The organism is Stenotrophomonas sp. TWI587, assembly GCF_039674145.1.
Lineage (GTDB): Bacteria > Pseudomonadota > Gammaproteobacteria > Xanthomonadales > Xanthomonadaceae > Stenotrophomonas > Stenotrophomonas maltophilia_AY.
The window spans coordinates 1-57,671 of the sequence record NZ_JBDJMW010000011.1 but is presented as its reverse complement, the minus strand read 5'-3'; the positions used below and the strand labels follow the sequence as shown (position 1 = coordinate 57,671).

At 66.1% G+C, this 57,671-nt stretch carries 48 protein-coding genes and 1 tRNA gene (1 of these 49 running past the window's edge); 18 read left to right on the top strand and 31 right to left on the bottom strand.

Annotated elements, in window-relative coordinates; genetic code table 11:
- The 3 genes from mutS to katG form a co-directional block, all read left to right on the top strand.
- A protein-coding gene (mutS, locus tag ABE464_RS16545; protein ID WP_346472868.1) for a DNA mismatch repair protein MutS crosses the window boundary here: on the top strand, window positions 1-1,725 show its 3' portion. The gene continues 831 nt to the left of window position 1, outside the view; only the last 1,725 of its 2,556 coding nucleotides appear in the window; its start codon lies beyond the left edge, outside the window; its stop codon occupies window positions 1,723-1,725.
- Between the two features lie 157 nt (window positions 1,726-1,882).
- Complete coding sequence (locus tag ABE464_RS16540) at window positions 1,883-2,497, top strand: DUF937 domain-containing protein (RefSeq protein ID WP_346472815.1); 615 nt, start codon at window positions 1,883-1,885, stop codon at window positions 2,495-2,497.
- A gap of 200 nt (window positions 2,498-2,697) precedes the next feature.
- Window positions 2,698-4,932: a catalase/peroxidase HPI gene (gene katG, locus ABE464_RS16535; RefSeq protein WP_346472814.1), complete on the top strand. Its 2,235-nt coding sequence runs from the start codon at window positions 2,698-2,700 to the stop codon at window positions 4,930-4,932.
- Window positions 4,933-5,001: 69 nt separating this feature from the next.
- Here the strand turns inward: katG and ABE464_RS16530 are convergent, their stop codons facing one another.
- Window positions 5,002-5,406, bottom strand: coding sequence for a S4 domain-containing protein (locus ABE464_RS16530; protein WP_346472813.1), 405 nt, complete (start codon window positions 5,404-5,406; stop codon window positions 5,002-5,004).
- A gap of 9 nt (window positions 5,407-5,415) precedes the next feature.
- Entirely contained in the window at window positions 5,416-5,664 is a 249-nt protein-coding gene (locus tag ABE464_RS16525; RefSeq protein ID WP_346472867.1) for a hypothetical protein, read from the bottom strand.
- Window positions 5,665-5,803: 139 nt separating this feature from the next.
- Here ABE464_RS16525 and ABE464_RS16520 point away from each other — a divergent pair, with 139 nt between their 5' ends.
- Entirely contained in the window at window positions 5,804-7,291 is a 1,488-nt protein-coding gene (locus ABE464_RS16520) for an MATE family efflux transporter (protein WP_346472812.1), read from the top strand.
- Here the strand turns inward: ABE464_RS16520 and ABE464_RS16515 are convergent.
- From ABE464_RS16515 to ffh, 8 genes are all read right to left on the bottom strand, one after another.
- Window positions 7,288-7,665 carry a DUF6404 family protein gene (locus ABE464_RS16515; RefSeq protein WP_346472811.1) on the bottom strand — a complete coding sequence of 126 codons (378 nt, stop codon included), beginning with the start codon at window positions 7,663-7,665 and terminating at the stop codon, window positions 7,288-7,290. The two genes, ABE464_RS16520 and ABE464_RS16515, sit on opposite strands and share 4 nt — an antisense overlap.
- Before the next feature lie 85 nt (window positions 7,666-7,750).
- Entirely contained in the window at window positions 7,751-8,158 is a 408-nt protein-coding gene (gene rplS / locus ABE464_RS16510; protein WP_019184486.1) for a 50S ribosomal protein L19, read from the bottom strand.
- Between the two features lie 154 nt (window positions 8,159-8,312).
- Complete coding sequence (gene trmD / locus ABE464_RS16505) at window positions 8,313-9,071, bottom strand: tRNA (guanosine(37)-N1)-methyltransferase TrmD (RefSeq protein WP_346472810.1); 759 nt, start codon at window positions 9,069-9,071, stop codon at window positions 8,313-8,315.
- Window positions 9,072-9,076: 5 nt separating this feature from the next.
- Window positions 9,077-9,589: a ribosome maturation factor RimM gene (gene rimM, locus ABE464_RS16500; protein WP_070473373.1), complete on the bottom strand. Its 513-nt coding sequence runs from the start codon at window positions 9,587-9,589 to the stop codon at window positions 9,077-9,079.
- Between the two features lie 42 nt (window positions 9,590-9,631).
- Window positions 9,632-9,892: a 30S ribosomal protein S16 gene (rpsP, locus tag ABE464_RS16495; RefSeq protein ID WP_017356068.1), complete on the bottom strand. Its 261-nt coding sequence runs from the start codon at window positions 9,890-9,892 to the stop codon at window positions 9,632-9,634.
- Between the two features lie 127 nt (window positions 9,893-10,019).
- Window positions 10,020-10,808, bottom strand: a complete 789-nt coding sequence (locus ABE464_RS16490; protein ID WP_346472809.1) for an aminotransferase class IV family protein — start codon at window positions 10,806-10,808, stop codon at window positions 10,020-10,022.
- On the bottom strand, window positions 10,805-11,881 hold the full coding sequence (locus ABE464_RS16485) for a nitronate monooxygenase (protein WP_346472808.1): 1,077 nt from the start codon (window positions 11,879-11,881) through the stop codon (window positions 10,805-10,807). The genes ABE464_RS16490 and ABE464_RS16485 overlap by 4 nt, the downstream gene beginning before the upstream one ends.
- A 76-nt stretch (window positions 11,882-11,957) precedes the next feature.
- Entirely contained in the window at window positions 11,958-13,337 is a 1,380-nt protein-coding gene (gene ffh, locus ABE464_RS16480; RefSeq protein ID WP_019184491.1) for a signal recognition particle protein, read from the bottom strand.
- A gap of 130 nt (window positions 13,338-13,467) precedes the next feature.
- Here ffh and ccsA point away from each other — a divergent pair, with 130 nt between their 5' ends.
- Window positions 13,468-14,262, top strand: a complete 795-nt coding sequence (gene ccsA / locus ABE464_RS16475; protein WP_346472807.1) for a cytochrome c biogenesis protein CcsA — start codon at window positions 13,468-13,470, stop codon at window positions 14,260-14,262.
- A 43-nt stretch (window positions 14,263-14,305) separates the two neighbouring features.
- On the opposite strand, the gene ABE464_RS16470 is transcribed toward ccsA, so the two are convergent.
- The 3 genes from ABE464_RS16470 to radA form a co-directional block, all read right to left on the bottom strand.
- Window positions 14,306-16,612 carry a tetratricopeptide repeat protein gene (locus tag ABE464_RS16470; protein WP_346472806.1) on the bottom strand — a complete coding sequence of 769 codons (2,307 nt, stop codon included), beginning with the start codon at window positions 16,610-16,612 and terminating at the stop codon, window positions 14,306-14,308.
- 48 nt (window positions 16,613-16,660) lie between these two features.
- Window positions 16,661-18,517, bottom strand: a complete 1,857-nt coding sequence (locus tag ABE464_RS16465; RefSeq protein WP_346472805.1) for an ATP-binding protein — start codon at window positions 18,515-18,517, stop codon at window positions 16,661-16,663.
- A gap of 129 nt (window positions 18,518-18,646) precedes the next feature.
- Entirely contained in the window at window positions 18,647-20,026 is a 1,380-nt protein-coding gene (radA, locus tag ABE464_RS16460) for a DNA repair protein RadA (RefSeq protein ID WP_346472804.1), read from the bottom strand.
- Window positions 20,027-20,177: 151 nt separating this feature from the next.
- Between radA and ABE464_RS16455 the strand changes: the two genes are divergently transcribed.
- A complete protein-coding gene (locus ABE464_RS16455) occupies window positions 20,178-22,241 on the top strand; it encodes an EAL domain-containing protein (RefSeq protein WP_346472803.1) in 2,064 nt (687 codons plus the stop codon).
- A gap of 128 nt (window positions 22,242-22,369) precedes the next feature.
- On the opposite strand, the gene cyoD is transcribed toward ABE464_RS16455, so the two are convergent.
- The 5 genes from cyoD to ABE464_RS16430 form a co-directional block, all read right to left on the bottom strand.
- Window positions 22,370-22,720: a cytochrome o ubiquinol oxidase subunit IV gene (gene cyoD / locus ABE464_RS16450; RefSeq protein ID WP_019184497.1), complete on the bottom strand. Its 351-nt coding sequence runs from the start codon at window positions 22,718-22,720 to the stop codon at window positions 22,370-22,372.
- The gene (cyoC, locus tag ABE464_RS16445) at window positions 22,720-23,361 is read right to left on the bottom strand and encodes a cytochrome o ubiquinol oxidase subunit III (RefSeq protein ID WP_259261384.1); all 642 of its coding nucleotides are present in this window, start codon (window positions 23,359-23,361) and stop codon (window positions 22,720-22,722) included. The genes cyoD and cyoC overlap by 1 nt, the downstream gene beginning before the upstream one ends.
- Window positions 23,358-25,355, bottom strand: coding sequence for a cytochrome o ubiquinol oxidase subunit I (cyoB, locus tag ABE464_RS16440; protein ID WP_259261420.1), 1,998 nt, complete (start codon window positions 25,353-25,355; stop codon window positions 23,358-23,360). Before cyoB ends, cyoC begins: the two co-directional genes overlap by 4 nt.
- Before the next feature lie 8 nt (window positions 25,356-25,363).
- Window positions 25,364-26,425, bottom strand: coding sequence for a ubiquinol oxidase subunit II (gene cyoA / locus ABE464_RS16435; RefSeq protein WP_346472802.1), 1,062 nt, complete (start codon window positions 26,423-26,425; stop codon window positions 25,364-25,366).
- Between the two features lie 375 nt (window positions 26,426-26,800).
- The gene (locus ABE464_RS16430) at window positions 26,801-27,805 is read right to left on the bottom strand and encodes a 2-hydroxyacid dehydrogenase (RefSeq protein WP_346472801.1); all 1,005 of its coding nucleotides are present in this window, start codon (window positions 27,803-27,805) and stop codon (window positions 26,801-26,803) included.
- Between the two features lie 187 nt (window positions 27,806-27,992).
- On the opposite strand from ABE464_RS16430, the gene ABE464_RS16425 reads away from it, so the two are divergent.
- The 5 genes from ABE464_RS16425 (at window position 27,993) to ABE464_RS16405 (ending at window position 35,061) form a co-directional block, all read left to right on the top strand.
- Window positions 27,993-28,799 (top strand): alpha/beta hydrolase, encoded by an 807-nt coding sequence (locus ABE464_RS16425; protein WP_346472800.1) that lies wholly within the window; start codon window positions 27,993-27,995, stop codon window positions 28,797-28,799.
- A complete protein-coding gene (locus tag ABE464_RS16420) occupies window positions 28,796-30,130 on the top strand; it encodes a GGDEF domain-containing protein (RefSeq protein WP_346472799.1) in 1,335 nt (444 codons plus the stop codon). The genes ABE464_RS16425 and ABE464_RS16420 overlap by 4 nt, the downstream gene beginning before the upstream one ends.
- Before the next feature lie 75 nt (window positions 30,131-30,205).
- Entirely contained in the window at window positions 30,206-30,838 is a 633-nt protein-coding gene (locus ABE464_RS16415) for a TetR/AcrR family transcriptional regulator C-terminal domain-containing protein (RefSeq protein ID WP_346472798.1), read from the top strand.
- 48 nt (window positions 30,839-30,886) lie between these two features.
- Window positions 30,887-31,987 carry an efflux RND transporter periplasmic adaptor subunit gene (locus ABE464_RS16410; protein ID WP_346472797.1) on the top strand — a complete coding sequence of 367 codons (1,101 nt, stop codon included), beginning with the start codon at window positions 30,887-30,889 and terminating at the stop codon, window positions 31,985-31,987.
- Entirely contained in the window at window positions 31,984-35,061 is a 3,078-nt protein-coding gene (locus ABE464_RS16405) for an efflux RND transporter permease subunit (RefSeq protein ID WP_346472796.1), read from the top strand. The genes ABE464_RS16410 and ABE464_RS16405 overlap by 4 nt, the downstream gene beginning before the upstream one ends.
- A 190-nt stretch (window positions 35,062-35,251) precedes the next feature.
- Here the strand turns inward: ABE464_RS16405 and ABE464_RS16400 are convergent, their stop codons facing one another.
- Window positions 35,252-35,947 carry a hypothetical protein gene (locus tag ABE464_RS16400; RefSeq protein WP_346472795.1) on the bottom strand — a complete coding sequence of 232 codons (696 nt, stop codon included), beginning with the start codon at window positions 35,945-35,947 and terminating at the stop codon, window positions 35,252-35,254.
- A gap of 258 nt (window positions 35,948-36,205) precedes the next feature.
- Here ABE464_RS16400 and ABE464_RS16395 point away from each other — a divergent pair, with 258 nt between their 5' ends.
- Entirely contained in the window at window positions 36,206-37,084 is an 879-nt protein-coding gene (locus tag ABE464_RS16395) for an HNH endonuclease (protein ID WP_346472794.1), read from the top strand.
- Between the two features lie 267 nt (window positions 37,085-37,351).
- On the opposite strand, the gene ABE464_RS16390 is transcribed toward ABE464_RS16395, so the two are convergent.
- Window positions 37,352-37,427 (bottom strand) — tRNA-Thr (locus ABE464_RS16390).
- 162 nt (window positions 37,428-37,589) lie between these two features.
- Between ABE464_RS16390 and treA the strand changes: the two genes are divergently transcribed.
- Window positions 37,590-39,218: an alpha,alpha-trehalase TreA gene (treA, locus tag ABE464_RS16385; protein WP_346472793.1), complete on the top strand. Its 1,629-nt coding sequence runs from the start codon at window positions 37,590-37,592 to the stop codon at window positions 39,216-39,218.
- A gap of 33 nt (window positions 39,219-39,251) precedes the next feature.
- Here the strand turns inward: treA and ABE464_RS16380 are convergent, their stop codons facing one another.
- The 7 genes from ABE464_RS16380 to murJ all read right to left on the bottom strand — a co-directional run bounded on the left by ABE464_RS16380 (window position 39,252) and on the right by murJ (window position 49,308).
- Complete coding sequence (locus ABE464_RS16380) at window positions 39,252-40,040, bottom strand: hypothetical protein (protein ID WP_346472792.1); 789 nt, start codon at window positions 40,038-40,040, stop codon at window positions 39,252-39,254.
- A gap of 202 nt (window positions 40,041-40,242) precedes the next feature.
- Entirely contained in the window at window positions 40,243-42,123 is a 1,881-nt protein-coding gene (locus ABE464_RS16375) for a peptidase M61 (RefSeq protein ID WP_346472791.1), read from the bottom strand.
- 219 nt (window positions 42,124-42,342) lie between these two features.
- Window positions 42,343-43,293 carry a 4-hydroxy-3-methylbut-2-enyl diphosphate reductase gene (gene ispH / locus ABE464_RS16370; protein ID WP_346472790.1) on the bottom strand — a complete coding sequence of 317 codons (951 nt, stop codon included), beginning with the start codon at window positions 43,291-43,293 and terminating at the stop codon, window positions 42,343-42,345.
- Between the two features lie 53 nt (window positions 43,294-43,346).
- A complete protein-coding gene (lspA, locus tag ABE464_RS16365) occupies window positions 43,347-43,853 on the bottom strand; it encodes a signal peptidase II (protein WP_346464370.1) in 507 nt (168 codons plus the stop codon).
- Window positions 43,853-46,684 (bottom strand): isoleucine--tRNA ligase, encoded by a 2,832-nt coding sequence (gene ileS, locus ABE464_RS16360; RefSeq protein WP_346472789.1) that lies wholly within the window; start codon window positions 46,682-46,684, stop codon window positions 43,853-43,855. The genes lspA and ileS overlap by 1 nt, the downstream gene beginning before the upstream one ends.
- Window positions 46,681-47,628, bottom strand: coding sequence for a bifunctional riboflavin kinase/FAD synthetase (locus tag ABE464_RS16355; protein WP_346472788.1), 948 nt, complete (start codon window positions 47,626-47,628; stop codon window positions 46,681-46,683). The genes ileS and ABE464_RS16355 overlap by 4 nt, the downstream gene beginning before the upstream one ends.
- A 75-nt stretch (window positions 47,629-47,703) precedes the next feature.
- A complete protein-coding gene (gene murJ / locus ABE464_RS16350) occupies window positions 47,704-49,308 on the bottom strand; it encodes a murein biosynthesis integral membrane protein MurJ (RefSeq protein ID WP_026069993.1) in 1,605 nt (534 codons plus the stop codon).
- A 116-nt stretch (window positions 49,309-49,424) separates the two neighbouring features.
- Here murJ and rpsT point away from each other — a divergent pair, with 116 nt between their 5' ends.
- Window positions 49,425-49,694, top strand: coding sequence for a 30S ribosomal protein S20 (gene rpsT / locus ABE464_RS16345; RefSeq protein ID WP_019184515.1), 270 nt, complete (start codon window positions 49,425-49,427; stop codon window positions 49,692-49,694).
- Window positions 49,695-49,857: 163 nt separating this feature from the next.
- On the opposite strand, the gene obgE is transcribed toward rpsT, so the two are convergent.
- The 3 genes from obgE to rplU all read right to left on the bottom strand — a co-directional run bounded on the left by obgE (window position 49,858) and on the right by rplU (window position 51,698).
- Window positions 49,858-50,910 (bottom strand): GTPase ObgE, encoded by a 1,053-nt coding sequence (gene obgE / locus ABE464_RS16340; protein WP_088432136.1) that lies wholly within the window; start codon window positions 50,908-50,910, stop codon window positions 49,858-49,860.
- A 194-nt stretch (window positions 50,911-51,104) separates the two neighbouring features.
- Window positions 51,105-51,365 carry a 50S ribosomal protein L27 gene (gene rpmA / locus ABE464_RS16335; protein ID WP_019184517.1) on the bottom strand — a complete coding sequence of 87 codons (261 nt, stop codon included), beginning with the start codon at window positions 51,363-51,365 and terminating at the stop codon, window positions 51,105-51,107.
- A gap of 15 nt (window positions 51,366-51,380) precedes the next feature.
- Window positions 51,381-51,698 carry a 50S ribosomal protein L21 gene (gene rplU, locus ABE464_RS16330; protein ID WP_019184518.1) on the bottom strand — a complete coding sequence of 106 codons (318 nt, stop codon included), beginning with the start codon at window positions 51,696-51,698 and terminating at the stop codon, window positions 51,381-51,383.
- A 295-nt stretch (window positions 51,699-51,993) separates the two neighbouring features.
- Here rplU and uvrA point away from each other — a divergent pair, with 295 nt between their 5' ends.
- From uvrA to ABE464_RS16315, 3 genes are all read left to right on the top strand, one after another.
- A complete protein-coding gene (gene uvrA, locus ABE464_RS16325; RefSeq protein WP_346472787.1) occupies window positions 51,994-54,969 on the top strand; it encodes an excinuclease ABC subunit UvrA in 2,976 nt (991 codons plus the stop codon).
- Window positions 54,966-55,373: a thioesterase family protein gene (locus ABE464_RS16320; RefSeq protein ID WP_088432134.1), complete on the top strand. Its 408-nt coding sequence runs from the start codon at window positions 54,966-54,968 to the stop codon at window positions 55,371-55,373. Before uvrA ends, ABE464_RS16320 begins: the two co-directional genes overlap by 4 nt.
- A gap of 76 nt (window positions 55,374-55,449) precedes the next feature.
- Window positions 55,450-56,163, top strand: coding sequence for an enolase (locus tag ABE464_RS16315; protein ID WP_346472786.1), 714 nt, complete (start codon window positions 55,450-55,452; stop codon window positions 56,161-56,163).
- A 33-nt stretch (window positions 56,164-56,196) separates the two neighbouring features.
- On the opposite strand, the gene ABE464_RS16310 is transcribed toward ABE464_RS16315, so the two are convergent.
- Window positions 56,197-56,640, bottom strand: coding sequence for a copper chaperone PCu(A)C (locus ABE464_RS16310; RefSeq protein WP_346472785.1), 444 nt, complete (start codon window positions 56,638-56,640; stop codon window positions 56,197-56,199).
- A 34-nt stretch (window positions 56,641-56,674) separates the two neighbouring features.
- On the opposite strand from ABE464_RS16310, the gene ABE464_RS16305 reads away from it, so the two are divergent.
- Complete coding sequence (locus tag ABE464_RS16305) at window positions 56,675-57,454, top strand: enoyl-CoA hydratase/isomerase family protein (protein WP_346472784.1); 780 nt, start codon at window positions 56,675-56,677, stop codon at window positions 57,452-57,454.
- Window positions 57,455-57,671: the final 217 nt, after the last annotated feature.

Below are 57,671 nucleotides of genomic sequence, written 5' to 3'. Positions count from 1 at the left end.
CTGCTCGGCGTGCTCGACACCACGGTAACGCCGATGGGCGGTCGCCTGCTGCGGCGCTGGCTGCACCGCCCGCTGCGCCTGCGCGAGGTGCTGGTGCATCGCCACGATGCGGTTGCCACGTTGATCGATCGCGGCGCCGATGGCGACGTGCGTGATGCCTTCCGCGCGCTGGGCGATCTGGAACGCATCCTCACCCGCGTGGCGCTGCGCTCGGCGCGCCCGCGTGACTTCTCCACGCTGCGCGATGGCCTGGGCCTGCTGCCCGAGGTGCGCGCCGTGCTCGCCCCGCTGGATTCGCCGCGGCTGGTCGCTCTGCACGACGCCTTGGGCTCGCATGACGAATGCGCGCACCTGCTGGCCAGTGCCATCGCCCCGACCCCGCCGCTGAAGCTCAGCGATGGCGGTGTCATCGCCGAAGGCTACGATGCGGAACTCGACGAGCTGCGCCGCCTGTCCACGCATGCCGATCAGTTCCTGATCGATCTGGAACAGCGCGAACGCATCAGCAGCGGCATCGCCACGCTGAAGGTCGGCTACAACCGCGTGCACGGTTACTACATCGAGATCAGCAAGGGCCAGTCGGAGAAGGCGCCGGTGCATTACACGCGCCGGCAGACGCTGACCAATGCCGAGCGCTACATCACCGAAGAACTGAAGTCCTTCGAAGACAAGGTGCTGTCCGCACGCGAACGCTCGCTGACCCGCGAGAAGTTCCTGTACGAGCAGCTGCTGGACATCCTCGCCAGCGGGCTGGAGCCGCTCAAGCAGTGTGCCGCCGCGCTGAGCGAGCTGGACGTGCTGGCCGGCTTCGCCGAACGCGCGCAGGCGCTGGACTGGGCGCGCCCGGAACTGGAGACCGCCCCCTGCCTGAAGATCGAGCGCGGGCGTCATCCGGTGGTCGAAGCGGTACGCGAGCAGCCGTTCGAACCGAACGATCTGGACCTGCATCCGGACCGCCGCATGCTGGTCATCACTGGCCCGAACATGGGCGGTAAATCCACCTACATGCGCCAGAACGCACTGATCGTGCTGCTGGCCCATATCGGCAGCTTCGTGCCCGCCAGCCGCGCGGTGATCGGCCCGATCGACCGCATCCTGACCCGCATCGGCGCCGGCGACGATCTGGCCCGCGGGCAGTCGACCTTCATGGTCGAAATGGCCGAGACCAGCTACATCCTGCACCACGCCAGCGCGCATTCGCTGGTGCTGATGGACGAGATCGGCCGCGGCACGTCCACCTATGACGGTCTGGCGCTGGCCGATGCGGTCGCACGCCATCTGGCCTATCAGAACCGCTGCTACACGCTGTTCGCCACGCACTATTTCGAGTTGACCGCACTGGCCGACGAACAGCACGAAGGCGGTGCCAGCGGCATCGCCAACGTGCATCTGGATGCGGTGGAACATGGCGACGCATTGGTGTTCATGCACGCGGTGAAGGATGGCCCGGCCAACCGCAGCTTCGGCCTGCAGGTGGCCGCGTTGGCCGGCCTGCCCAAGTCGACCGTGGCCCAGGCGCGTCGTCGCCTGGCCGAGCTGGAACAGCGCAGCCACGACACGCAGTCGGCAGTGGTCGCCGCGCAGGCACTGGATGCACCGCAGCAGTTCGGCCTGTTCAACGCGCCCAACAGCGCCGCGCAGGACGCGCTGGCTGCGATCGATCCGGACGAGCTGACCCCGAAGCAGGCGCTGGAAGCGCTGTACCGGTTGAAGACGCTGCTCTGACGATCCGGTAGTGCCGGCCGCTGGCCGGCTCCCCGCAGAGCCGGTAGCACCCGACCGTTGGTCGGGTGTCCGCGTGGGCCCGCGTGAATTCTTCGCATTCCCGTAGTGAACGCAGCGCTATGCTCGGGCGGTTCCCATCCCTGCCCTGGAGTCCGCCGTGAATACCGAATCACTTGCCGCGTCCCTCTTCCAGCAACTGCAGCAGGGCCAAGGCCTGCAGCAGGTGTCCCAGCAGCTTGGCATTGACCAGAACCAGGCCAGCGGCGCGATCGGCGCGGCTCTGCCGCTGCTGCTCGGCGCGATGGGCCGCAACGCGCAGGAGCCTCAAGGCGCCCAGGCACTGCTCGGTGCCCTGCAACGTGACCATGCGCCGGCCAGTGCCGGCGGCGGCTTCGATCTGGGCGGGCTGCTCGGCAGCGTACTGGGCGGCGGGGGCGGCAATGCGACCAATGGCGCCGGCATCCTCGGCCATGTCTTCGGCGGCAACACCGACCGCGCTACCCAGGGCCTGAGCCAGGCCACCGGGCTGGACAGCAACAAGACCAGCCAGCTGCTCGCCATCCTTGCCCCCATCGTCATGTCCTATCTCGCCCAGCGCTTCGCCAGCGGCGGCAACGCCAACCCGGGCCAGCTCAGCCAGGCTCTCGGCCAGGAAGCACAGAGTGCCAACAGCGGCGGCCTGCTGACCTCCGTGCTGGATCAGGACGGGGACGGACAGCTGGGCGTCGGCGATCTGCTCAAGCTCGGCGGCGGCCTGTTCGGCAAGCGCTGAGGGCAGGCGTTAGAAATAGCCTGCACCTATCGCATTGGTTGATTCATTCGAATGTACCGAATGAACAGCAATGGCTAACGTGTGGGCACGCCTTCACATCGCGGTGCCATGCGGCCCGACGTGCAGGCACTCTTTCCGACGTCGCCATCGCCTCCCCACGCCGATGGCGGCCACGTTCGCCAGTACACAGGTAGATACCCATGAAAAGCGAAGCCAAGTGCCCGTTCAATCACGCCCTCGTGGGCGATGCGACCACCAACCGCGACTGGTGGCCCAAGCAGTTGCGGGTGGACCTGCTCAACCAGCACTCGACCCGCTCCCACCCGCTGGATGAGACCTTCGATTACGCCGAGGCCTTCAAGGGTCTGGACTACGCCGCGCTCAAGGCCGACCTCAAGGCGCTGATGACCGATTCGCAGGACTGGTGGCCGGCCGACTTCGGCCACTACGGCGGCCTGTTCGTGCGCATGGCCTGGCACAGCGCCGGCACCTACCGCATCGGCGATGGCCGGGGGGGCGCCGGCCGCGGCCAGCAGCGCTTCGCCCCGCTCAACAGCTGGCCGGACAACGTCAGCCTGGACAAGGCCCGCCGCCTGCTGTGGCCGATCAAGCAGAAGTACGGCCAGGCAATCTCCTGGGCGGACCTGCTGGTGCTCACCGGCAACGTCGCACTGGAATCCATGGGCTTCAAGACGCTCGGCTTCGCCGGCGGCCGCCCGGATACGTGGGAGCCGGACCAGGATGTGTACTGGGGCCGCGAGACCACCTGGCTGGGCGGTGATGTGCGCTATGCGCACGGCTCCGAAGGCGTGCAGGAAGACCACGGCGTGCTGGTCTCCGATGATGACGCCGACGGCGACATCCACTCGCGCGATCTGGAGAACCCGCTGGCCGCCGTGCAGATGGGCCTGATCTACGTCAATCCGGAAGGCCCGGACGGCAATCCCGATCCGCTCAAGGCGGCCTTCGACATCCGCGATACGTTCGGCCGCATGGCCATGGACGACGAGGAAACCGTCGCGTTGATCGCTGGTGGCCACAGCTTCGGCAAGACCCACGGCGCCGGCCCTGCCGACAACGTCGATGTGGAGCCGGAAGCCGCGGGCCTGGAAAGCCAGGGCCTGGGCTGGGCCAACAAGTACGGCACCGGCAAGGGCGGCGACACCATCACCAGCGGCCTGGAAGTGACCTGGACGCGCACGCCGGCGCAGTGGAGCCATGACTTCTTCGAGATCCTGTTCGGTCACGAGTGGGAGCTGACCAAGAGCCCGGCCGGTGCGCACCAGTGGGTGGCCAAGGACAGCGAGGCGATCATTCCCGACGCGCACGATCCGTCGAAGAAGCACCGCCCGACCATGCTCACCACCGATCTGTCGCTGCGTGTGGACCCGGCCTACGAGAAGATCTCGCGCCGCTTCCTGGCCGATCCGCAGGCCTTCGCCGATGCCTTCGCCCGCGCGTGGTTCAAGCTGACCCATCGCGACATGGGCCCGCGTGCGCGCTACCTCGGCCCGGAAGTCCCCGCCGAAGAATTCGTCTGGCAGGATCCGGTGCCGGCGGCCCCGCAGACCACCCTCAGCGCGCAGGACATCGCCGCGCTGAAGCAGCGGATCGCCGCAGCCGGCCTGAGCGCGGGCGAGCTGGTCTCCACCGCGTGGGCATCGGCCTCGACCTTCCGCGGCTCGGACAAGCGCGGCGGCGCCAACGGTGCGCGTGTGCGCCTGGCCCCGCAGAAGGACTGGGCGGTCAACCAGCCGCAGCAGCTGAGCAAGGTGCTGGCCACGCTGGAGAAGATCCAGGCAGGCTTCACCGGCGACGGCGGTGCGCAGGTCTCGCTGGCCGATCTGATCGTGCTGGCCGGCAACGTCGGCGTCGAGCAGGCGGCCAGGGCCGGTGGCCATGAGGTCAGCGTGCCGTTCAACCCGGGCCGTACCGATGCCAGCCAGGAGCAGACCGATGTCGAATCGTTCGCCGTGCTGGAACCGTATGCCGATGGCTTCCGCAACTACGTCAAGGGCCGCTACAGCGTGCCGGCCGAGGCGCTGCTGATTGATCGTGCGCAGCTGCTCACGCTGACCGCACCGGAGATGACCGCCCTGGTCGGCGGCCTGCGGGTGATCGGCACCAACGTGGGTGGCAGCAGGGACGGCGTGTTCACCGATCGCGTCGGCACGTTGAGCAACGACTTCTTCGTCAACCTGCTCGACATGGGCACGCAGTGGGTCGCCCATGGCGAGGGCTACAGCGGCCGCGACCGCAGCACCGGCGCGCAGCGTTGGAGCGGCAGCCGCGTGGACCTGGTGTTCGGCTCGAACTCGGTGCTGCGTGCACTGGCCGAGGTCTATGCCAGCGCGGATGGTGAGAAGAAGTTCGTCCGCGACTTCGTCGCTGCCTGGGCGCGGGTGATGGAGCTGGACCGCTACGATCTGCGTTGATTCAACACAGCAGGCACACACAACGACCGGGCCGCTTGGCCCGGTTTTTTCATGTGTGCGGTGCGCGGCTCACAGTGCGTCCAGATCGCCCAGCGCACGGATCAATCGACGCGCGCGTTTGTCCGGCTTGTGCTCCGGCGGCTGGTACCCGTTCTTTGCCGCGGCACGCTGCAGGCGCAGTTCCGCGCGGCGTGCCAGCGAGGCCCCACTCTCGGCATACAGCTGCTGCGCCACCGGGGCGGGACCGCGCATGTCGCTGAGCCCAAGCACCTGGATATCGAATACTTCATCGCCACGGCTGATCTGCAGCGCTTCGCCCACGCGCACCGCGCGCGAGGATTTCGGGCGCTGCCCGGCCACATCCACCTTGCCGGTTTCCACCGCCTGTTTGGCCAGGCTGCGGGTTCGATAGAACCGTGCGGCCCAGAGCCACACATCCAGCCGCACGGCGGCCAACGGGGTTGCTTCGATCATGCGGGTGATTCAACTCCCCGGCTCAGCCGGTCGTCGGTTCAGCGGTTGCGGTGCCGATGGATCGCCACGGCAGCCGGTGCCACCGATCAGCGCGGGAACCCCCGCATCCAGATCGCGTCGCTGGCTGCCGACCTGGCACTCCGGTCGGTCCATGGGCCGTACCTGTGCGTCGCGCAGGCGGTCGTCCGTACTCGAACATGCGGCCAGCGAGGCGCCAATCAAGAGGGCCAGCGCGCTCTGGATGAACCGGTTATCCAGGAGGATCTGCAGCCGGCCAGCGGCCGGTACTATCGGAGGAACGGCGGACGTGCATTGAGACGCGGTGGTGCGCATCGCGATATCCCACTGACGGGCTTGATGCTAGTGTGCCGCTCTCTGAGCTCGATCTCCAGCGCACATGGCCAAAGCGCCGCTTGACCTGACCACGGGCCCGATCGGGCGCAATCTGTTCCTGTTCGCCCTGCCGATCCTGGCCGGCAACATCGCCCAGTCGATGAACGGCTCGGTGAATGCGATCTGGGTCGGCCGCTTCCTCGGCGAGGCGGCACTGACCGCCACCGCGAACGCCAACAACATCATGTTCTTCCTGATCGGCTCGGTGTTCGGCATCGGCATGGCCGCCTCGATCCTGATCGGCCAGTCGATGGGCGCGCGCGACCTGCCCCAGGCCCGCCGCGTGATGGGCACCAGTGCGACGTTCTTCATCGGGCTGTCGGTGGTGATCGCGATCGCCGGCTGGTGGCTGTCGCATCCGTTGCTGGCGGCGATGGGCACACCGGCCGAATCACTGCCGTTGGCCGAGGCCTACCTGCGCATCATCTTCCTGGCGATGCCAACGCTGTATGCCTTCGCGTTCCTGAGTTCGGCCCTGCGCGGCGTCGGCGACTCGCGCACGCCGTTCCGCTTCCTGTTGCTCTCGGTGGTGCTGGATATCGGCTTCAACCCGCTGCTGATCTTCGGCATCGGCCCGTTCCCGCAGCTGGGCATCGCCGGCGCGGCCTGGGCCACGTTGATCGCGCAGACGCTCTCGCTGCTCGGCCTGCTCTGGTACATGCGCAACAAGCGCCATGTGCTGTGGCTGGGGCGCAAGGACATGGCGCTGTTCAAGATCGACGGCGAGATCCTGCGTGCGCTGGTGGTCAAGGGCGTGCCGATGGGCCTGCAGATGGTGCTGATCTCGTTGTCGATGATCCTGATGATGACCATGGTCAACAGCTACGGCACCGACACCGCCGCCGCGTATGGGGCCTCGTTGCAGCTGTGGACCTACGTGCAGATGCCGGCGATGGCGATCGGTGCGGCGTGCTCGACCATGGCTGCGCAGAACGTCGGCGCGCAGCGTTGGGACCGCGTGCGTGGCACCGCCCGAAGCGGCGTGCTCTACAACTTCCTGCTGACCGGCGTGCTGATCCTGCCACTGATCCTGCTGGACCGTTACACCCTCGCCCTGTTCCTGCCCGAGGGCAGCCAGGCGCTGGAGGTGGCGCGCCATCTCAACCACATCGCGGTGTGGTCGTTCCTGTTCTTCGGCGTGAACTTCGTGATCTCCGGCGTGGTGCGCTCGACCGGCGCGGTGATTCCGCCACTGCTGATCCTGGCGGCCTCGCTGTGGGGCATCCGCGTGCCGTTCGCCGAGCTGCTGCAGGACCGTTGGGGGGCCGATGCGGTGTGGTGGAGTTTCCCGGTCAGCTCGTTCTGCGCGATGCTGATGTCGCTGGCGTATTACCGCTGGGGCGGCTGGCGCAAGGCGCGCATGCTGCCCAGCCATCACGAGGAACTGGCGGCCCCGGCCGAGGTCCCTGCCTCGCCGCCGTCGCCGGTGGCGGACCCGAACCCGACCACGCCACTGCAGCCTGCCCCAGCGGGCAACGCACGGCCGGATTAAGCGGCAGGCCCCTGCAGCAGCGTCTTCCAGGCAGGCAGTTGGTAGCGACGGCGCTGGTAGCGCATCAGCAGCGCCATCAACACGCCGAACAGCAGCCCGGCCATGACAGCACTGCCGATGGTGATACCCAGCGTAAGTGAGCCAAGGTCCAGCACCAGCCACATCAAGGCACGCCACAACACGCCCCACAGCACGCCAAACAGCCCGCCCATCACGAACAGATTGGCACTGAAGCTGGCAAGCAGCGGTGGCGGCACGCGTAGCCCCATTCGCCACAACAGCCGATGCAGCGGCGGTGCGCGCATGCCGGCAGGCACATTGGCGTCAGCCATGGCCTGCAGCGCGTAACGAACATCAGCGGGATAACGGTCCATGTGCTTATCCATCACGAGGCCATAAACGCAAACGGCCACCCGAAGGTGGCCGTTTGAGGCGACAACCGAAGTTGTCGGCCAGGAATTACTGGGCAGCCTTGGCAGCCAGGCGCGCGGCCTTGGCCTGCGCAGCAGCAGCCAGATCTTCCTTGATGCGGGCAGCCTTGCCTTCCAGGCCACGCAGGTAGTACAGCTTGCCGGCGCGGACCTTACCACGACGCTTCACTTCGACCGAGTCGATGATGGCGCTGTGGGTCTGGAAGACGCGCTCGACGCCGTAGCCGTGCGAAATCTTGCGGACGGTGAACGCGGAGTTCAGGCCAGCGTTCTTGGTGCCGATGACGACGCCTTCGTAAGCCTGCACGCGCTCACGGTTGCCTTCCTTCACCTTCACGTTGACGACGACGGTGTCACCCTGGCTGAACTTCGGCAGCTCGCGGGTGATCTGGGCGGATTCGAAGTCCGAGAGGATGGATTTGTTCAGCTTGCTCATGGGTGCACCGATAGTGTTCGGGTGATCGTGTCGTTCGACAACGTGGGCTCATGCAGTCACCGGACTGTGCTGCACGTTTTTTGTAGGGGTTCCTGCCAACGAGCCCAAAAGGCCGATGGCAATCCCGAATTGTAAACAAGATCCCGCCCCCGCGCTAGGGGGTTGGATCCTTGGCAACGGCCTGCCGTGCCTGCTCCAGCAGGAGGCGGTCGGCCTTGGACAACTGGCCTTCGTCGAGCAGGTCCGGCCGCCGCAGCGCGGTACGCAGCAGCGACTGCTGCCGGCGCCAGCGGGCGATGGCGGCATGATTGCCCGAGCGCAGCACGTCCGGGACAGTGCCCCATTCATGCTGGGCCGGATGGCTGTAATGCGGGCAGTCCAGCAGGCCTTGCGGGCCTTCGAAACTGTCCTGGGCAGCCGATTCGGCATCGCCGAGGGCTCCGTCCTGCAGGCGGGTCACCGCATCGACGATCACCGCCGCGCCCAGCTCACCGCCGGACAGGACGTAATCGCCGAGGGAGATTTCCTCGGTGACCTCGGCCTCGAGGAAACGCTCGTCGATGCCCTCATAGCGGCCGCAGAGCAGGATCATGCGCGGCAGTGCCGCCAGTTCCCGCACCTTGGCCTGGGTCAACGGCGTGCCCTGCGGGCTGAGGTAGATCACTGGCGCGGGCGCCGGATCCGCGGCCTTCGCAGCGGCCAGACAGGCCCGCAGCGGCTCGATCAGCATGACCATGCCCGGGCCACCCCCGAACGGACGGTCGTCCACCCGGCGGTAGTTGCCTTCGGCATAGTCACGCGGATTCCAGCCGTGCAGGTCCAGCAGACCGCGCTCGGCAGCACGGCCGACCACGCCCAGCGCGGCCGACTGCGCCATGAACTCGGGGAACAACGTGACGACGTCGATACGCATCCGGCTTAGAACTCCGGATCCCAGTCGACCACGATCAGGTTGGCCTCGAAATCCACCGAGACGACGAACTCGGGCTGCACGAACGGAATCATCCGCTCACGGTCGCCCTGCACCACGAGCACATCATTGGAGCCGGTCGAGAACAGGTGTGACGCCCGCCCAAGTTCGACGCCCTCGACGGTACGCACCTGCAAGCCCTCCAGATCCACCCAGTAATACTCATCGGGCTTCGGAGGCGGCAGCGCGCTGCGTGCGACATAGACTTCGGTCCCGTACATCGCCTCGACCACATCGCGGTCGGTGATGCCGGGAAACACGGCGACCAGATGCTTGCCGGACTGACGTCCGCGTGCACCGGTGAGCGTGCTCTCCTGGCCGGCGGGGGTCCGCAGGATCCAGGGCTGATAATGGAAAATGGCGGTACGCGGCTCGGTCCAGGACTCGAGCTTGATCTCGCCTCGCACACCAAAAGCGCCGACAATCCTGCCCAGCAGGATGCGGCGCTCGGTATCTTTCATCTGTATAGACCGATGGGCCGCGGCAGGCGCGGCCCTTCAGGATCAGGCCGCGGAGGCCTGGGCCTTGGTCGCTTCCTTGTACAGGTTGCGAACCTTGTCGGTCATCTGGGCGCCGTTGGCGACCCACTTGTCGACCAGCGGCAGGTCCAGCACGATGCGGGACTCGGCACCCTGGGCAACCGGGTTGTAGTAACCGACGCGCTCGATGTTGCGGCCATCACGGGCGCTGCGCGAGTCGGTCACGATGATGTGGTAGAACGGACGCTTCTTGGCGCCGCCGCGGGTCAGTCGAATCTTGACCATGGTGTTGTTTCCTCAATTGCCCAGTCGCCAGGATGGCGCGGTAAGCCGGCGATTATAGCGGCGGCCTCCGGCCATTCCAAGCCTGTGAAGATCGAGAAAGCTGAACAGGGCCTGCAGATCCGGCGGCTCAGGCCACCAGCGGCTGCCAGGCTACGGCCCCCAGCACCTGCCGGGCCTTGGCGCACAGCGCTTCCGAGTTCGCCAGCACGACCCCATCGATCGCCGCGATCGGCCAGATGCCGGCCGCGTTGCAGGCGATGGCGGCATCGAATCCGGGCAGGTCTGCCAGTGCCACCTGCCGCACCTGCTGGTCATCACCCCATCCTGCCTGCAGCAGGCGCTCATGGGTGCCGCGCAGGGCGGGCGCCTGCGGCCAGACCAGCGTGCCGCCCGAGGCGAACGCGATGTTCCAGGTGGTGCCTTCACTGACAAGGCCGTCGTCGCCGACGAACAGCGCATCGTCCACCCCGGCCAGCAAGGCCTCACGGCGATGCTGGAACAGCGCGAACGTACCGACATGCTTCACGTGCGGCAGCTCGCGCTGGTAACGCACCGTCTGCAGCCGCCGCGCTATCGCCGGCAGATCGACCGGTGGCGCGACGGCCACCAGCACATCCACGGCGACGGGCTGCAGCGGCCGCCGGAAATCGAACTGCCGCGAAAACACGGTCACCCGCAGCGATGCATCGACAACACCTTCGGCCTGCAGCGCGTCATGCATCCAGGCCCGGACCTGCAAGGTGTCCAGCGCGGTGCCGAACAGTTCGAGCGTTCCCTCCTGCAGACGCTGCAGATGCAGATCCAGCCCCTGCACCGCGCCACTGCGCACCTGTAGCGAGGTGAAATGACCGTAGTTGGTCAGCGCACCGGCAAGATCATCGGCGCTGGCGGGATGACCATTGCAGTACAGCGTCATCCGAGCAACGCCTTCGCATCGGCCCACATCTGCTGCAGCACCTCTGATGCCGGCCGCGCGGGAGCCATCCACGCGGACTGCCCCGCCCAGGCCTGCATTGCATCGAGATTGTTCTCCCGGCCCGCCTGCGCGCGCATCGGCGCGGTCAGCCCGCGCTGCACCGGATACGGCCGCGGTGGCGGTGCGCCAGCAGACGCCGCGGCGCGCACATACGCGGTGGCCAGCCCACGGCCGAGGCGACCACTGAAGGCGCGCGTCGGCCAGGTGTCCTCCGGTTCGGCGCTGGCCAACGCCTGCGACCACGCCGGATTCAAGCGGCACTCTGGCGTGCGCAGGAACGCGGTGCCCACCTGCACCGCACTCGCGCCCAGCGTCAGGGCTGCGGCGATGCCGCGCCCATCGGCGATGCCGCCGGCCGCAATGACCGGGATATCCAGGTGATCGGCCAGCCGCGGCAGCAGCGCGAACAATCCGACCAGTTGGCGCTCGGCCGCGTCCGGATCGAATGCGCCGCGATGGCCGCCCGCTTCGAAGCCCTGCGCGACCACTGCATCGGCGCCGGCCACCTGCGCGGCACGCGCTTCGGCCAAGGTCGTGGCACAGGCGATCCAGGCAATGCCTACGTCTTTCAGGCGCTGTACCTGTGATGCGGAGAACACGCCCATGATGGTGGAGGCCACGGCAGGCCGTGCCTCGATCAAGGCATCGAACTGCGCGTCGAAATCAGCCGGACCGGCATCGGCCGCACTGACCGGCACCTCAGGCCCCCACTTCGCCAAGAAGCGACGTGTCGCCGCTTCAGCATCGGCCTCGCGCGACGGCAGCGGATCGGGTATCCAGACATTCACCTGCGCCGGCCCTGCGGACTGCGCACGGAAATCGGTCATCCACGCCACGATGTCCTGCGGCTGGGACAGCACCGCGCCCATCGCGCCCATGCTGCCGGCATTGGCCAGCGCGGCCGACAGCGGCACGGGGCAAGCGCCGGCCATCGGAGCGAGCAGGATCGGGGCCTGCAATGCAAAACGCCGACAGAAGCTGTCGGCGCGTTCGAGAAGCGGGGAAACACTCACGCTCGGCGCACCTGTGAAAGGAGACGGTGCCAGCATACGCCGCACCGCCCCTGGCCGGAATGCGCCTGCGCAGGACTCAGCGGAACGGCATGCCGCCGCGGCCGCCCATGGCGCCCATCATCCCCTTCATGCTGCGCATCATGCCCTTCATGCCGCCGCCGGCCATCTTGCTCATCATCTTTTCCATCTGCTGGAACTGCTTCATGAGCTTGTTGACGTCGGCCGGGGTCAGGCCGGAACCACGGGCGATGCGGGCGCGGCGCGAGCCGTTGAGCAGGCCCGGGTTGCGGCGCTCTTTCTTGGTCATCGAGTTGATGATCGCGATCATGCGCGGCACTTCCTTGCCCTGGCTGACCTGCTGCTTGAGGTGCTCGGGAATCTGGCCCAGGCCCGGCAGCTTGTCCATCAGGCCGCCGATGCCGCCCATGTTCTGCATCTGCTCGAGCTGGTCGCGCATGTCGTTCAGATCGAACTTCTTGCCCTTGGCGACCTTCTCGGCCAGCTTCTGCGCCTTGTCCTTGTCGACCTGCTGCTCGACCTGCTCCACCAGCGACAGCACGTCGCCCATGTCCAGGATGCGGCTGGCGATACGGTCCGGATGGAAGACATCCAGGCCGTCCGGCTTTTCGCTCACACCGACGAACTTGATCGGCTTGCCGGTGATGTAGCGCACGCTCAGCGCGGCACCGCCGCGGGCGTCACCATCGGTCTTGGTCAGCACCACGCCGGTCAGCGGCAGCGCGTCGCCGAAGGCCTTGGCGGTGTTGGCGGCATCCTGGCCGGTCATGGCATCGACCACGAACAGCGTTTCGGCCGGGTTGACCGCGGCGTGCAGCGCCTTGATCTCGGCCATCATCGCTTCGTCGATGGCCAGGCGACCGGCGGTATCGACGATCAGCACATCCACGAACGACTTGCGGGCGTCATCGATCGCGGCGCGGACGATGGCTTCGGGCTTCTGGTCGGCGGTGGACGGGAAGAACAACACACCGACCTGGTCAGCCAACGTCTTGAGCTGCTCGATCGCGGCCGGACGGTAGACGTCGGCCGAGACCACCATCACCTTCTTCTTGCGCTTTTCCTTGAGGTGCTTGGCCAGCTTGCCCACCGTGGTGGTCTTGCCCGCACCCTGCAGGCCGGCCATCAGGATGATCGCCGGCGCCGGCACGTTGAGGTTCAGGTCCGAGGCAGCCGAGCCCATGACCGCGGTCAGCTCGTCGCGCACGACCTTGATCAGCGCCTGGCCGGGGGTCAGCGACTTGAGCACTTCCTGGCCGACCGCACGCACCTTGATGCGTTCGACCAGCGCCTGCACCACGGGCAGCGCGACATCGGCTTCAAGCAGCGCGATGCGGACTTCGCGGGTGGCCTCGCGGATGTTTTCCTCGGTCAGGCGACCGCGGCCGCGCAGCCGCTCGATGGTGCCGGAGAGGCGCTGGGTCAGGGACTCGAACATGGAAGCGACCTGTTCAGAACAAAAGACAATGAGACCGCCAGTATAACGGTTCCGCCCCGGCTCCCGGACCGGCCCCGGCGGCGGCGCTGCGGGCATCGCCAGCACCCCGGGGGTATGCGAAACTGACACGATGACAATCGTTCTCATCGCGACCCTGCTGTACCTGACCGCGACCGGCCTGCTGGTGCGCGCGGTCGTCCGCGATGATGCGGTGACCTCCCCGGCCTGGCTGTGGCCAGCGTTGCCGGCCATGCTGCTGCACGGCGGTTATCACGTGCTGGTGGCGATGCGGACCAGCGGCGGGCCGGACATGCACTTCTTCGCCGCGCTGTCGCTGGTCGGTCTGGGCATGGCGTGGCTGACCTCGCTGGTGGCCGCGCGCGGGCGCATGGCCGCGCTAGGGGTGCTGGTGTTCCCGATGGCGGCAGCAGTGCTGTGGATCTACCACGGCTACGGCCACGAGCCGAGCAAACCGCTGGGCTGGCAGCTGGCCACGCACGCGTGGACGGCCCTGCTCGCCTACGCCACCCTGAGCGTGGCCGCCTTGCTGGCGATCATGCTGTGGCTGCAGGAACGCGCCCTGCGCCGCCGTGACTTCCGCCCATGGCTGCGCGCCCTGCCCCCGCTGGCAGATCTGGAAGCCCTGCTGTTCCGCGTGATCGCGGTAGGCTTTGCGCTGCTCACGCTGACCCTGGTCACCGGCGTCCTGTTCGTCGATGACCTGCTGGCCCAGAAGCTGGTGCACAAGACCGTGCTCAGCATCCTGTCCTGGATTTTCTTCGGCACGCTGCTCATCGGCCGCCGCCGCTATGGCTGGCGCGGTGCGAAGGCAGTGCACTGGACCCTGACCGCGATGGCGCTGCTGCTGCTGGCCTTCTTCGGCAGCCAGTTCGTGATCGAACTGGTGTTCGGACGCACGCGATAGGAGCGTGCCGACCAACCGTCGGCACGCTCCCGCTATCCGCTGATTACAACCCGTACCGTTCGATCGCGTCCAGATGCGGCTGGCGGTCCTGGTCGCAGGCCTCGGCCAGGCGCAGCCAGCAGTGCGGGTGCGCCCACTCCGCCGTCGCCTGCTGCAGGAAGCGATGCAGCGCCAGCGGCGCGTGATCCTGCGGCTGGGCGACCGTGAACAGCAGCCCCGGCAGCGTGCCGCCTTCGGCATCCGGATCGGTCACGGTGTAATCCGCACGGCTGTGCGACCACACCTTCCAGCCCTGCGCCTCGGCCGCTTCCACCAACGCGTTCCATGCCGCCTCGCCCGGATGCGCGCCGTCGACCAGCCAGCTGCGTGCGAATCCACCCCGCTCCAGCACGTGCACCTGCGCATAGGTCGGAATGAAGTGCTCGCGCTCGGCTTCATCTTCCGGTGCGGGGTGCACCAGGCCGGCGTCGAACACCACCCAGTCACCCACCTGCTGCGCGCGGTTGGCCGGTGCGTTCTCGACGATGCGCGCGGTCACCGGGCCGCTGCGGCGGGCGTAGTACTCCACCGGCTCGCCGCCGTCTTCGCTGCGGATGATCACCCAGCCCCAGGGCTCTTCGACCACGCCCTGCTGGCTGGACAATTCCATGCCGATCGCGGCCGCCGAGCGGCGCACCGCATCCCAGTCGCCCGCCGCACTCGCCGCACTCATGTGGTCCCAGTGCGCGGCATTCGGCTCCTCCAGCGTCTCCACCAGCTGCGCGTAGCAGGCCTGCGCATCGCTGAAGCGGCCGGTCTCCATATACATGCGGGCAAGCGTCCCGCGTGCGCCGTTCGAGCCTGGCGACAAGGCCAGCAATGCCTGCGCGGCCTGTTCCAGCGCCGGCCAGTCGGACGCACGCCGGGCACGCTGTACTTCGCACCAGTGCGCGAACACCGGCACGCTGCCGCGATAGGTCGCGGCCAGCCTGCGCAGGCCATCATCATCGCCCTGCTCGGCCAGCCAACGCATCAGGGTGTAGGCCGCCGCGCCATCTTCCTGCGCGTGGCCGCGCACGAAGTCCCACAGCAGCGCCATGGCTTCGGTGGTTGCGCCACAGGCGTGCAGCGCCGAGGCAGCGACCTCGGCCAGCGCGCCGTCGTCCGGCTGCTCGGCGTGCGCCTGCAGCAGCCACTGCGCTTCACGCTCGGGATCGCGCGACTGGTGCTGTTCGCCCTGCGCCTGCAGCCATGCCAGCAGTTCATCGGCGGGCACCGGGAGCGGTGCCATGTCCGGCAGTGCCTCGATCCGTGCGGCCAATCCAGCCACCAGCGCGGCAGCGCCACGATCCTGCCGCAGCTGCGCCAGATGGGTCCGGGCCAGACCGAGCTGGCGCTGCGCCACCCAGCGCGCGCCACGCTGCAGGGCCAGTTCCAGGCTCAATGCAGCGATCTCGATCACCAGGTGATGCGCGCCGACCGCGGCGAAGTGCTCGATGATGGTGTTGAAGCGCGTGCCCAGATCCCAGGTATTGCGCGCGCCATCACGGCTGCACAGTGTCGACGCGGTATTGGCCCACAACCGCCAGTGGTTCGGCGTCAGCTCGCTCCATGGCACCAGCTGCTGCAGTGCCTCTTCATCACGCCCCAGCTGGGCCAGCGCCCAGGCCTTGGACAGCCGGCGCGGCACCGTGCAGTTGGCCGGCTCGTAGTCGCCTGCAGCGGCTACTTCGGCCTCGCGCTGCTCGATCAGTGCCAGCGCCTCCTCCGCACGGCCGCTGGCCAGCAGGATCTTGATCTGCATTTCCGGGAAGCTGTCGAACACCTCCTTGCCACGCGCCTGGATCGCCGCCGCCTGCACCTGCAGGTACTCCAGCGCATCCTGGCCGCGGCCGTCGTCCAGCAGCGCGTCCGCCTTCTCGCAGCTCAGGCACTGGAAGCAGGCCCAGCTCGGGTCGATGCGGCCCAGCGTCTCGTCGCAGACCTCGATGCGCTCGGGCACCCAGCCCGGACCATCGATGTTGCCGTAACAGGCGGCAAGATCCTGGGTGACGCAGATCGACTGCGGGCAGTCCAGGGTATCGGCACGGTGTGCGCGCTCGAACAGGGCCACCGACTCGCCCAGTGCGCTTTCACCTTCCATGCGGTTGCCGACGCGGTTGCGCAGCGCCCAATGGCCGACATAGACGTCGACCCAGGGGTTGTCCAGCGCCTTGCCCAGCGCGCGCGCTTCGGGCAGCAGTGCGTCGACGCGGTCGACCTGCAGTTCACTGACGTCATCGGCAAGGCGGGTCAGCAGGTGGGCGTTCTGTGCCTGCCCGGCCTGGCGCAGGTCTTCCTGCAGTTTTTCAACCCAGTTCCAGATATCCATGGGGGTAATGCTCCTGTCTAGCGAAGGCTGGATGAGAGGGGGCGGTGCTCAGCGCAGCATCTGCTGCAGAGCACCGGCAATATCGGTAAATGCACCATTGAGATCGGGGCCCGGCGTCGCCGCATTCCGCTGCAACGGCCGGCCCTGTGCGGACACGATGATCTTCAGCGAGCGCAGCAGGCGCGCGGCCGAGGCGGCCTGCGGGTGGCCATCGCGCTGGGCCTGCAGCAATGACTGCACCGCTGGATTGTCCAGGTTGAGGTAGAGCCGCGACGGCGCACGCGCCTCGATGCGGGCGGTGAACTGGCGCGCCAGCCGCAGGGCGGCCATCGAGACGCGCTTGTCGTTCTCGTCGTCTTCCAGGCGCTGCTTCAGCTCGGCTTCGCGGTCGGGCACCACCACCACCGGCAGCGCCTCGGGGCTGAACCGCGCCGGCAGCAACTGTTCGCCATCGCCCAGGTGTTCACGCAACCAGGCCAGCTGCGCATCGTCAAGGCTGTCGTCAGTGCGGAACAGTGCGCGATTGCCCTGCTCGGTACCCAGTTCGACCAGGCGCAGGCCCTTGGCCTGGGCCCAGCGGCGAAGGAATGGCACCACCGCATAGCGATGGCCATGCGCGACCGGCACACCCATCGCACGGAACAGCATTTCCTCGAAGCCGCCACCGTTGTCGAGGATCACATGCACCGCGCCGCGCGACGGCAATGCGCTGGCGGGCAGGTCACCCTGCGAGGTCGGCACGCGCACATGCTCCAGCAGCAGATCGAACAGGCGCTCATCGCACAGGGCCGCGCCCAGCAGGGCTTCATTGTGCCGGCTGAGCACGCGCCGCCAGGCTTCGGGCTGCTGGCGTGCGACATCGGCCAGCCCATCGATCAGCGCTTCGAGCAGGGCGTGCTGCACGGCGCGGTAGTGATCATCACGCTGCAGGTCCTCGCGGCTGGCGGTCGGGGTCAGCTTCGACGACTCGATCACCCCGCCGATGAAACCGGCCCACGGCGGCAAAAGGTCGCGCGCATCGTCGTCCAGCAGCATGCCGCGCACGAACACCGACAGGTTGCGGTTGTCGCTGGTGCCGTAGGTGGCACCGTCCTGCACCCAGAGCATGCCGACGGCGTCGCTGCTGCCATCGGACTGCAGCGGCATCGTCACGATGGGCTCGAAATCGTGTTCGAAACGCGCAGCGAACTGCAGCGCCTGCCGGCGTGCCTGCACGGGATGCAGCGCGACATCACCCTGCCCGCGCCACGGCGGCGGTTCGGGGTTGATGGCCTCGGCGGCAGCGCCGATGAAGATCGGTTCGGACAGCAGCGCGCAGTAGCGGGCAAGCACCTCGTGCAGGCGCGCTTCGTTGGCCAGCGGCAGGAAGTCCGGATGCAGTTCCAGCTCGACCTCGGTGCCGATGGCCCGTGCCGGCACGTCGCTGACGGTGTACTGCTCGGCGTTGCTGGACACGTACAGGTGGCCCAGCTCCGGCGCCTGGTAGGAGGTGGTGCGCACGCTGACACGGCGCGCCAGCACGAAGGCCGACAGGAAGCCCAGGCCGAACATGCCGATCAGGCCGTCATTGTCCTCGCCCTCCTGGCGCAGGCCCCGGGTGTAACCGACGCCGACCGTGGCCAGGTAATCGTGGATTTCCTGCCGGGTCAGGCCGGCACCGGTGTCGGTGATGCGCAGCACCCCGGCGGCGGCATCGACCTGCACGTCGATGCGCGATACGCACTGCATGCCGGGCTGCTCGATGCGGCGGCGGATGATCGAATCGTGCGCGTTCTGCACCAGTTCGCGCAGCGCCACCATCGGGGTGGAATACAGGTGCTTGCCCAGCACCGTCATCAGTCCATTGAGATCGACCCCGGCGCGGCGGATTTCGGCAGCGGGGGTGCTGAACATCGGGTCCTGCATGTAATCGATTACTCCTTGCCACGGAAAAGCGCCGGAGGGCGCCTTCGTCGAGCCGGGAAAACTAGCACAGGCTGGCTGACCGATGCCGCACTCGTCCTGTGCGGCAACCGCGCCCGGGCCCGGTCCCGTTCACAGCGCGTCGATCGCCTCCGACAACCGCTCCACCGCGATCACCTCCATGCCCTTCACGCTGCCGGTCTTCGGCGCATTCGCCTTGGGCACGATCGCGCGCTTGAAACCATGCGTGGCCGCCTCGCGCAGGCGGTCTTCACCGTTGGGCACGGGGCGGATCTCGCCGGACAGGCCCACCTCGCCAAACGCGATGGTTTTCTCGGCCAGCGGCCGGTCCTGCAGCGAGGACAGCACGGCCAGCAGCACCGGCAGATCGGCGGCCGTCTCCTGCACGCGGATGCCGCCCACCACATTGACGAACACATCCTGGTCGCCCACCAGCACACCGCCATGACGGTGCAGCACCGCCAGCAGCATCGCCAGGCGGTTCTGCTCCAGGCCCACCGCCACCCGTCGCGGGTTGGACAGCGGCGAGGCGTCGACCAGCGCCTGCACTTCCACCAGCAACGGGCGCGTCCCCTCGCGGGTGACCATCACGCAGCTGCCGGGCTGCTGGGTGCTGCCCCCGGACAGGAAGATGGCCGAGGGATTGGAGACCTCTTTGAGGCCTTTCTCGCCCATCGCGAACACGCCCAGCTCGTTGACCGCCCCGAAGCGGTTCTTGAACGCACGCAGCAGGCGGAAACGACTGCCGCTCTCACCTTCGAAATACAGCACCGCATCGACCATGTGCTCGAGCACGCGCGGGCCGGCGATGCCACCCTCCTTGGTGACGTGACCGACCAGGAACACCGCAGTGCCGGTTTCCTTGGCAAAGCGCACCAGGCGGGCGGCGCTCTCACGCACCTGGCTCACCGATCCGGGCGCGGCGGTCAGCGATTCGGTCCACAGTGTCTGCACCGAATCGGCCACGATCAGCCGCGGCTTGGCCACGCTGGCATGCTGCAGGATCGCCTCGACCTGGGTTTCGGCCAACGCGTTGACGTTGTCCAACGGGAGATCCAGACGCACCGCGCGGCCGGCCACCTGCGACAGCGACTCCTCACCGGTGATGTACAGCACCGGCAGGCTGGCAGCCATCTTCGCCACCGCCTGCAGCAGCAGGGTGGATTTGCCGATGCCGGGATCGCCACCGACCAGCACCACGGCACCTTCGACCAGGCCGCCACCCAGCACGCGGTCGAACTCGCCGATGCCGGTGCTCACCCGCAGGTGCTCGGTCTGCTGCACGTCCTTGAGCGCCATGATCTTGGGCGCATCGACCTTGCCGGCCCAGCCGGAACGGCGTGACGCCGGCGAGGCCTTGCTGGGCGTTGCGCTTTCCAGCGTGATCTCGCTGAGCGTGTTCCAGACCCCGCACTCCGTGCACTGGCCTTGCCACTTGCTGTACTCGGCGCCACATTCACTGCAGACGTATGCGGTGAGTCGCTTGGCCATGTCTACTTCCGCTTCAGAATCGATGCGGCAGGATAGCCGAGCCGCGTCGCAGCAACCGAGACGCCGTGCGTCCCAGCCCCCTCAAGAAACCGGCCACAGTGCCGATACTCCGGCGGGCCACTGCCTTTCCTTCAACTTTCCAGGCTTCTCCATGACCGGCACCTACAGCCAGAGTCTTGTCGTGTTCTCGCTGCTGGTTGCCATCCTCGCCTCCTACACCGCGCTGGACATGGCCGGCCGCCTGGCCAGTACCCAGGGCCGGGTCGCTCGCTGGTGGCTGGCCGGCGGTGCCACCGCGATGGGCCTGGGGGTCTGGTCCATGCACTTCATCGGCATGCTGGCCTTCCATCTGCCGATCCCGGTCGGCTATGACCTGGCGATCACCCTGTACTCGCTGGCGGTCTCGGTCGGTGCCTCGGCCTATGCGCTATGGCTGGTCTCGCGCGCGGAGCTGCCCTGGTCGCGCCTGTGCGCCGGCGCGGTGCTGATGGGGCTGGGCATCGCCACCATGCACTATCTGGGCATGAGCGCCCTGCAGATGCAGCCGGGCATCGACTACAACCCGGTCTGGTTCGCCGCCTCCATCCTGATCGCCATCGGTGCGGCCGGCGCGGCACTGTGGATTGCCTTCCGGCTGCGCCTTGAGCAGCGCCGCCCCTTCCTGCTGCGCGGCCTGGCCTCGCTGGTGATGGGCCTGGCAATCGTCGGCATGCACTACACCGGCATGGCCGCGGCCAACTTCCCCGAGGGCGCGGTCTGCGGTGCGGCGTTCGGCGAAGGCATCGATGCCAAATGGCTGGCCGTGTTGGTCATCGTCACCACCCTGGGCACCCTGGGCATCGCGCTGATCTCCTCGGTGTTCGATCGGCAGATGCGCACCCGCACCGGCCTGCTGGCCGACTCGTTGGCACAGGCCAATGAAAAGCTGCTGCAGGCGGCCCTGCACGACCCCCTGACCCAGTTGCCCAACCGCATGCTGCTGCAGGACCGCATCGAGCAGGCCATCGAGAAAGCGCGCCGTCGACAATTCAGCTTCGCGGTGATGTTCTGCGATCTGGATGGCTTCAAGACGATCAACGACGCCTACGGCCATCAGCTCGGCGACAAGCTGCTGATCCAGGTCAGTGAACGCGTGTCGGCGCTGCTGCGCGCGCAGGACACCTTCGCCCGGCTGGGCGGGGATGAGTTCGTCATCGTGTTCCAGATCGACGACCCCGAAGACGCCGCCGTGGTCGCCGAACGGATCATCGCCTGCGTGGCCGAACCGTTCGAGATCGATGCGCTGGAACTGCAGGTCAGCGCCAGCCTGGGCATCGCGCTATACCCGGCCGATGCCACCACCGAGCGCGACCTGATGGCCCACGCCGATGCCGCGATGTACCACACCAAGGATTCGGGCCGGAACGGCTATACCTTCTTCACCCAGTCGCTCAACGTGAGCGCGAACCGCCAGCTCAAACTGCTGCAGGAGCTGCGCAAAGCGGTCAGCCGCAATGAGCTGGTGCTGCACTACCAGCCCAAGTTCCAGGCCAATGGTGAATCACTGATCGGCGCCGAAGCGCTGGTGCGCTGGCAGCATCCCGAGCTGGGGCTGCTCTCGCCCGACGCCTTCATCCCCATCGCCGAGCGCAGCGGGCTGATCCTGGCGCTCGGCGAGTGGGTGCTCGACCACGCCTGCCGCCAGCTGCGCCAGTGGCACGATGCCGGGAATCCCGACTGGACCATGGCGGTGAATCTGTCGCCGTTGCAGTTCGGTTCCAGTACGCTGCTCGATACGGTGCGCCGCACCCTGGATCGCCATGGCCTGGACCCGAAACGACTCACCCTGGAAGTGACCGAAACCACGGCGATGAAGGACGTCGATGCCAGCCTGCTGATCCTGCACGGGCTGACCGCGATGGGCGTGAACATCTCCATCGACGATTTCGGCACGGGTTACTCCAGCCTGCTCTACCTCAAGCGCATGCCGGCCACCGAGCTGAAGATCGACCGTGCCTTCGTACGTGATCTGGAGGACAACGCCGAAGATGCGGCCATCGTCTCTTCGATCATCGCGCTGGGCCGTTCGCTGCAGTTGCAGATCGTCGCCGAAGGCGTGGAGACGGCCGGCCAACGCCAGTACCTGAGCGACATGGGCTGCGATCAGCTGCAGGGATATCACCTGGGCCGGCCGGTGGATGCGGCGGAGTTCATACGGTTGGCGAAGGCGGCGTAACGCGCGGCTCGTCGCCTCGGTTCCGGTAGCCGAGCCCCGCCGCGGCGTCTCATACGGATGCGAGGGCGAACCAAACAGAAAGGCCGCCCGAGGGCGGCCTTTCTGCGTGTGGCAACGTCGAAAAGACGTCAGTGCATCATGTGCACGTTCATGTTGTGCATGACCCACAGCGAACCGGCAACGATGATGCCGATCACCACGACGGTGAAGGCCGCCGCGCTGACGTTCCAGCGCTGTTCCGACGAGCGGTCCAGATGCAGGAAGAACACCAGGTGCACCAGGATCTGCAGCACCGCCGCAACGACGATGATGACGCCGGTGGTGAAGCGCGGCAGGTCGCCATGCATGACCGCCCAGAACGGGATGATGGTCAGCACCGCGGCCAGCAGGAAGCCGATCAGGTAGGACTTGACGCTGCCGTGGCTTTCGCCGGCGGCACCGTGGCCATGATCGTGTGCGTGATTGTCATGTGCGGCCATTACAGCGCTCCATTCAGATAGACGACGGAGAACACACCGATCCAGATCAGATCCAGGAAGTGCCAGAACAGGCTCAGGCACGCCATGCGGGTCTTGTTGGTCTGGGTCAGGCCGTTCTGCTTGATCTGGATGAACATGATCAGCAGCCACAGCAGACCCGCGGTCACGTGCAGACCGTGGGTGCCGACCAGCGCGAAGAACGCCGACAGGAACGCACTGTGGTCCGGACCGTAGCCCTGGTGGATCAGGTGGTTGAACTCCCACACTTCCATGCACATGAAGCCGAAGCCCAGCAGCCAGGTCAGTGCAAGCCATGCGTACATCTGGCCCACCTTCTGCTTGTGCATGGCGATCATGCCCAGGCCGAAGGTCAGCGAGGAGACCAGCAGCAGCGTGGTTTCCCAGGCGACGAAGGACAGTTCAAACAGATCCTTCGGGCCGGGGCCGCCGTCGGTGCCGCCGGACAGCACGATGTAGGTCGCAAACAGGGTGGCGAAGATGAGGCAATCGCTCATCAGGTACACCCAGAAACCGAAGACGGTATTGCCGCCGGTGTCGTGGTGCTCGTGGTCGTCATGGCCGTGGGCCGCCGCGTGCGCGGCGTGCCCAGGGTTCATGGTGTTGGGGATAGTGGTGCTCATGCCTTCAGCTCCGATTTCACCAGGCCCTGCGCCACCAGGTGGCGACGGTGCTCATTTTCGATCCGCTCCACTTCCGCGGCCGGCACGTAGTAATCCACGTCCTTGTCGAAGGTGCGCCAGATGAAGGTGCCGATCATGCCGACCAGACCCACGATGGCCAGCCACCAGATGTGCCAGATCATCGCAAAGCCGAACACCAGGCTGAAGGCGCCGATCACCACACCGGTGCCGGTGTTGCGCGGCATGTGGATGTCGGTGTACTTGGCCGGGCGTTCCCACGCCTCACCGCGCTGCTTGCGCTCCCAGAACTCGTCCAGTTCGTTGACGCGCGGCAGCGAGCCGAAGTTGTAGAACGACGGCGGCGAAGAGGTTTCCCACTCCAGCGTACGGGCATCCCACGGATCGCCGGTCAGGTCGGCGGTCTTCTTGCGGTCGCGGATCGACACGGCGATCTGGATCACCTGGCACAGGATGCCGGCACCGATGATGAAGGCACCGCACATGGCGATGATCAGCAGCGGCTGGTATTCCAGGTTCGGGTAGCTCTGCATGCGGCGGGTCATGCCCATGAAGCCCAGGATGTACAGCGGCATGAACGCGACATAGAAGCCGATGAACCAGCACCAGAACGCGCGCTTGCCCCAGGTTTCGTTGAGGCGGAAGCCGAACATCTTCGGCCACCAGTAGGTAATGCCGGCGAACATGCCGAACACCACGCCGCCGATGATGACGTTGTGGAAGTGGGCGATCAGGAACAGGCTGTTGTGCAGCACGAAGTCGATGGCCGGGATCGCCAGCATCACGCCGGTCATGCCGCCGATGGTGAAGGTGACCATGAAGCCGATCGTCCACAGCACCGGGGTCGTGAACTGCACGCGACCGCGGAACATGGTGAACAGCCAGTTGAAGATCTTCACGCCGGTCGGGATCGAAATGATCATCGTCGTGATGCCGAAGAAGGCATTGACGTTGGCACCCGAGCCCATGGTGAAGAAGTGGTGCAGCCACACGATGAACGACAGCACGCCGATGCAGGCAGTGGCGTAGACCATGCCCTTGTAGCCGAACAGCGCCTTGCGCGAGAAGGTCGCGATGACCTCGGAGAACACGCCGAAGGCCGGCAGGACCAGGATATAGACTTCCGGGTGACCCCAGATCCAGATCAGGTTGATGTACAGCATGGCGTTGCCGCCACCATCATTGGTGAAGAAGTGCGTGCCCAGGTAACGGTCCAGGGTCAGCAGCACCAGGGTGATGGTCAGCACCGGGAAGGCGGCGATGATCAGCACGTTGGTGACCAGCGCGGTCCAGGTGAACACCGGCATCTGCATCAGCTTCATGCCGGGGGTACGCATCTTCAAGATGGTGATGAAGAAGTTGATGCCGCTCAGCGTGGTACCCAGGCCTGCCACCTGCAGGCCCCAGATGTAGTAATCGACACCTACCCCTGGACTGTATTCCTTGCCTGACAACGGCGGGAAGGCCAGCCAGCCGGTCTGCGCGAACTCACCGACACCCAGCGAGATCATCACCAGGCCCGCGCCCGCCACGAACAGCCAGAAGCTGAGCGAGTTGACGAACGGGAAGGCGACGTCGCGTGCGCCGATCTGCAGCGGCACGACGACGTTCATCAGGCCGGTGATCAGCGGCATCGCCACGAAGAAGATCATGATCACGCCGTGGGCGGTGAAGATCTGGTCGTAGTGATGGGGGGGCAGCACGCCCTCGTTGCCGCCAGCGGCCATGGCCTGCTGGACACGCATCATGATCGCGTCGGCGAAGCCGCGCAGCAGCATGACGAAGGCGACGATGAGGTACATCACGCCGATCTTCTTGTGGTCCACCGAGGTGAACCACTCCTTCCAGAGATAGCCCCACAGCTTGAATTTGGTGATCAGGGCCAACAAAAGCATGCCACCGATGCCCGCGCCGATCAGCGTGGTGATGATGATCGGGTCATGCGGGATGTCGGCAAAGGTGAGTTTACCCAACAGATTCATGGTCATTCTCCCGAGCCGCCGTGACCGGTGTGACCGGCTGCGGCGTGCTCGTCTGCAGTGTGTTCGGCGTGCGCAGCGGCCTCGCCTTCAGCCATCGCGTGGCCGTCGTGCGATTCACCGGCCGGCATGGCGTGGCCTTCGTGGCTTTCGCCCTCGGCGCCGTCATGCTTCATGGCCTTGTGGTCGTGCTTCATGCCGTAATGCTGGTTGTCGCCCATGTGCTTGGCGATGACCCAGTCGAACAGGCCGGTCTCGGTGGTACCGAAGTAGGTCACCGGGTGCCAGTCGTGGTTCTTCTCGGCGGTCAGCGCGGCAAAGGCGGTCTTGTCCAGGGTCGCGCTTTCGCCACGCACCTTGGTCAGCCACTGCTGGTACTCCGCCTCGGTCACCGAGTGCGCGGAGAAATGCATCTTGCTGAAGCCCGCGCCGCTGTAGTGCGAGGACATACCCGGGAACTCACCGGTCTCGTTGGCGATCAGGTGGAGTTTGGTCTCCATGGCCGTCATCGAGTAGATCATGCTGCCCAGATGCGGAATGAAGAACGCATTCATCACCGTATCGGACGTGATCTTGAAGTTCAGCGGGGTATCGACCGGGAAGGTGATCTCGTTGACGGTGGCGATGTTCTCTTCGGGATAGATGAAGAGCCACTTCCAGTCCAGCGAGATGGCTTCGATCACCACCGGCTTCTTGTCCGAGTCCAGCGGACGGTACGGATCCAGCGCGTGCGAGGAACGCCAGGTCAGCACGGCCAGCACCAGCACGATCATGCACGGGATCGACCAGACCACCACTTCGATGGCCGTGGAGTGCGACCACTTCGGCTCATAACGGGCCTTGGTGTTGGTCGCACGGTACTTCCACGCGAAGGTGAGGGTCATGATGATGACCGGCACGACAACCAGCAGCATCAGCACGGTCGCCGTGATGAGCAGGGTCTTCTCGTCGTGGCCGATCTGGCCCTTGGGGTTGAGGATGGCCGAGTTGCAGCCCGTCAGGAACACGGACAACGCAAACAGCAGGCCCGGACGCAGGAAGCGTCCAAGGGGTTTCAACGGAATCATCGGTCGATCCAATTGCGTAGGGAATGCCAGTTCAAGCCCGCCTCCGTCCCAGCCAAAGCCGGTGGTGCCGGTCCAAGGGGACAGGCACGAAGGACGATCATGTCAGCCTTCTAATTTTAGGCCGTCATGCATCATTTAAGAAAGGCATTGACAATGATCCAACGCAGGAAAGGCCTGTTTTAGGCTGCGACACGTTGTCGCAGTGCCGGGCAATGACCCGATTCGGCAACATTCCGGCCCTTGTATAGACATGAACCGGTCAGGTCCACGGCGCCGTCAGCACCGGCGCGGCCGCCTCGTCACGGGCATCCTGCGCAGCATCTGGCGGGCGGCCACGGTACACGCCGCGGCGGGCGGCGTCACCCGCGGCGGCGCTCAGGCGGCCAGCACCTGATTTGGACAGGTCGCCCCAGTGGCGAAGTCCGCCAGGTTGCGCAGCGTGATCTCGGAGATCTCCTGCAGCGCCTCGACCGTGAAGAAGCCCTGATGCCCGGTCACCAGCACATTCGGGAAGGTCATCAGTCGCTGGAACGCGTCATCGTCGATGATCTCGCCCGAACGGTCCTGGAAGAACAACTCGCTCTCCTGCTCGTACACATCGATGGCCAGATGCCCCAGCCGCCGTGACTTCAGCGCGCGGATCACCGCATGGGTATCCACCAGCCCACCGCGCGAGGTATTGACCAGCATCGCCCCGGGCTTCATTGCGGCAAGCGAGACATCGTCAATCAGGTGATGGGTCTCCGGCGTGAGCGGGCAGTGCAGCGAGACGACATCCGAGCGGGCGAGCAGCTCGTCCAGCGCGACCGACGTGCCGATCGCGGCGAACGCTGCGGATGGATACGGATCATGGCCCAGCACGGTGCAGCCCAGGCCGTTGAAGATGCGGGCCGTGGCCAGGCCGATCTTGCCGGTGCCGACGATGCCCACCGTTTTGCCATGCAGCGTGCGGCCCAGCAGACCATCAAGCATGAAGTTGCCCTCGCGCACCCGGTTGTAGGCGCGGTGCGTCCGGCGGTTGAGCGTCATCACCAACGCCAGTGCGTGTTCGGCCACGGCCTCCGGCGAATACGCGGGCACGCGGGCCACGAACAGGCCCAGCTGCCCCGCCGCCGCCAGGTCGACATTATTGAAGCCGGCGCAGCGCAGCAGGACAGCGCGTACCCCCAAGGCCTGCAGCGCCTGCAGTACCGCGGCATCCAGCCGGTCATTCACGAACACACAGACCGCCTCGCAATCCTGCGCCAGCGCTGCGGTATGCAGATCCAGCGCGGCATCGAAGTACAGAAACTCGAACGGCTGCCCTGCCCCGCGGCGCTGGTTGGCCTCATCGAGAAACTGCTGGTCGTACGGTCGGGCGCTGAATACTGCGATCTTCATGAGGGTGATCCTCGGGAGTTCGAGCCTGACGATACCGCAGTACACTCCGGCCAACTGCCTGGAGCCTTCTGTGTCCCTGACTGCCCGCCTTTTCCACTGGACCGCCACACCGATGGGTCCTGTTCGCGCGTTGGACCCTCGCGCGCCCGTGACCTAGTATTCGGCCCTTGTAAGACGCCATGGGTGGATGTGCGTGGAAAGTTTCGAGCGGTTCAATGGGCGCCGTAGCGGCGAAGGCAAAGCGGTCGCGATCCTGTCACACGGCTTCGGTACCGATCAGACCGCATGGAACGCGCTGCGCCCCTGGTTTGAAGCACGCTTTGATGTGATCTCCTTCGATCTTGCTGGCTGCGGTCCGCAAGGTGCGCAGACCTACGATTTCGAACGGCACGGCTCGCTGTTCGGCTATGCCGACGATCTGATCGACATCCTGGATGCGCTGGACGTGCACAACTGCACGTACATCGGCCATTCGATGAGCGGGATGATCGGCGCAGCCGCCGCCGTTGCCCGGCCAGACCTGTTCGAGCATCTGGTCATCATCGGTGCGTCGCCGCGTTATCTCGACGACGTCGGCTACATCGGCGGCTTCAAGCCGCAGGACCTGGAGCAACTGTTCGAGAGCATGCGTGCAAACTACCAGGCCTGGATCGCCGGCTTCGCCCCGATGGTCGTGGGCGTTGACGACAGCGCGGTTGTCGCCGATTTCTCCAACACGCTGTTCCAGATGCGCCCGGATATCGCACTCAATACGTCGCGCACGATCTTCACCTCCGATCTGCGCGGCCTGGCTGCGCGGGTTTCCACGCCAGTGCACCTCATCCAGACCGCGCACGACATCGCCGTGCCGGTCGCGGTTGGCGAATGGCTGGCCAACGCGATCGACGGCGCTACGCTCGATCTGATCGATGCCTCTGGCCATCTCCCCCATATGACGGCGCCGGAAGACGTCACGCGCATTCTCGAACGGCGCCTGGGCGCAACGGCGCTGTGACCACGTCCGACAGTGAAGCGCTCGCCGCGCTGTGCCAGTTTGCCCGCCTCGCCGCCCACGCCGATCTGGTCATGGCGGTGGAGGTGGAAGACGAGGGCCGGGCGACCTGGGCTGCCGCAGCACCTGCACTGCCTTCCTCGAGCTTCAACCTGGCGCGCAGCGGCCTGTTCGAGCACACCTGGGGCGATGACGCCGTCGACGCGGCGGGTTTCCGGCTGCCGACGGCGGTCATCCATGCCCTCGAGGGCCTCCCCGCCCGCCTGCTCTACGTCCCGGCCCCCTCGCACGGCGCCCCGCTCAGCGGCCTGCTGCTGCTTTGGCGAAACCCACCCGCGTCTGCCGGGCTGACCGTGCAGATGGCGCTGCTGGCAAAGAGCGTGGCGCGCCTGTTGTCCGCACGCCGCGAGGCGGCCCGGCAGGTCATCGTGCGCAATCAGTTCCTCGATCTGTTCGACAGCGTGCCAGCCGGGATCGTCCTGATCGACGGCGACGGTGTCGGTGCTGCGGTCAACGAGCACGCCGCGGCATTGCTTGGCTGCGCCGCAGGCAATCACCGCGCCGCGGATCTCGCCGGCCCGATGCGCACCCTGCGCCAGCGCTGCGACAACCACGCCGAACTGGAACTGGCCTACAGCGCCCAGATGAACAACGATCAGTTCGCCGCGACGCTGAACTGGACACTGGGCGAGCGGACCTTCGAGGTGGACACCCACCCGGTGCGCGGCAACGGGGCGCACGGGCGCATCTGGCTGTTCACCGACGTCACCGCCGATCTGCTGATGGCCGCCGAACTGCGCCGCCTGGCCTCGTCCGATCCGTTGACCGGCGTCCCCAATCGCCGGCACTTCGAAGAATGCTCGGCGCAGATCATCGCTGCGCGCGAAGCGAACGGCCGCGCCGTCGCGGTACTCATGGTGGACGTGGATCACTTCAAGAAGATCAACGATACCTACGGCCATCCCGCCGGCGATGAAGTCCTGAAGGTCGTGGCCAGGCGCTGCCGGGACGCCCTTCGCGAACGCGACCTGTTTGCCCGGTTCGGCGGCGAGGAGTTCATTGCCCTGCTGGCCGCCTCCGCCGTGGATGAGATTCCCGCCGCTGCCGAACGCCTGCGCAGTGCGGTGGCCGCTGAACCCATTCTCGTGGGCAGCGACCGGATCTCCGTCTCCGTAAGCGTCGGTGGGGCGATCGGCGAGGCACTGCCGGGTGGCGACCAGAAACTGCTGGAGGACCTGATCTCCCGCGCGGATGAGGCGCTGTATGAGGCCAAGGCCAGCGGCCGGAACCGGGTCCGGATGGCGGCGCTGCAGCCGGAGCCGGTCGATCTCTGAGCCGGCCCGGCGGCACTTGTCCGCGCCAGCCTAACACTGTTAGATTCGCCGCCTAACATTGTTAGGCCACCCACAGTGCGTCAACCCATCGCGCGGGAAAACATCGTCGAGGCAGCCTTCCGGATCCTCGACGAGGATGGCCTGGAGGGCATCACCCTGCGCAAAGTGGCCTGCTCGCTGGGCATCCGCGCGCCGTCGCTGTACTGGCACTTCAAGAGCAAGCAGGCGCTGATCGATGCCATGGCCGACGCCATGATCTGCGACGTCGCCCGTGCGTTTCCCGCGGGACAGCCGTGGCGGCAGACCCTGCTGCAGATCGGGCGCGAGTTCCGCCAGGCCTTCAAGGCCCGCCGTGACGGTGCGCGGGTTTATGCCGGCACCTTCCTGGCGACCGAGAACGTGCTGCGGGTGGGTGAGGCCAGCATCGCCGCGCTGATGGGCGCCGGCGCGCCGGCACGTTTTGCCGCGACCGCGGCGATGGACCTGGTGTACTACACGATGGGCTTCGTCATCGAAGAACAATCCTGGCCCGGTGACGGCAGCATGGAGGCGCTCGGTGAGGCCTTCATGGCACTGGCCGAGGCGCGGTTCCCCCATTGCTGGCAGGCCCGCGATGTGTGGAGCGAGGTCGATTTCGATACCCGCTTTGAGCAGGGCCTGGGCCTGATGCTGGATGGCATCGAACTGCGCTTGTCCCGCGAATCCTGATTCCGTCATTTCCTTTTTCCCCGCTGTTCCGACCCGGAAAGCCCCTCAATGCGTGCACCCTCCTTCCGCAGTTTCTCCCTGATCCTGGCTGTCGCGCTGCTGTCCGCGTGTGGCGGCAAGGACGACAAGGCATCGGCCGATGCCACGGCCGCCAGCTCGGCGCTGCCGGTCTCTTTGGCGCCCGCGCAGCAGCAGACCATGGCGCGCACGGTACTGGTCTCCGGGCCGGTGACCGCCTATGAGGAAATGCAGCTGGGCGTGGAGATCAGCGGCCAGCGCGTGACCGCGTTGCTGGTGGATGTGGGGCAATGGGTCAAGCAGGGCCAGGTGTTGCTGCAGGTGGACCATCGCACCCTGGACAGCGAGCTGGCGCAGGCCGATGCCTCGTTGCGACAAGCGCAGGCCTCGCAGGAACTGGCACGCATGAACTACGAGCGCAGCGCCAAGCTGGCCGCCCAGCAGCTGATCAGCGAAAGCAGCCTGGATGAGCTGCGCGCCTCGCGCATCAATGCCGAAGCGCAGACCGCCACCGCACGTGCCGCGCGCGATGCCGCCAAACTGCGCCGCGACTTCGCCGACCTGCGTGCACCGGCTGATGGCCTGATCTCCAAGCGTCTGGTGCAGCCGGGCCAGGTGGTCTCCGCCGGTACCGAATTGCTGCGTCTGATCCGCGATGGCCGCCTGGAGTGGCGCGCGGAGCTGCCGGAGAACCAGCTGGCCGATGTCGCCGTGGGCAATACCGTGGAGCTGCCGTACGCTGGCCAGGTGGTCAGCGGCCGTATCCGCGCGGTCACCCCGGGTGTCGATGGGCAGACCCGCACCGGCACCATCTACGCTGACCTGCCCACGCCCGGCCCGCTCAAACAGGGCATCTATGTGGATGGCCGCATCGTCACCGGCGACGGCCAGGTGCTGACCATCCCGACCGCGGCGATCGTGCAGCGCGACGGCCACAACTACGTGTTCACCGTGAACGACAAGCAGCAGGCCACCCGCCACCGCGTCAGCACCGGCCAGGCCGTGCAGGGCCGCACCGCGATCCTTGAAGGCCTGAAGGCCGGTGACCAGGTCGTGGTGGATGGCGCCGGCTTCCTCGGCGAGGGCGACCGCGTGCGTGTGGTAACCGCCACCAAGGCCTCCGCACGATGAACATCTCCGCCTGGGCGATCAACCGCCCCCTGCCCGCGCTGCTGATCTTCTTCGTACTGTGCGTGGCCGGCCTGTGGGGTTTCCATCAGCTGCCGGTAGCGCGCTTCCCCGACATCGCCTTCCCGATGACCACCGTCACCGTCACCCAGCCGGGTGCCTCGCCCAGCCAGCTGGAGGCCGAGGTGACCCGCAAGGTCGAGGACTCGGTGGCGACCGTCAACAACGTCAAGCGCGTGATGTCCTCGGTCAGCGAAGGCGTCAGCACCACCACCATCGAATTCCAGTTGGAAGCCGATCTTGCCACCGCGCTGGATGACACCCGCGACGCAGTCACCCGCATCCGCACCGACCTGCCGCAGGACATCCAGGAACCGGTGATCTCCAAGGTCGATATCGGCGGCTCGCTGATGACCTACGCGCTGGTCGCCCCGCACATGACCACCGATGAAGCCAGCTGGTTCGTCGACCGTGATATCTCACGTGCGATGTACGGCGTGCCCGGTGTGGCGCGCGTCACCCGCGTGGGCGGCGTGCAGCGCCAGGTACGCGTGGATCTGGATCCCAATGCGCTGATCGCGATGGGCATCACCGCCGGCGATGTATCGCAGCAGCTGGCCCGCATCCAGGTTGAGCGTGCCGGCGGCAAGACCGAGGTCGAAGGCGCGCAGCAGACCATCCGCACGCTGGGTACCGTCGGTGACGCACAGGCACTGCGCGACTACTCCATCGCCCTGCCGGACGGGCGCGCCGTGCGGCTCTCCACGCTGGCCACGGTGACCGATGGCGCTGCCGATCCCACCGAGGCCGCCCTACTGGACGGCAAGGGCGTGGTGGCCTTCTCGATGTCGCGTACGCGCGGCTCCAGCGAGGTCAAGGTGGAAGCCGGCGTGCATGACGCGCTGGACAAGATCAAGGCCGAGCATCCCGGCATCGACTTCCGCCTGGTCACCACGGCGATCGACGAGACCCACCGCTCCTACGATTCCTCGATGACCATGCTCTGGGAAGGCGCGCTGTTGGCGCTGCTGGTGGTGTGGTTGTTCCTGCGCGACTGGCGCGCAACCTGGGTGTCGGCGCTGGCGCTGCCGCTGTCGATCATTCCGACGTTCGCGGTGATGTACTTCTTCGGCTTCACCCTCAACATCATCACGCTGCTGGCGTTGTCGGTGGTGGTCGGCATCCTGGTGGACGATGCTATCGTGGAGATCGAGAACATCGTGCGCCACCTGCGCATGGGCAAGCCGCCGCTGGAAGCTGCACGCGAAGCGGCCGGCGAGATCGGCAACGCGGTGATCGCCACCTCGCTGACCTTGGCGGCGGTGTTTGTGCCGGTCGCCTTCATGCCCGGGATCGCCGGCAAGTTCTTCCGCGAATTCGGCTGGACCGCCGCCACCGCCGTGCTGTTTTCGCTGCTGGTGGCCCGCCTGCTCACCCCGATGATGGCCGCCTACCTGCTCAAGCCGCACGGCGAGGAGAAGCCGGAATCCAGGCTGATGACGTGGTACCTGGGCTGGGTGGACGCCGCACTGCGTTATCGCGGCCGCACCCTGTGGCTGGCCACCGGGTTGTTCGTCGCGTCGCTGGCACTGGTGCCGTTCATCCCGGCCACCTTCATCCCGCAGTCCGATCTGGGCCGCAGCAACCTCAATCTCGAACTGCCGCCGGGCACCCGCCTGCAGGAGACGGTGGCCGTGGCCGAACACGCGCGCGGGCTGCTCAAGGACATGCCTGAACTCAAGCAGGTCTATACCGCCGTCGGCAGCGTGCTCGACCTGGGCGACCCGGGTGCGACCGGCGTCGGTGAGCCGCGCAAGGCCACCCTGGTGCTGGACTGGGGCAGCGCCGACGGGCGCGACCGCGACCAGCGCGTGCTGGAACGTGAGGCGCGTGAGCGCTTGGCCGATCTGCCCGGCGTGCGCGTCAGCTATGTCAGCTCCGAGCCCGGCAACCTGCTGCAGCTGGTGCTCTCCGGTGACGACCCGCAACGCCTGCAGGATGCCGCCACCGCACTGGAGCGCGACCTGCGCGGCATCCAGGGACTGGGCAGCGTCACCTCCACCGCCTCACTGCTGCGCCCGGAACTTCAGATCGTGCCGAACCCCGCCCGCGCCGCGGACCTGGGCGTCGCGACCGCCGACATCGCCGAGGCCGCCCGCATCGCCACGGCGGGCGATTACGAGCAGCGCCTGGCCAAGCTCAACCTGCCCGACCGGCAGGTACCGATCCGGGTCGGCTTTGCCGAAGCCACCCTCGCCAACCCGGGCCTGATCAGCCAGCTGCGCGTGCCCGGCCGAAATGGCCCGGTGCCGCTGGCGGCTGTCGCCGATATCCAGCAAGGCAGTGGTCCCTCGCAGATCTCGCGCTACCAGCGCCAGCGCAACGTGACCCTCACCGCCGAACTCAACGGTCGCCCGCTGGGCGATGTGATGACCGAAGTGCAGGCGCTGCCGGGCGTCAAACAGCTGCCACCGGGCGTGACCTTCCTCAACACCGGCGATGCGGAGGTGTTCGTCGAGCTGTTCATCGGCTTCATGCTGGCGATGGCGGCCGGGTTGATCTGCATCTACATGGTGCTGTTGCTGCTGTTCAACCACGCGCTGATGCCGGTCACCATCCTCGCGGCGGTGCCACTGTCCGCCGGCGGTGCGTTCGGCGCGTTGCTGATCACCCAGAACATGCTCTCGCTGCCGGCGCTGATCGGCCTGCTGATGCTGATCGGCATCGCCACCAAGAACTCCATCCTGCTGGTGGACTACGCGGTGATGGCCGAAGACGAGCACGGCATGAGCCAACATGACGCGCTGATCGATGCCTGCCGCAAGCGTGCACAGCCGATCATCATGACCACCCTGGCGATGGGTGCAGGCATGATGCCGATCGCGCTGGGCTTTGCCGGTGATTCAAGCTTCCGTGCGCCGATGGCGATTGCCGTGATCGGCGGATTGATCACCTCCACGCTGCTGAGCCTGATCGTGATTCCCGCGGCCTTCACCGTGGTGGACGATGCGGGGGATTGGCTGTCGCGGAAGTTCCGGCGGCGGTCTTCGCATCCGGTTGGGAGTGGTGCGGAGTGAGGTGAGAGGAGGCGCAGCGCCTATCTGGGCGTCCGAGATGTCTGGCGAGCCTCGGCAGGTGCACTCATTGGTTCTTTAGACAAGAGCCCGTCAGCCCTCAGCCACAAAATGCCCCGGCCAACACCGGGGCATTTTGACTTTCATCCGAGCCCAGTGCCAATGGAGCATCGATCCGGTCTCGGCGACTAGATCAAGAGTCGAATTTTCGCCATTTACACATAGTTCGATCACGCGGGTCATTCAACGCCCGAAGCGGCGTAACCCTCTTTGCAACTACCCAGAAGTCAGCGAACTCAGGGACGCGTATTCCAGACAGATCCTGGCCCAAGCGACGCATTGCAGCACGTTGCTTGCCTATATCCGAATTTTCCGGATAGTCATGAAGAAACTCCGCGCGCCCCTCGATCTTTACGGCCGCGCCGCTGGCGACCGAACTCCACTGCTTTGCAAGCTCTGGAGAAAGCAAAACACCAAACTTGGGAATTTCCCGTCCGAATGGCCCTTGTTGCACCTTCTCGTCAACCCCGACTACGTAAGCCACGGAATAGCTTCGGAAACTCGGCTCCAAATAACCCGAGTATATGGTGCGGTCCTGCTCAGCATAAGCCCTGGCACTGAACCTAACGTTTTGATTGTCAAAAGAAGGCTGCATCGCTTGCGACGCCAGCTCTCTATAAGGGACACCCCCCTCTACCTGTGGGTATACAAGCTCATCAGCATTGGGAAGTTCGAGGCATGCCAATGTCCTGACTTCGGGAGATAAGAAGCCTGCTGCAGCAGCCAGGGCTACTGAAAACAGCCCTCCCAAGGTGATCTTCCCCTTCTTGGATTTCCAGAACCCATCGCTCTCCTGCATGTCAGGCTCCCGCCCGAGTTCATCTTTCATCACACCCCCTAGGCAGCTAAAAAAATGCAACTACTTCGTGCATCCATGAGAGAACGACAGGCGATCTGATGGCCATTCTTTTAGTCATCCAGAAAATAAATCCACCTGCCGTCTGTCAAACCGGATTGTATGTCGTTGTCCGCACATTGGATATCCTCAATCGCTGCCTACCGTAGCCTCCATCCAAGCCACCTGAAGGACTCCTCCTTCTACAGCTGAGTCGCCGCAAACGATCGTCCCCGCAACGGGGTGCATAGCGTGCTCCAAGACAAAATCCATGCCACTCAAGTCTCTCTTAGCGCCGCCGATAGGTCCTTGGAGGAATTACACCAACCCGACTTGATAAGGACGATCAAGCTTATGGGAAGTCAACCGTGGCAACTCTCAAGAATCAAAAGCCTACACATCCTCAAGGCAGCAAGTGTCTGGGATAGACGAGCTGCGGCCAAAGCCGACGATGTGCCGTTCTTCAAGCTTGGATTCCGTGAGTCCGCTCGCTTCGATGTCTTGATCAAAGGGCAGCCCTATCCCCCGAAGGCAATTGCAAGTTGCGCCCATGGGCTCGCGACGGGAAGCTATGTGCACCCATCTGAGTTTGCCGGGGCCAAAGATGGCGTTTGGCATCGCCTATTCAATTCACTCGGATTTCAAGTAGTAGCAAAGAGAAGCGCGAGAACGGATGACGCCGAGGACGTGCGAGAAATCCTGTCTTCCGGACGTGACGCTACAACGTGCCAAAGATTGATTGAAGCGAGACTAGGTCAGGGCAAGTATCGAGATTCCGTGCTTGATTTGTGGAATCGGAGCTGTGCCGTGACGGGATGTGAGACAGCCGCAGCTTTGCGGGCTTCGCATATCAAACCGTGGCGAACGTCCAATGACCGGGAGCGTCTAAACCCCGAGAACGGCCTTCCCCTCATCGCGACCCTCGATGCCCTCTTCGATAAGAATCTAGTCTCTTTCGATGATAACGGCCTGATCCTGATATCAAAGATGCTTGAAGGCAACCTTAAATCTCTTGGCATCAAGCAAGGCATGAGATTACGCAAGCCCCTCACCAGGGGGCAGAAAAAGCTGCTCGCAGAACATCGACTTATGCTAGTCGGGCGCGATGCCGGCGCCTTGCCTGAAGCATAGGGCCGAACTTTTCCCTGCTCTATCTGCCAAGACGACGTAGGCGCACCCCGCTGCACAGGGCCGAATTTGCGCGGGCTGCCCCAGCGTACGTTGGGCGCGGATGACGGATAAAGGCCAAGGCCATTTTCATCCGTTGGGCTGAGACCATCTGCGCCACGCTTGGCGCAAGCTCCATCCCTTTCTCCACCACGTGGGGGGCCCTGAGCACGACTCCCGACCCGCCACAAACAAAAAGCCCCGACCAAGGCCGGGGCTTTTTGCTGTATCTGGTGCCGGAAATAGGAATCGAACCTACGACCTACGCATTACGAATGCGCCGCTCTACCAACTGAGCTATTCCGGCGAGGTCGTGAATTCTAGGGGGTGCGGGCCACTTTGGTCAATCAGGGAAGCGCGCGCGCCGCCGAACCGCCGCGCGCCAACGGGCCGACCCGACGTGCTCCAGCAGCACCAAGCCTTGACGCACCAGCCCCTACAGTGAATTCCCCACCTCCGGAGGCATCCCATGCGCCCCTGTCCCCGCTTGGCCGGTCTGCTGCTGTCATCCCTGTTGTTCAGTGTCCCCGCGCTGGCACAAGGCACGGGGCCAATGCCGCAGACGCCGGACCAGCAGTGGCAGCCGCTCTTCCAGCAGGTCCAGGGCGCACACCTGTTCAAGGACCAAAAGACCTTCGCGGATGCAGTGCCCCGCCAGCCCAGCGCGCCCCTCCTCACCGACTGGCAGCGCGCCAGGACCCAGCCCGGATTCGACCTGGCAGCCTTCGTGGCCGAGCACTTCGCGGTGCCCGGTGACCCCCAGCCGTACGTGCCACCAGCGGGCGAGACGCTGCGCGCGCACATCGAGGGGCTGTGGCCCGTGCTGACCCGCACCACCGACACGGTGGAACCGAGCGGCTCGCTGCTGCCGCTGCCCAAGCCCTACGTCGTGCCCGGCGGGCGCTTCCGCGAGGTGTACTACTGGGACAGCTATTTCACCCTGCTCGGGCTGGCCTCCAGTGGTCGCTGGCAGCAGGTGCGCGACATGGTGGACAACTTCGCGTTCCAGCTCGACAGCTACGGCCATATCCCCAACGGCAACCGCAGCTACTACCTCAGCCGCTCGCAGCCACCCTTCTTCAGCCTGATGGTGGATCTGCTCGCCACGCATGAGGGCGACGAGGCCTACCGTCGTTACCTGCCGCAGCTGCGCATCGAGCATGCGTTCTGGATGCGCGGCGCGGAAACGCTGGCAGCGGGCGAGGCGCGCGAACGGGCGGTCAGGCTGGCGGACGGGCAACTGCTCAACCGTTACTGGGACGACCGCGCAGTGCCACGCACCGAGTCGTGGATGGACGATGTGGCCACGGCCGCCCAGGCGCCGCAGCGCGCGCCCTCGCAGGTGTATCGCGACCTGCGCGCCGGAGCGGAATCGGGATGGGACTTCAGCTCGCGCTGGCTTGCCGAGCCGTCAGCATTGGCGAGCATCCACACCACGGCGATCGTGCCGGTGGATCTGAACAGCCTGCTGTTCCATCTGGAGATGACCGTGGCCCGCGCCAGCAAAGCGGCCGGTGATCGCACCGCTACACGCACCTTCACCCAACTGGCGAAGGCACGTCAGCACGCCATCAACCAACTGCTCTGGGATGACACGCAAGGCTGGTACGCGGATCGCGATCTGGAGCGCGGCCAGACCCGCCCTGCCCTGACGGCGGCGGCGTTGCTCCCGTTGTGGCTGGACGTTGCTGGCCGCACGCAGGCACGCCGTACCGCGGAGGCCGTACAGGCTCAGTTGCTGCGCGATGGCGGACTGCTGACCACCACCGTGACGACCGGCCAGCAATGGGATGCCCCGAATGGCTGGGCACCGTTGCAGTGGGTCGCGGTGGACGGTCTGCAGCGCTATGGGCAGGACACCCTCGCCCGCCGGATCGGCACGCGCTTCCTGCGCACCGTGCAGACGGTGTACGACCGCGAGGGCAAGCTGGTGGAGAAGTACGTGGTGGACGGTTCGGCCACCGGCGGCGGCGGTGGCGAGTACCCGCTGCAGGATGGCTTCGGCTGGAGCAACGGGGTCACGCTGGCGCTGCTGGATCGCCTGTGTGCGCCGAAGCGTGCGTGTGAGAGCGCCCAGGATGTGGACGCCGCGGACTGATCCACCAACCGCGCCGCGCGAACGTGATGCGCGCTATGGCACGCAACATGCCCCGTGGACAGTATTGGCCAGCAGCCGTGCACGTGCCCGCTGGTCTGCGCTCAATTCGGCATCCAGCGATTGCATGACCAGCGGAGAGACGTAGTTGGGATTCACCTGTTGCAAGGCCAGGTTGTAGGCATAGGCGGCCACCGGATCGCGCGGCACGATGCCGCCGTGTTCGTAATCCTGGGCCAGCTTGGCGACCGCATCGATGCTGCCGCTGCGGGCCAGTGTTTCCAGGTATTGCCCTGCGGTGTGCTTCCACGCCACGGCCCGCTCCGGGTCTTCCAGGATATCCGCGTAGGTGCCCAGCACATCCTCGGGCGAGCGTGCATAGCCCAGTTGACCCTCGACAGAGCCCTGCAGCGCCGCCCGTTCGAGCCAGTTGCCGGTGTACAGATCGCGATCAAGCACCAGTGCGCCGCACTCGCGAAGCAGACGCTCGGAGCGCTCCAGGAACGCCTTCTCTGCGCCCACCAGTGCCGCAGACTGGGCGAGCTGATCCACGCGGTCGGAGGTGAATGTGCGGCACTCAAGCACGGTGAGATAGATGTCGTAGCTGGCAGTACCGTCGCCAGCCTCCGAGCGCGGCAGCAACTGCTGGACGTAGGCCAGCGCATCGCCCGGTGGACGGCTCGAGCGTTGGCGCGACAGCTCGTAGGCTTTGGGTCCCAACGAACGGAACGTGCCCGGTGCCGGCGGTAGCGCAGTGACCGAGGCCGGCACGCGCATCCCACTGAGCGCCACCGGAGAGGCAGCATCACCGGCAGTGCTCCGCACGTGTTGGCCAGCAGGAACGCTGTCCTGACTCCGAAGTGCCAACGCTCCTACGAAGATGCCGGCCACAGCGACGAGCACCACTGCCACTAGTGCCTTCCCGTGTTTTCCAAGCATGAGCGTCCGTGCCACCTTCGCATCCAGTCCAGCGCGTTTGATAACGCATCCACCATGAATCCTCGCTGCCTCGGGCGAGGACACGGCATCACCGCGCCTTCCACAACTCCGCCAACCGGTCCGGCTTGCCCGCGATGCGCTGCAGCGACGGGTACTTCAACCCATCGTGGTAATCCAGCGTCACCGTATCGATGCGATCGAAGCTCTTCACCAGCAGCGTCAGCGGCGCCTTGTCGGTCTTGGCGGCGGTGATCGCCTCCTTCAACTGCTCGGCCTTGAACACGCGGCCATTGAGCGCGACCACGCTCATGCCGGGAATCAGACCGGCATTGAAGGCCGGGCTGTCCCACAGCACATCGCCGATGTAGCCGGACTCGCTGATAGACAGGCCGATGGAGTACAGCAGGTTGCTGTTCTTGCCGCGGGTTTCCTGCGCCTTGAACGCCTCGTTCGGCGTATCGGTGTAGACCAGTTTCCAGCCGGCCGCTTCCAGACCGCCGGTCAACGGACCGTGCCCATCCAGGCGCTCGCGCAGGAAGCTGGCCCAGTCGAACGGCGCCACGCCGTTGAGCGTGCTCACCACGTCTTCGAAGGTGTACGGATGGACATTCCAGTCGCCGTCGTTCATGCCGAAGAACGCCTTGGCGAAATCATCCAGGCCGCGCTTGTTGCCGGTCAGCGCGCGCAGCTTGCCCTCCACGTCCAGCCACACCATCTGGCCGCCGGAGTAGTAGTCCTCGCTCATCTGGTAGTTGCGGAAGGCCAGCGCGCGGCGCTGCGCGATGGTCGGGTCGTTGGTGGTGTCCTGCAGGTTGCGCCAAGCCAGGCCGGGGCGACCGCGATCATAGGTGCCCGCCACATTGGCCAGCACGTCACGGGTCTGCTGCGGGCTCCACAGCCCGGAGCGCGCGGCCAGCACCTGGCCCCAGAACTGGGTCTGGCCTTCGTACAGCCACAGCAGGCTGTCGCCCATCGGCACGTTGAAGTTGGCCGTGGTCAGATCGGCGCCCCGACGGTACTTGCCGTTCCAGGAGTGGTTGAACTCGTGCGGCAGCAGATCACGGCCCAGCCAGGTCTTGTCCCACTCGGTGAAGTAGCCGGTGTCGCCGCTGTTCTCGCTGGAGCGCTGGTGCTCCAGGCCGATGCCGCCGAGCTTGTCGGTCAACGCCAGCAGGAACTCGTAGCGGTCGAAATGGCGTGCGCCGTAGAGCTTGTACATCTGCTGCACCAGCGCACGGTGCGCCTGGATCTGCTCGGGCTTGGCGGCCAGCGATTTGGCCTCATCGGCGAAGACATTCAGGTGCACCGGCACCTTGGCACCGGGGTCCAGATCGAAGCGTTGGAAGTGGCGGCCGGCGAACAGCGGCGAGTCGACCAGGTGGTCATAGCTGATCGGCTTGAACACCACGGTGTCGCCTTCGCGGCGCTCGGTATCCAGCGCGGTGGCGTACGACCAGCCCGGCGGCAGCGTGACGGTGGCCTGCGCCTGGATGTTGCGGGTGATCACCCCGGCCGGGTACAGCGAATTGGCATTCCACTGCAGGTTGAGCATGTCCGGGGTCATCACCACGCGGCCCTGGGTGCCCTGCGAAGAGAGGAACTTGAACTCGGCCACCACTTCGCTGGCGCCCTGCGGCACCTGCACGGTGAAGGCATAGACGTCGTACGGATCGCGCGTCCACTGCAGCGGTGTGCCGTTGGCGGTGACGACCAGGCCGGCGAGCTTGTCGATCGGGCCACTCGGCGAATGCGCCCCGGGCAGCCACTGCGGGTACAGCAGGGTCAGCGGGCCGGGCTTGGCCGGCACCGTGGCCTTGACCTTGAAGATGCGTCGCCCGATATCGCGCGCGTCCACGTCGATGCGCAGCAGGCCCGGGAAGGCCACGTCCTGCGGCGGCGGTGTCTGCGCCTGCACGCCGATGGCGGACACGGCCAGCAACACGGACAGGGCAATGGCACGCATCTTCATCAGGCAGGCTCCAGCGGGGGAAGCCTCGATCCTAGCCCTCCGCCTGCGCCCTGCCCCATGGCCAAAGGTCATGCGTCGCGTTGCGGCCATGATTGGCACAGCGGCGCGCAGTGACGTTCTATCTGCCGGTCGGGATCAGGACCAACCGGGGTGCGCTGCCGGCCAGCGGCCGGCACTACCGGGGCAGCGCCATGGCATGCGTGGCGGAATGCTGCGCGGTCAGTCCACCAACCGCAGGCGCAATTCCTTCGGCAGCGCGAACACCATCGATTCGGGCTCGCCTTCCAGCTCGCCCACGCCGGTGGCACCGAGTTCCTTCAGCCGCGCGATCACGCCATCCACCAGCACCTGCGGCGCCGAGGCGCCCGCAGTCAGGCCGATGTGCTTCTTGCCGGCCACCCACGCCGGATCGATCTCGTCGGCACCGTCGATCAGGTAGGACTCCACGCCATCACGGCGCGCCAGTTCACTCAGGCGGTTGGAGTTGGAGCTGTTCGGCGAGCCGACCACCAGCACCAGATCGCACCGCTTGGCCAGGTCGCGCACGGCGTCCTGACGGTTCTGCGTGGCGTAGCAGATGTCGTCGTTCTTCGGGCCCTGCATCGCCGGGAAGCGGGTGCGCAGCGCATCGATGATGCTGCGGGTGTCGTCCACCGAGAGCGTGGTCTGGGTGGTGTAGGCGAAGTTCTCCGGCTGGTCGATGACCAGCGTGGCGACATCCTGCACATCCTCCACCAGGTAGATCTGGCCGGTGCCGCGCTCGCGGCTCCACTGGCCCATCGTGCCTTCCACTTCCGGGTGCCCGGCGTGGCCGATCAGCACCACGTCGCGGCCGGCGCGGCAGTGGCGGGCCACTTCCAGGTGCACCTTGGTGACCAGCGGGCAGGTCGCATCGAACACCTTAAGGCCGCGGCGCTCCGCTTCCTGGCGTACCGCCTGGGACACGCCGTGGGCGCTGAAGATCACCGTATTGTCGTCCGGCACTTCATCGAGTTCTTCGACGAAGATCGCGCCGCGGGCCTTGAGGTCATCGACCACGAACCGGTTGTGCACGACCTCGTGGCGCACGTAGATCGGCGCACCCAGGGTCTCGATCGCGCGCTTGACGATCTCGATCGCACGATCGACACCGGCACAGAAACCACGCGGATTGGCGAGCAACACATCCATCGGTCAGATACTCCGGCCGGCGTGAGCCGGGTTGTTACGGATACAGGAGGGAATTATCCCGCTTTTTTGGCAGCCTTGCCGTCGAACAGGCCGAACAGGGCGATACCCACCGCGCCGACCACGATCGCCGAATCAGCGATGTTGAACGAGGGCCAGTAATGGTCCCCGATATGCCACTGGATGAAGTCGACCACGTGACCGTGCATCAGGCGGTCGATCACGTTGCCGATCGCCCCGCCGATCACCAGCGCGTAAGGCACGGCGCTGCGCCAGGCACCGCGCGCGGTGCCCCACATCCAGTAGGCCATCAAGCCACTGATGCCCACCGCCAGCGCGGTGAAGAACCACAGCTGCCAGCCACCGGCATCACTCAGGAAGCTGAATGCCGCACCGGTGTTGTAGGTGCGGTACCAGTTCCAGAAGCCCTCGATGACCACCACCGGTTCGTACTCGGGCAGGCTGGACAGCACCCAGGCCTTGCTCCACTGGTCGGCGATGATGATCACCGCCGACAGCAGCAGCCAGATCAACGCGTTCGGACGCGGACGGGCGGCGGTCATCAGAACCACCGCCGGTCTTCGCCGGCACCGTCGATGTTGGTTACGCAGCGGCCACACAGCTCGGGGTGTGCAGCGACCGAGCCGACATCGGCGCGGTAATGCCAGCAGCGCACGCACTTCTGCTTGCCGGTCGGCTGGGCGCTGACGAACACCTCGTCGGTGGTCGCCGGGCGCACCTGCACGTCACCGCTGATCAGCAGGAAGCGCAGCTCCTCGGCCAGCGGCTGCCAGCGCGCAGCGGTCTCGGCATCGGCGGCGACGGTGATCTCCGCTTCCAGCGCCGCACCAATCGCACCATTGGCGCGCATCGGCTCAAGCACCTTGGCGACCTGCTCGCGCAGGGCCAGCAGCTGATCGAAGTCGGCGGCGTTGAGCGGTGCATCGGCCGGCAGCGGAGCCAGTCCTTCATACCAGGTGGCGAACAGCACGTTTTCCTTGCGCTCGCCCGGCAGGTACCCCCACAGCTCATCGGCGGTGAAGCTCAGGATCGGCGCGATCCAGCGCGTGAACGCTTCGGCGATGTGGTACATCGCGGTCTGCGCCGAGCGGCGGCCGCGCGAGTCCACCGGCATGGTGTACAGGCGGTCCTTGGTGACATCCAGATACACCGAGCCCAGATCCACGCTGCAGAAGTTAAGCAGCAGCTGCACGATCTCGGCCATGTTGTAGCCGGTGTACGCCGCCTTGATCTTCTCCTGCACCTCGAAGGCGCGATGCACGATCCAGCGGTCCAGCGCGACCATGTCGGCCGGGGCCACCAGGTGCTGGGCCGGATCGAAGCCATCCAGGTTGCCGAGCAGGAAGCGCGCGGTGTTGCGCAGGCGCCGGTAGGCATCCGCGTTGCGCTTGAGGATTTCCTGCGACAGCGACATTTCATTGCTGTAATCGGCCGAGGCGATCCACAGGCGCAGGATGTCCGCGCCCAGGGTCTTCATGATGTCCTGCGGCTCGATGCCGTTGCCCAGCGACTTGGACATCTTGCGGCCCTTCTCATCCACGGTGAAGCCGTGGGTGAGGCACTGCTTGTACGGGGCCTGCTTGTCGATGGCCACGCCGGTCAGCAGCGAGGACTGGAACCAGCCGCGGTGCTGGTCCGAACCTTCCAGGTACAGATCGGCCGGCTTGCCGAAGCCACGTGCCAGCAGCACGCCTTCATGGGTCACGCCCGAGTCGAACCAGACATCCAGGATGTCGGTGACCTTTTCGTACTGCGGCGCTTCCTCGCCCAGCAGCTCGGCGCTGTCCAGGGAGTACCACACGTCGATGCCGTCGGCCTGCACGCGGTCGGCGACCTGCTGCATCAGCTCGACGGTGCGCGGGTGCGGCTCACCGGTTTCGCGGTGGGTGAACAGCGCGATGGGCACGCCCCAGGTGCGCTGGCGGCTGATGCACCAGTCCGGGCGGCCATCGACCATCGAGCCGATGCGCGCCTTGCCCCAGCTCGGGAACCAGCCGACGCTGTCGATCGCGGCCATCGCGTCGCGGCGCAGGTTGGCCTTGTCCATCGAGATGAACCACTGCGGGGTGGCGCGGAACACGACCGGCGTCTTGTGGCGCCAGCAATGCGGGTAGCTGTGCACGATCTCGACAAAGGCCAGCAGCGCACCGGAGGCGCGCAGCACCTCGACGATCAACGGCTGGGCCTTCCACAGGTGCACGCCTGCCAGCTCGACATCGCCGGCCGGCGGGGTCGAGGACAGGTACACGCCACGGCCGTCGACCGGGTTGATCTGGCCGGCGTTGTACTTGTCCATCAGCCCGTACTGCTGGCTGACCACGAAGTCTTCCTGGCCATGGCCGGGGGCGGTGTGCACCGCGCCGGTGCCGTCTTCATCGGAGACGTGGGCGCCGTTGAGCAGCGGGATGTCGCGCTGCGGGTAGAACGGATGGGCCAGCAGCAGGTTTTCCAGCGCGGCGCCGGTGGCACGACCGTGCACGACCAGGCCGTCCACGCCGTAGCGCTGCAGCGAACGCTCGGCCAGCGCGGCGGCCAGCACCAGCCAACGGCGCGTGCCGTTGTGGGCCGGGCCTTCGGCCAGCACGTACTCGATCTCCGCACCGAGCGACACCGCCAGCGAGGCCGGCAGCGTCCACGGGGTGGTGGTCCAGATCGGCACCGCCACCTCGACATCGGCCGGCAGCGTCACGCCGAAGCGCTCGGCCAGCTGCTGCGAATCACGCGACACGTAGGCCACGTCGATCGCCGGGGAGGTCTTGTCCTGGTATTCGATCTCGGCCTCGGCCAGCGCCGAGCCACAGTCGAAGCACCAGTGCACCGGCTTGGCGCCGCGCACGATGTGACCGTTGGCGAACACCTTGGAAAGCGCACGGATCTCGTTGGCTTCGAAATCGAAGCTCAGCGTCTTGTACGGGTTGTCCCAATCGCCGATCACGCCCAGGCGCTTGAAGTCGCGGCGCTGCAGTTCGATCTGCTCTTCGGCGAACTCGCGGCACTTCTGGCGGAACGCGACCGCATCGAGCTTGACGCCGACCTTGCCCCACTTCTTCTCGACCGCGATCTCGATCGGCAGGCCGTGGCAATCCCAGCCCGGCACGTACGGCGCATCGAAGCCGGCCAGGTAGCGCGACTTGACGATGATGTCCTTGAGGATCTTGTTGACCGCGTGGCCCAGGTGGATCTGGCCATTGGCGTAGGGCGGGCCGTCGTGCAGCACGAACAGCGGGCGGCCCTGCGCGTTGTCGCGCAGGCGGGCGTAAAGGCCCTCGTCCTCCCAGCGCGACAGAATGCCCGGCTCGCGCTTGGGCAGGTCGCCGCGCATCGGGAATTCGGTTGCCGGCAGATGAAGGGTGGCTTTGTAGTCCTGGCTCACGCAGTGGCTCGCAATCTGTGTTCGGAAAGGATGTGACGGGCCTGTTCGGCGTCACGGTGCATCTGGTCGGTCAACGCAGCCAGATCTTGGAACTTTTCTTCGTCGCGCAGCTTGGCGACGAACTCGACATCAATGTGGCGGCCATACAGGTCGCCTTGGAAATCAAACAGGTGCGCTTCCAGCAGCGGCTCCACGCCATCCACGGTGGGACGCGTACCGAAGCTGGAGACCGACGGCCACGGCTGATCGAACACACCGTGGACCCAGGTCGCGTAGATTCCCGACAGCGCCGGCGTCTTCGGGAAGCGCAGGTTGGCGGTCGGGAAGCCCAGCGTACGGCCCAACTGACGGCCGCGCACTACCCTGCCCCCAATCGTATACGGCCTGCCCAGCAGATCGCCGGCATGACGGAAATCGCCGGCGCGCAGCAGCTGGCGGATCCGGGTGCTGGAGATGCGCTCACCGTGCAGATCCACCGGCTCGATCTCGTCGGCACTGAAGCCACGCTCGCGGCCCATCGCCTGCAGCAGGGCCAGATCACCGCGGCGGCGGTTGCCGAAGCAGAACTCCGGCCCGATCCACACCTCGCGCGCGCTCAGCCGGTGCACCAGCAGCTGCTCGACGAAATCCTCGGCCTGCATCGCGGCCATGCGCGCGTCGAAGCGCAGCAGGCCGATCGCGTCCACGCCGAGCTCGCGCAGCATCGCGACCTTGTCGCGGGCCAGGGTCAACCGCGGCGGCGGCTCGCCCTGGGCGAAGTACTCGCGCGGCAGCGGCTCGAAGGCCACTGCCACGGCGGCCACGCCCAGTGCGCGCGCGCGCGAAACGGCGTGGCGCACCAACGCACGATGACCCAGGTGCAGGCCGTCGAATGCGCCGATGCAGACCACGCTTCCGTGCGGGAACAACTGCCCGCCTTCGACGCTTCTAAACAGCCTGCTCATCTACGTGGAATGCGGCCCACCAGGGCCGATGCTTTGCAAGAGATAGCCATGAAGTATAGCCGGGCTGCCCCCGGATCAATGCTCCCGCAGGTGGCGCGGGCGGAAGCCCATCGCGATCAGGGCCACCAGGTAGGTCAGGCCACCGCCGCCGACCAGCAGCGCGAGGTTGCCGATCCGGTGCCATTTGTCCATGCCGGTGAAGTCCGCCATCCCGTAACGCAGGGCCAGCAGCACCGCCACCATGGCCACGCAGGCCAGCCCCAGCTTGGTGACATAGCCGCCCCAGCCCGGCTTGGGCTGATACACATCGGTCTTGCCCAGCCAGTACCAGAGCAGGCCCAGGTTCAGATAACTGGACAGCGCGCTGGCAATGCCCAGCGCCAAGTGCAGGCCCGGCTGCTTGCCCAGCGCGACCCACACGCCCTGCGCCTTGAGCGCGTCGGGCACCATCACCTGGTACAGCACGGCCAGCAGAATGAAGTTGAACACCATGTTGGCCACCAGCGCGGCCACGCCGGCGCGGACCGGGGTACGGGTGTCCTGGCGGGCGTAGAAGGCCGGCAGGACCACCTTGAGCAGCGCGAACGCCGGCAGCGCGAAGCTCAGGCCGTACACCGACAGCGCGGTCATCCGGGTATCGAAGGCGGTGAAACGCCCGTACTGGAAGACCGTGGCGATCAGCGGCTCGGCCAGCAGCAGCAGGCCCAGCATGGCCGGAACGGCGATCAGCAGGGTCGTGCGCAGGCCCCAGTCCAGCGCACTGGAGAAGCCGGCCTTGTCGGTGCTCACATGGTGGCGGGCCAGCGCCGGCAGGATCACCGTGCCCAGCGCGACGCCGAACACGCCCAGCGGCAGCTCCAGGAAGCGGTCGGCCAGCGAGAGCCAGGACTGCGAGCCGTCGGTCAGCTTGGCCGCGATCACGGTGTCCAGCAGCAGGTTGATCTGCGCGATCGAGGAGCCGAACAGGGTCGGCACCATCAGGGTCAGGACCTTGCGCACACCCGGATGCCGCCAGCCCCAGCGCGGCAGGGTCAGCAGGTTGATGCCCTTCAGCGAGGGCAGCTGGAACAGCAACTGCAGCAGGCCGGCGGCCAGCACCGCCCAGCCCAGGGCGAGGATCTGCTTCTCCGGGGTGCCGCCCAGCCGAGGGGCCAGCCACAACGCGCCGGCGATCATGCACAGGTTGAGGATGACCGGGGTCAGTGCCGGCATCGCGAACTTCTGGAAACTGTTGAGCGCCCCACCCGCCAGGGCGGTCAGCGAGACAAACAGCAGGAACGGAAAGGTCAGCCGGAACAGGTCCACCAACAGGCCGTGCTTGGCCGGGTCGGTGTCCACCCCGCTGGAGAACAGGGTTGCCAGCTGCGGCGCGAAGATCAGCGCCAGCGCGGTGACCAAGAGCAGCACCCCACCCAGCGTGCCGGCCACCCGCGACATCAGCTCGCGCAGTTCGGCGTGAGAACGGGTTTCCTTCACCTCTGTGAACACCGGCACGAACGCGGTGGCGAACGAGCCCTCGGCGAACAGCCGGCGCAGGAAATTGGGCACCCGGAAGGCGACCCAGAAGGCGTCGGTCACCGCATTGGTGCCGAACGTGGTGGTGATGACCAGGTCGCGAACCAGCCCCAACACCCGCGAAATCATGGTCATGCTGCTGAAAGACAGCAGGCCCCGCAACATCCTTGGTGAACTCACCCGTGTTCCCTCTTGACAATTGACTTGACGTACATTTTTCGAGCCATCATACTTTCCAGCTTGCTGTTCCCATTACACCGATTTTTCAGGAAACCACCACTGTGGCCAATATCAAGTCCGCCAAGAAGCGCGCCAAGCAGACCGTCGTGCGCAACGCGCGCAATACGGCTCAGCGTTCGATGCTGCGCACCGCTGTCAAGAAGGTGATCAAGGCTCTGGATGCCAACGACGCCGCCGGCGCCGAGGCAGCCTTTGCTGTTGCCCAGCCGATCCTCGACCGTTTCAGCTCGCGTGGTCTGATCCACAAGAACAAGGCTGCTCGCCATAAGAGCCGCCTGACCGCGCGCATCAAGGCCATCAAGGCCGCCTGATACGGCGCTGCGGGTGTCGTAGAGCCACGCGCTGCGTGGCTTCGACCCAGCCGCAGAAAAAAGCCCGGCCCCGGCCGGGTTTTTTGTTGCCTGCGATCTGGAAATGGCGGCACCACAGAAAAACCCGGCCGGAGCCGGGTTTCTCAGGGGCGCGCGGGTGCGCTCAGTACGCATCGCGCGCTTGCGCCTCGTCTTCCTTCTGGCGATCGAAGAAGGCCATCACGTTGTTCATGATCGGCCAGGTGCCTTCGCGGCCCAGCGCCGAGACCAGGTACCACGGCTGGGTCCAGCCCAGTTCGGCGACGATCTTCTCGGCGGCGGCCTTGGCCTCGTCCTCGAACATCAGGTCAGCCTTGTTCAGCACCAGCCAGCGCGGCTTGTCCAGCAGCTCCGGATCGTGCTTTTCCAGCTCGCGCTCGATCGCACGGACCTGCTCGATCGGCGAGACACCTTCCACGCCGCCTTCCATCGGGGAGATATCCACGAGGTGCAGCAGCAGGCGGGTGCGCTGCAGGTGGCGCAGGAACTGCGCGCCCAGGCCAGCGCCATCGGCCGCACCTTCGATCAGGCCGGGAATGTCGGCGATCACGAAGCTGCGGTAGTTCTCCACGCGCACGACACCCAGATTGGGGTACAGCGTGGTGAACGGGTAATCGGCGACCTTCGGGGTCGCAGCCGACACAGCGCGGATCAGGGTGCTCTTGCCGGCATTCGGGAAGCCCAGCAGGCCGACGTCGGCCAGCAGTTTCAGTTCCAGCTTGAGCAGGCGCTCTTCACCCTCTTCGCCCGGCAGCGCCTGGCGCGGCGAGCGGTTGGTGGAGCTCTTGAAATGCATGTTGCCCAGGCCGCCGCGGCCACCCTTGGCCACCAGCAGGCGGTCACCATGGCTGGTCAGATCGCCGATCACTTCATCGGTGCTGACGTTCATGATCACGGTGCCGATCGGCACGGTGATGACCAGGTCTTCGCCGCCCTTGCCATAGGCCTGGCGGCCCATGCCGTTCTCGCCACGCTGCGCCTTGAAGATGCGGTCATGGCGGAAATCGACCAGGGTATTGAGGTTCTCGTCGGCGCGGATCCACACGCTGCCACCATTACCGCCGTCGCCACCGTCCGGCCCGCCCAGCGGAATGAACTTCTCGCGACGGAAACCGATGCAGCCGTTGCCGCCATTGCCGGCGATCACCTGGATTTCTGCTTCGTCTACAAGTTTCATGATTCTGGATGCCAATCTGGAGGCGGCGGGCGCGAGGTGCACCCCACCGCAGAGTCTAACGGCCCCGGTACGATCCAGGGCCGGCGGCGGGAAATGTCCCGCCCGATAGTTGATACCAACGAAAAACCCCGCCGAAGCGGGGCTTTCGTCAGCGACCCCACGCCGTGGCGTGGGCGCCTGCGTACCGCTGAAGATCAGGCTTCGGCGACGACGCTGACGGTACGACGCTTCTTCGGGCCCTTGACCGAGAACTCCACCTTGCCGTCGACGAGCGCGAACAGGGTGTGGTCACGGCCGAGGCCAACGCCGGTACCCGGATGGAACTGGGTGCCGCGCTGACGCACGATGATGTTGCCGGCATCGATGGCCTGGCCACCGAAGATCTTGACGCCGAGGTACTTCGGGTTGGAGTCGCGACCGTTGCGCGATGAGCCTACGCCCTTCTTATGTGCCATGACTGCTTCTCCTTATTACTTGCTGCCACCGGCAATGCCGGTGATCTCGATTTCGGTGTAGTACTGACGGTGACCCTGACGCTTCATGTGGTGCTTACGGCGACGGAACTTGATGATCCGGACCTTGTCGGCACGACCCTGGGACACGACCTTGGCAGTGACCGAAGCGCCGCTCAGCGCGTCGCCCAGCTTGATGCCATCGCTGTCACCCAGCATCAGGATGTTGTCGAACTTGATCTCGTTGCCGACTTCGACTTCGAGCTTTTCAACGCGGAGCGTTTCGCCCTGCGCCACGCGGTATTGCTTACCGCCGGTTACCAGTACTGCGTACATGACCAGACTTCCTCTGTAGTTATTGTGGTCTATGGACTGCCGCCATCGAGGGCGGACAGAAGCGGAATTTTAATGACTTCAACCACTTCGGGTCAACCCACCCCCTGCTCGGACCCGGATTTGGCTGAATACGGTTCAGGAAACCGGCCGGCGGGGTCTCAGGGAATGAGACATGGGGGTGGCAAAGTCCGCGATTGCCCCCAAATCCCAAGCTCGGTAGGCTGACCGATTGCCGTTTCCGATTGCCCCACCCGCTTGCCGGCTCCCTGAGCCGAAGCCCCACAACGGATCCCCCATGGCGATGGATTTCATCCGCATCCGCGGCGCGCGGACGCACAATCTCAAGAACATCGATCTCGACCTGCCCCGCGACAAGCTCATTGTCATCACCGGCCTGTCCGGCTCGGGCAAGTCCTCGTTGGCGTTCGACACCATCTACGCTGAAGGCCAGCGCCGTTACGTGGAGTCGCTGTCGGCCTATGCCCGCCAGTTCCTCAGCGTGATGGAAAAGCCGGACCTGGACCACATCGAGGGTCTGTCCCCGGCGATCTCGATCGAGCAGAAGTCGACCTCGCACAACCCGCGCTCGACCGTCGGCACGATCACCGAGATCTACGACTACCTGCGCCTGCTGTACGCCCGCGTCGGCAGCCCCCGCTGCCCGGACCACGGCTACCCGCTGGAAGCGCAGACGGTCAGCCAGATGGTCGACCACGTGCTGACCCTGGATGCCGAGCAGCGCTACATGCTGCTGGCCCCGGTGATCCGCGAGCGCAAGGGCGAGCATGCCCAGGTGTTCGACCAGCTGCGCGCGCAGGGCTATGTGCGTGTACGCGTGGACGGCCAGCTGCATGAAATCGATGCGGTGCCGCCGCTGGCGCTGCGCCAGAAGCACACCATCGAAGCAGTGATTGATCGCTTCCGGCCGCGCGAGGACATCAAGCAACGCCTGGCCGAGAGCTTTGAAACCGCGCTGAAGCTGGGCGACGGGATGGTCTCGGTGCAGTCGCTGGATGTGGAGGATGCGCCTGCGCACCTGTTCTCCTCCAAGTACAGCTGCCCGGTCTGCGATTACTCGCTACCGGAGCTGGAACCGCGCCTGTTCTCGTTCAACTCACCGGTCGGCGCCTGCCCGGGCTGTGATGGCCTGGGCATGGCCGAGTTCTTCGATCCCTCGCGCGTGGTGGTGCACCCGGAACTGTCGCTCTCGGCCGGTGCCGTGCGCGGTTGGGACCGCCGCAATGCGTACTACTTCCAGCTGATCGCCTCGCTGGCCAAGCACTACAAGTTCGACACCGACGCCCCCTGGCAGAGCCTGCCCGAGGATGTGCGCCAGGCCGTGCTGTACGGCAGCGGTGAGGAGACGATCACCTTCACCTACTTCACCGAAGCCGGCGGCCGCACCCAGCGCAAGCATCGCTTCGAGGGCATCATTCCCAACCTCGAGCGCCGCTATAAAGAGACCGAATCCTCGGCGGTGCGCGAAGAGCTGGCCAAGTACATCAGCGAGCGCAACTGCCCAGAGTGCAACGGCCAGCGCCTGAACAAGGCCGCGCGCAATGTGTTCGTGGCCGACCGTGCACTGCCCGAACTGGTGGTGATGCCGATCGACGATGCGCTGAAGTTCTTCAGCAGCATGACCCTGCCCGGCTGGCGCGGCGAGATCGCCGGCAAGATCGTCAAGGAAATCGGCGAACGGCTCGGCTTCCTGGTCGACGTCGGCCTGGATTACCTGACCCTGGAGCGCAAGGCCGACACCCTGTCCGGTGGCGAAGCCCAGCGCATCCGGCTGGCCTCGCAGATCGGTGCCGGCCTGGTCGGTGTGATGTATGTACTGGATGAGCCGTCGATCGGCCTGCACCAGCGCGACAACGAGCGTCTGCTCGGCACCCTGACCCGCCTGCGCGACCTCGGCAACACGGTGATCGTGGTCGAGCATGACGAAGACGCGATCCGCCTGGCCGACTACGTACTGGACATCGGTCCGGGCGCGGGCGTGCACGGCGGCGAGATCGTCGGCCAGGGCACGCTGCAGGACATCCTGGATGCCCCGCGTTCGCTGACCGGCCAGTACCTGTCGGGCAAGCGCGCCATCGAGATCCCGGCGCGCCGGCACAAGCCCAACCCGAAGATGACGCTGCACCTGCGCGGTGCCAGCGGCAACAACCTCAAGGGCGTGGACCTGGACATTCCGTCGGGCCTGCTGACCTGCATCACCGGCGTGTCCGGCTCGGGCAAGTCGACCCTGATCAACGACACCCTGTTCTCGCTGGCCGCCAACGAGATCAACGGCTCCTCGCACCCGATCGCCCCCTACAAGGAAGTGGACGGGCTGGATCTGTTCGACAAGGTGGTGGACATCGACCAGTCGCCGATCGGCCGCACCCCGCGCTCGAACCCGGCCACCTATACCGGCCTGTTCACGCCGCTGCGCGAGCTGTACGCGCAGGTGCCCGAAGCGCGTGCGCGCGGCTATTCGCCGGGCCGTTTCAGCTTCAACGTGCGTGGCGGCCGCTGCGAAGCGTGCCAGGGCGATGGCCTGATCAAGGTGGAAATGCACTTCCTGCCGGACGTGTACGTTCCCTGCGATGTCTGCCACGGCAAGCGCTACAACCGCGAAACGCTGGAGATCCTCTACAAGGGTTACAACATCAACGACGTGCTGCAGATGACCGTCGAAGATGCCCTGAAGCTGTTCGAGCCGGTGCCGAGCATCGCGCGCAAGCTGGAAACGCTGGTCGATGTGGGCCTGAGTTACATCAAGCTGGGCCAGAGCGCGACCACGCTGTCCGGCGGTGAAGCGCAGCGTGTGAAGCTGTCCAAGGAACTGTCGCGTCGGGATACCGGGCGCACCCTGTACATCCTGGATGAGCCGACCACCGGCCTGCACTTCCACGACATCGAAGCGCTGCTCGGCGTGCTGCACAAGCTGCGCGACGAAGGCAACACGGTGGTGGTGATCGAGCACAACCTGGACGTGATCAAGACCGCCGACTGGATCGTCGATCTCGGTCCGGAAGGTGGCCATCGCGGTGGCACCATCCTGGTCACCGGTACGCCCGAAGACGTGGCGGCCTGCCCGACCTCGTACACCGGCCAGTTCCTGGCCAAGATGCTGCCCTCTACCAGCGCGCGCCCGGAACAGCCGGCGGCCGTGGCCAACAAGCCCGATGCCCGCCCGCCGCGCAAGGCCAAGCCGGAACCGAAGAAGGCCGTGCGCAAGACCGCCGCGACCAACGCCCCCAGCAAGACCAAGAAGAAGACCGCATGAGCAACGAGCACAAGATCCTCGCCCGCGTGCCGATCAGCGTCCGCTGGCGCGACATGGACAGCATGGGCCACGTGAACAACGCCAAGTACATCTCCTACCTGGAAGAAGCGCGCGTGCGCTGGATGCTGGGCGTGGAGGGCGTTTCGATGACCGACCGGATCGCACCGGTAGTGGCGGCGACCAACGTCAACTATCGCCTGCCGATCGTATGGCCCAACGACATCGTGGTGGAGCTGTTCGTCGAGCGTCTCGGCAACAGCAGCGTGACCATCGGCCACCGCATCGTGGACGAGAAGAACGACAGCACGCTGTATTCGGATGGCAACGTGGTGGTGGTCTGGATGGACACGCAGACCGGCAAGAGCGCGCCGTTGCCCGAGGCGATCCGCACCGCGTCAAGCTGATGGGTTCTGCCGCGTCAAGCTGAAGGGTAGTGCCGGCCGCTGGCCGGCACGCTCGTTTCACCTGCAAAGGAATGACATGTTTCACCAAACTGATATCCGCACGCTGCGGCCCGGGCTCACGCCCTTCCCCACCGACGTATTCACCGCCGACCAGCCGTGGCTGGGGCGACATCTGCTGCCACTGATCAGCATCGACCTGGGCGTATTGCGCCCGGCGCTGACCGGCACCATTGCCACGATGCTGTGCCCGATCGAACCGGATGAAGGCTGCATCGGCGAAGAGACCGCAGCGCACTACACCGAGTTCACCGGCACGAACTGGATCGCATTCGAGCTGACCGCCGATAACCGCATGCGATTCCTGGGGGAGGAAGGCTATTTCCTCGGCGATCAGGTGGCAGACAAACACGTCACCGAAATGACGGAGAGCTTCGCCAAAGCGCATGCCTACTTCCAGTCGCATGGCCGCCTGGCCAGCTATTCGCGATACGGCGACGGCAGCGCAGGCGAGCAGGCCTATCTTGACGTGCTGGGCGGACAGGTGTCGAACGGCAACTGGGTTGAAACCGCGCCGATTCCGGCGGCGTTCGCGCTGACATTCACCGCCGCCGCGTACGACCGGCATGCACCGGAGGATGCCGAGCGCGTCATCATCAGCCGCAACGGCAACCCGTTCTTCTCGGTCGCCGAAGTCGCCGGCTACAACTGGTGCGCGGCAGGCCCGGATGCCATCGTGATGCTGTACGAGCCACACAGCCGCACCGTGCTGTTTTCCTTCGACTGGTCGTAGACGGTCGCTCCCGGCTGCGCAGCGTTGCGATGCTTACTTCAACGCGCTGCGCACCTGCAACGTTCCATCCACCTTGCGCCCATCTTCCAGGCTCAGCCGCAACGGCAGCTGCGCGCCTTCCTTCAGCGCCACCTCCGGCTGCATCAACATCAGATGCAGTCCGCCAGGTTTGAGCGCGACCGTTGCGCCGGCCGCGATCGGCAGGCGTTCCACCGCGCGCATGCGGCTGACGCCGTTGACCAGCGTGGTTTCGTGCAGCGAGACATCGCCGAACGCCTTGCTGCCGGCAGCGACCACCACCACCGCATGGCCGCAGTCATTGCGGATCTGGCCGTAGCCGGCCGCCATCGGCATCGCGCCCGGCGGCAAGCGTACCCACCCCTCGCGCAGTGACACGCAGGCCGGCTCTGCCGCCACGGCGGATGTTGCGAACGCACACAGCCCCAACAATACGCACACGAATGGTTTGGTTATCATCGGCTTCGTTCCCTGTCCGCAACGAGACTGCAGCATGACAACGCTCATCGAGGTGATCAACCATGGCCCCATCCGCGAACTGCGGCTGGCCAGGCCACCGGTCAACGCGTTGGACACCGAGCTGTGCCGGCATCTGATCCACGCGATCAACCAGGCCATGTCCGATGACGTGCACGGCATCGTGCTGTCCGGCAGCGAGCGCATCTTCAGCGCCGGCATGGACGTGCCGCACCTGCTCGGCCACGGCGATGACAAACACAAGCTGCTGGACAGCTGGCAGGCCTTCTTCGGCGCCGTGCGCACGCTGGCCGAATGCCGCGTCCCGGTAGTTGCCGCCATGACCGGGCACGCACCGGCCGGCGGCTGCGTGCTCGCCTTGTGCTGCGACTACCGGATCATCGCGCGCAGCCCCGATGCCGCCCATCCCACGGTGATCGGCCTGAACGAAGTGCAGGTCGGGTTGGTCGCACCGGAAGGCATCCAGCGCCTGATGCGCCGCGTGGTCGGCCATCATCGGGCGACCACCCTGCTGGTCGGTGGCGAGATGGTGCCGGCCGAGCGGGCGTTGCAGATCGGGCTGGTCGATGAGGTGGTCGATGCCGATCTGGTGGTCGCCCGTGCCGTGGCCTGGCTGCAGAACCTGCTGAAGCTGCCGCGCCAGCCGATGCTGCTGACCCGCGCCATCGCCCGTGCCGATCTCCACGAGGCCCTGCACGCCGACCTGATCCAGCTGGATCGCTTCATCGAGGCCTGGTATGCCCCGGACGCCCAGCAGGCGCTGCAGGGGCTGGTAGCCAGGCTGGGCAAGGGATGACCCACCACGGCTGAAGCGCCCGCGCACACCGGTAGTGGGGGGGGGGGGGGGGGGGGGGGGGCGGCCGCGGGAACCCCAACCCAACACCCCCCCCCCCCCCCCCCCACCCCCCCCCCCCCCCCCCCCCCCCCCCCCCCCCCCCCCCCCCCCCCCCCCCCCCCCCCCCCCCCCCCCCCCCCCCCCCCCCCCCCCCCCCCCCCCCCCCCCCCCCCCCCCC

What these genes read in the sequence shown, in the direction of transcription:
- katG (WP_346472814.1), top strand. Translation starts at nt 2,698, where the DNA reads ATGAAAAGCGAAGCCAAGTGCCCGTTCAATCACGCCCTCGTGGGCGAT.
- ABE464_RS16530 (WP_346472813.1), bottom strand. Translation starts at nt 5,406, where the DNA reads ATGATCGAAGCAACCCCGTTGGCCGCCGTGCGGCTGGATGTGTGGCTC.
- ABE464_RS16520 (WP_346472812.1), top strand. Translation starts at nt 5,804, where the DNA reads ATGGCCAAAGCGCCGCTTGACCTGACCACGGGCCCGATCGGGCGCAAT.
- ABE464_RS16515 (WP_346472811.1), bottom strand. Translation starts at nt 7,665, where the DNA reads ATGGACCGTTATCCCGCTGATGTTCGTTACGCGCTGCAGGCCATGGCT.
- rplS (WP_019184486.1), bottom strand. Translation starts at nt 8,158, where the DNA reads ATGAGCAAGCTGAACAAATCCATCCTCTCGGACTTCGAATCCGCCCAG.
- trmD (WP_346472810.1), bottom strand. Translation starts at nt 9,071, where the DNA reads ATGCGTATCGACGTCGTCACGTTGTTCCCCGAGTTCATGGCGCAGTCG.
- rimM (WP_070473373.1), bottom strand. Translation starts at nt 9,589, where the DNA reads ATGAAAGATACCGAGCGCCGCATCCTGCTGGGCAGGATTGTCGGCGCT.
- rpsP (WP_017356068.1), bottom strand. Translation starts at nt 9,892, where the DNA reads ATGGTCAAGATTCGACTGACCCGCGGCGGCGCCAAGAAGCGTCCGTTC.
- ABE464_RS16490 (WP_346472809.1), bottom strand. Translation starts at nt 10,808, where the DNA reads ATGACGCTGTACTGCAATGGTCATCCCGCCAGCGCCGATGATCTTGCC.
- ffh (WP_019184491.1), bottom strand. Translation starts at nt 13,337, where the DNA reads ATGTTCGAGTCCCTGACCCAGCGCCTCTCCGGCACCATCGAGCGGCTG.
- ccsA (WP_346472807.1), top strand. Translation starts at nt 13,468, where the DNA reads ATGACAATCGTTCTCATCGCGACCCTGCTGTACCTGACCGCGACCGGC.
- ABE464_RS16470 (WP_346472806.1), bottom strand. Translation starts at nt 16,612, where the DNA reads ATGGATATCTGGAACTGGGTTGAAAAACTGCAGGAAGACCTGCGCCAG.
- ABE464_RS16465 (WP_346472805.1), bottom strand. Translation starts at nt 18,517, where the DNA reads ATGCAGGACCCGATGTTCAGCACCCCCGCTGCCGAAATCCGCCGCGCC.
- radA (WP_346472804.1), bottom strand. Translation starts at nt 20,026, where the DNA reads ATGGCCAAGCGACTCACCGCATACGTCTGCAGTGAATGTGGCGCCGAG.
- ABE464_RS16455 (WP_346472803.1), top strand. Translation starts at nt 20,178, where the DNA reads ATGACCGGCACCTACAGCCAGAGTCTTGTCGTGTTCTCGCTGCTGGTT.
- cyoD (WP_019184497.1), bottom strand. Translation starts at nt 22,720, where the DNA reads ATGGCCGCACATGACAATCACGCACACGATCATGGCCACGGTGCCGCC.
- cyoC (WP_259261384.1), bottom strand. Translation starts at nt 23,361, where the DNA reads ATGAGCACCACTATCCCCAACACCATGAACCCTGGGCACGCCGCGCAC.
- cyoA (WP_346472802.1), bottom strand. Translation starts at nt 26,425, where the DNA reads ATGATTCCGTTGAAACCCCTTGGACGCTTCCTGCGTCCGGGCCTGCTG.
- ABE464_RS16430 (WP_346472801.1), bottom strand. Translation starts at nt 27,805, where the DNA reads ATGAAGATCGCAGTATTCAGCGCCCGACCGTACGACCAGCAGTTTCTC.
- ABE464_RS16425 (WP_346472800.1), top strand. Translation starts at nt 27,993, where the DNA reads ATGTGCGTGGAAAGTTTCGAGCGGTTCAATGGGCGCCGTAGCGGCGAA.
- ABE464_RS16410 (WP_346472797.1), top strand. Translation starts at nt 30,887, where the DNA reads ATGCGTGCACCCTCCTTCCGCAGTTTCTCCCTGATCCTGGCTGTCGCG.
- ABE464_RS16405 (WP_346472796.1), top strand. Translation starts at nt 31,984, where the DNA reads ATGAACATCTCCGCCTGGGCGATCAACCGCCCCCTGCCCGCGCTGCTG.
- ABE464_RS16400 (WP_346472795.1), bottom strand. Translation starts at nt 35,947, where the DNA reads ATGAAAGATGAACTCGGGCGGGAGCCTGACATGCAGGAGAGCGATGGG.
- treA (WP_346472793.1), top strand. Translation starts at nt 37,590, where the DNA reads ATGCGCCCCTGTCCCCGCTTGGCCGGTCTGCTGCTGTCATCCCTGTTG.
- ABE464_RS16375 (WP_346472791.1), bottom strand. Translation starts at nt 42,123, where the DNA reads ATGAAGATGCGTGCCATTGCCCTGTCCGTGTTGCTGGCCGTGTCCGCC.
- ispH (WP_346472790.1), bottom strand. Translation starts at nt 43,293, where the DNA reads ATGGATGTGTTGCTCGCCAATCCGCGTGGTTTCTGTGCCGGTGTCGAT.
- lspA (WP_346464370.1), bottom strand. Translation starts at nt 43,853, where the DNA reads ATGACCGCCGCCCGTCCGCGTCCGAACGCGTTGATCTGGCTGCTGCTG.
- ABE464_RS16355 (WP_346472788.1), bottom strand. Translation starts at nt 47,628, where the DNA reads ATGAGCAGGCTGTTTAGAAGCGTCGAAGGCGGGCAGTTGTTCCCGCAC.
- murJ (WP_026069993.1), bottom strand. Translation starts at nt 49,308, where the DNA reads ATGTTGCGGGGCCTGCTGTCTTTCAGCAGCATGACCATGATTTCGCGG.
- obgE (WP_088432136.1), bottom strand. Translation starts at nt 50,910, where the DNA reads ATGAAACTTGTAGACGAAGCAGAAATCCAGGTGATCGCCGGCAATGGC.
- rpmA (WP_019184517.1), bottom strand. Translation starts at nt 51,365, where the DNA reads ATGGCACATAAGAAGGGCGTAGGCTCATCGCGCAACGGTCGCGACTCC.
- rplU (WP_019184518.1), bottom strand. Translation starts at nt 51,698, where the DNA reads ATGTACGCAGTACTGGTAACCGGCGGTAAGCAATACCGCGTGGCGCAG.
- uvrA (WP_346472787.1), top strand. Translation starts at nt 51,994, where the DNA reads ATGGCGATGGATTTCATCCGCATCCGCGGCGCGCGGACGCACAATCTC.
- ABE464_RS16320 (WP_088432134.1), top strand. Translation starts at nt 54,966, where the DNA reads ATGAGCAACGAGCACAAGATCCTCGCCCGCGTGCCGATCAGCGTCCGC.
- ABE464_RS16315 (WP_346472786.1), top strand. Translation starts at nt 55,450, where the DNA reads ATGTTTCACCAAACTGATATCCGCACGCTGCGGCCCGGGCTCACGCCC.
- ABE464_RS16310 (WP_346472785.1), bottom strand. Translation starts at nt 56,640, where the DNA reads ATGATAACCAAACCATTCGTGTGCGTATTGTTGGGGCTGTGTGCGTTC.
- ABE464_RS16305 (WP_346472784.1), top strand. Translation starts at nt 56,675, where the DNA reads ATGACAACGCTCATCGAGGTGATCAACCATGGCCCCATCCGCGAACTG.